Genomic DNA, 57,074 nt, shown 5'->3' on the forward strand with positions numbered 1-57,074 from the left:
CACCCCTTCGTCGGCGAGATCCGCATCGGTTTCGTCGATGTCGAGATCGAGATGCCCGAGGTCGGCTTTCCCGTCACCATCGGCCGCGTGCGGCTGACCGAGTGCCAGATGGTCAACCAGTTCAAGGGCTCGGCCGAGGAGCCGCCACAATTCACCCGCGGCTACGGCCTGGTCTTCGGCCAGTCGGAACGCAAGGCGATGGCGATGAGCCTCGTCGACCGGGCGCTCAGGGCCGACGAGTTCGGCGAGGAGCGCAATGCGCCAGCGCAGGACGAAGAGTTCGTCATCGCCCATTCCGACAACGTCCAGGCGACCGGCTTCGTCGAGCATCTGAAGCTGCCGCATTACGTCGACTTCCAGGCCGAGCTCGACCTCGTCCGCCGCCTGCGGCGCGACCACGCGGCTGCGACGTCCGAAGCGGAGGACGAGCTGAAGGACGCGGCGGAATGACCGCCGTCGTCTCTTCAGCGGTCTCTCCGGCCAAGGAAATACCAGGCCGCGGCAAGGCCGCAGAGGATCAGCGCGAACTCCGCGAGCACCAGCCAGCCGCTTCCCATCCCGTCTCCCCTGTGCGGTCCGCCGCACTGTCCATCCCAGCAGAAGGCCCGGCACGATGACGGCGGCGCTTCCCACCTACAACTTCGCCTATCTCGACGAGCAGACCAAGCGGATGATCCGCCGCGCCCTCCTGAAGGCGTTCGCCATCCCCGGCTACCAGGTGCCGTTTGCCTCAAGGGAAATGCCGATGCCCTATGGCTGGGGCACCGGCGGCGTGCAGGTGACGGCAGCGATCATCGGGCCGCACGACGTCCTCAAGGTCATCGACCAGGGCGCCGACGACACCACCAATGCCGTCTCGATCCGCGCCTTCTTCGAGAAAACCGCCCAGGTGGCGACGACCACGAAAACCGTCGATGCCACGATCATCCAGACCCGGCATCGCATGCCGGAGACGCCGCTGACGGCGGGCCAGACGCTGGTCTTCCAGGTGCCGATCCCGGAACCCTTGCGGTTCCTCGAGCCGCGCGAGACCGAGACGCGCGTGATGCACGCGCTGGAGGAATACGGGCTGATGCACGTCAAGCTCTACGAGGACATCGCCCGGCACGGCCACATCGCCACGACCTACGCCTATCCGGTCAAGGTCGAGGGGCGCTACGTGATGGACCCCTCGCCGATCCCGAAATTCGACAACCCGAAGCTGCATCGCTCGCCGGCCCTGCAGCTTTTCGGTGCCGGCCGTGAGAAGCGCATCTACGCGCTGCCGCCCTTCACCGACGTCGTCAGCCTCGACTTCGAGGACCATCCCTTCACGGTACAGCGCTTCGACCGGCCCTGCGCCCTGTGCGGGGCCGAGAGCGTCTTTCTCGACGAGGTGGTCACCGACGACAAGGGCGGCCGGATGTTCGTCTGCTCCGACACCGACTGGTGCGAAACCCGGCGCGAGGCGGGACATGTCGGCGATGGCGCGCCGGACGGGCGGAAGGAGGCGGCGGAATGAGCGCCGTGCGTGAAAGGGTCAAGCGCGGCTACTCGGCCGGCGCGACGGCCCGAAGCGCTTCGTTGAGGCGCTCTTCCCAGCCTTCACCTGTTTTCCGGAACCGGGCGACGAGATCGTCGTCGACGGCGACCCGTGTCCTGCCCAGTCGACGCGCTTCGTATTCGACCCATGGTATCAGGACGGCATCCTCAGGAAGCGGCAGGCAATCTGGATCGGACAACGCGTCCGCCGTGATGGCGGCGTCCTCTTCCGGTGTCATTTCCGCAAGGGTCCGCTTCGCCGCAGCCCGCGCCGCTTCCCACTTCTCGGGGCTGGGCGAATGGTCAGCGATCCCCGATCTGCGTGTAACGATCATAGAGACTGACCTCCCTCTTGTTGGCCTTGCGGAGCGATATGATCCTGCGACGGTCGTTGCGTTCAGTATAGACAAGGAAATGGGCACGGCCATCGATCATGCCAATGGCCTGTATACGCCGTTCGCCATAGTCCCAGCGCCCATCGTCGGCAATCATCGCCGAGGTGAAATCGAAGCGGAGCAAGTCCTCGAAGGGCGGCCGGCCGCGAGCGACGTTCTCGGCCGCCTTGCGATCATCCCATTCGAAAAGCGGCCCCTCGACCATCCGTCGAATCTATCGGCGACGCCTGCAAAAGGCGAGCGCCAAGGCGCTTTCCCCAAGGCCATCTGCGAGCTTGTTCCATGAGCCAGGCACCCTCTGCTGAAGTCGCCCCCCTCCTGTCCGTCCGGGACATCACCAAGAGCTACGGCGCGCGCGTCGGCTGCGAGGACGTGTCGTTCGATGTCTGGCCCGGCGAAGTGGTTGCCATTGTCGGCGAGTCCGGCTCCGGCAAGACGACGCTTCTGAACTGCATCTCGACGCGCCTTGCGCCGACCTCCGGCACGATCTCCTACGCCATGCGCGACGGCACGATGCGCGATCTCGCCAGCCTCGGCGAGGCCGAGCGCCGGCTCTTGATGCGCACCGACTGGGGCTTCGTCCACCAGCATGCGAGCGACGGCCTGCGGATGCGCGTCTCCGCCGGGGCGAATGTGGGCGAGCGGCTGATGGCGGTCGGCGACCGCCACTACGGCGAGATCCGCGCGACGGCGACCGACTGGCTCGGCCGCGTCGAGATCGCCGCCGACCGCATCGACGACCAGCCGGTGGCCTTCTCCGGCGGCATGCGCCAGCGCCTGCAGATCGCCCGCAACCTGGTCACCCGGCCGCGCCTCGTCTTCATGGACGAGCCGACCGGCGGGCTCGACGTCTCGGTGCAGGCGCGGCTGCTCGACCTGATCCGCACGCTGGTGTCGGAAATGGGCCTGTCGGTGGTGATCGTGACCCACGACCTCGCCGTCGCGCGGCTGCTGTCGCAGCGCATGATCGTGATGAAGGCGGGGCGGATCATCGAGCACGGCCTGACCGACCGGGTCCTCGACGACCCGCACCACGCCTACACCCAGCTCCTCGTCGCCTCGATCCCGGAAAGCTGAGCCATGCCCGACCAATCACAGCCGATCCTTATCGTGCGCGACGTCGCCAAGACCTTCACCATGCATCTGCGCGGCGGGCTGCGCCTGCCGGTCGTCGCCGGTGCCTCCTTCACCGTCGGGGCCGGCGAATGCGTCGTCCTCGGCGGACCATCGGGCGTCGGCAAGTCGTCGATCCTGCGCATGGTCTATGGCAACTATGCCGTCGATGGCGGCCAGATCCTGATCCGCGACCCACAGAGCGGCGACGATGCCGATCTCGCCGCGGGCGACCCGCGCGAGATCATCGCGCTACGCCGCAATGCCATCGGCTATGTCAGCCAGTTCCTGCGGGCGATCCCGCGCGTGCCGGCGATCGACGTGGTGGCCGAGCCGCTGGTGTCGCGCGGCGTGGCCGTGGAGACGGCACGCGCGCGGGCCAGGGAACTGCTCGCCCGGCTCAACCTGCCCGAGGCGCTGTTCGAACTGCCGCCGGCGACATTTTCCGGCGGCGAGAAGCAGCGGGTCAACATCGCCCGGGGCTTCATCACCGACCATCCGCTGCTCCTGCTCGACGAGCCGACGGCCTCGCTGGACGCGGAAAACCGCGACGTGGTCTGCGCGATGATCGAAGCGAAGAAGGCCGCAGGCACCGCCATCCTCGGCATCTTCCACGATGGCGAGGTGCGCGACCGGATCGCCACGCGCATCGTCGACGTCTCGACGTTTTCCGCCCGGGCAGCGGCCTGATGCCGCGACTGTCCGTGACGCCGCTGATCCACCCGAACGCCGAGGTCGAGGATTGTGACATCGGCCGCTATACCGAGATCGCCGGGCGAAGCCGCCTCGCCGAGACGGTGCTCGGCGACTATTCCTACGTCATGGAAGATTGCAGTATCTGGTGCGCGGCGATCGGCAAGTTCGCCAACATCGCCGCCGCGGTGCGGATCAACGCCACCAACCATCCCACATGGCGCGCCACCCAGCACCACTTCACCTACCGCGCCGGCGACTATTTCGAGGGCGAGGTGAACGAGACCGCCTTCTTCGAGTGGCGCCGGGCGCACCGCGTCGTGATCGGCCACGATGTCTGGATCGGCCATGGCGTCACGATCCTGCCGGGCGTGACCATCGGCAACGGTGCGGTCGTCGGCGCCGGCGCCGTCGTGTCGAAGGACGTGCCCGCCTACGCCATCGTGGGCGGCGTCCCGGCCAAGTTCATCCGTCCGCGTTTTGCCGAGGGGGTCGGCGCCAGGATGGACGCGCTGGCCTGGTGGGACTGGCCGCACGAAACCCTGAAGGCGGCGCTCGCCGACTTTCGCAGCCTCGATGCGCAGGGCTTCCTGGAACGCCACGGCGGCTGAGCCACTGGCCCCCGGGCGCCGGCCGGCAAGTGTCATTCAACGTTTACCATCCCGTCATCGGGCTCACATGCGGCGCTCCTATGAGTCGTCCGTCAACAGCCGGACGGAGGCCCCATGACCGCCATCGCGATCACAGATTTGTCCAAGCGCTTCGGCCTCACCCAGGCTCTCGACAAGGTCAGTCTGTCCATCGCGGAAGGCGAGATGGTTGCCCTGATCGGCGCATCCGGTTCCGGCAAGTCGACGCTGATCCGCCACATCGCCGGCCTCGAGCGCGCGGACCGGGGAACCGGATCGAGCATCGCGCTGTTCGGCGCGTCCATCCAGACCGATGGCCGGCTCGGTGCGGGCGCCCGCGCCATGCGCCGGGAGATCGGCGTCATCTTCCAGCAGTTCAATCTGGTCTCCCGTCTGCCGGTGATCACCAACGTCCTGCTTGGCAATCTCGGCCGCATTCCGCGCTGGCGCGGCACGCTCGGACTGTTCTCACGCGCCGAGAAGTTCGCGGCCCGCGCCGCGCTGACCCGCGTCGGCATTCCCGAGGTCGCCTGGCAGCGCGCCTCCACCCTTTCGGGCGGCCAGCAGCAGCGCGCCGCCATCGCCCGCAGCCTCGTGCAGAAGTCGCGGGTGATCCTGGCCGACGAGCCGATCGCATCCCTCGATCCCGCCTCGGCCCGCCGCGTGATGGACGTCATCGCCGACATCAACCGGACCGAGGGGATCACGGCGGTCGTATCGCTGCACCAGGTCGAATATGCGCGCCGCTATTGCGCCCGCACCATCGCCATGCGTGGCGGGCAGATCGTCTATGACGGCCCGTCCGAGGCGCTGACCAACGCATTCCTGACCGATCTCTACGGAGCGGATTCGGAAGAACTCGTCCTCCCGGACGCCCTGCCGGTCGACGACCGGCGGACGCAGTCCGTGAAGAAGCCATCGGTGAAGGCGCCGACGCTCGTGCCGGCCTGACGCCGCAACAACCGCCAACCGCAACAGGGAACAAGCCCATGAACATGGTCCTTCGGACTCTTGCCGCCGCCACGATGGCCGCCGGCATCTCGCATGCCGCCCTCGCCCAGGACGCGGCGCCGAGCGAAATCAATTTCGGCATCATCTCCACCGAGAGCCAGCAGAACCTGCGCCCCAAGTGGGAGCCCTTCCTGGCCGACATGGAGGAAAAGACCGGCCTCACCGTGAAGCCGTTCTTTGCCTCCGACTATGCCGGCGTCATCGAGGGCATGCGCTTCGACAAGGTGCAGCTGGCCTGGTACGGCAACAAGTCGGCCATGGAAGCCGTCGACAGGGCCAATGGCGAGATCTTCGCCCAGACCGTCGCCCTCGACGGCAGCCCCGGCTACTGGTCGCTGGTCCTCGCGCCCGCCGATTCCGCGCTCACCAGCGTCGAAGACCTGCTGACCTGCGACCAGTCGCTGGATTTCGGTCTCGGTGACCCGAACTCGACTTCCGGCTATCTCGTGCCGATGACCTTCGTCTTCGCCGCCAACGGCGTCGACCCGAAGGAATGCTTCAAGAACGTTACCAACGCCAACCACGAGACCAACGCCATGGCCGTCGCCAACGGCCAGGTCGACGCCGCTGCGAACAACACCGAGAGCCTCGCGCTGATCGAGCAGAACAATCCGGAAGCCTTCTCCAAGATCAAGGTGATCTGGAAGTCGCCGCTGATCCCGGCCGATCCGATGGTCTGGAACAGCAACCTGCCGCAGGAGACCAAGGACAGGATCAAGACCTTCTTCCTGACCTACGGCACCGACCAGTCGGATGGCGACATCGCTGCCGAGAAGGAAGTCCTGGCCGGCCTCGAATGGGCGCCGTTCCGCGAAAGCACCAACGATCAGTTGCTGCCGATCCGGGTGATGGAACTGTCGAAGTCGATCGCCCAGATCGAGGCCGATGAAAGCAAGAGCGCCGACGAGAAGACGGCCGAGATCGAGAAGCTCGAAGCCGAGAAGGCCGGTTACGAGGCGAAGATCAAGGCCGCCGAGCAGAGCTGACGCTTCCCGCGGCGACGGGCCTGGCCCGCCGTTCGCTCCACCATCCGTCCTTCCGGCCGGCGCCCTGCCATGGGGCCGGCCGGTTCTGCCGATCACAGGATACCCCATGACCGACGACGCGGTTTCCCTTTCCCGCCCGGCCGCGCCCGATCTCAATGCCGGCCGCGACTGGTCCCGCAGTGTCTGGAACGCGGTGATCTGGGGCGGCCTCGCCCTCGCCCTTATCTGGAGCTGGGCGCCCGCCGAGATGGGCCGCTGGACCTACCTCTTCACAGACGCCGACAACATGGCGCAATATGCCAGCGGCTTCGCCAATCCCGACTTCACCGACTGGCGCTATTACGCCACGGAAATGGTGGTGACGGTGCAGATCGCGCTGTGGGGCACCGTGCTGTCGGTGCTGCTGGCGATCCCCTTCGGCATCCTGTCGGCCCACAACATGGTGCCCTGGTACATCCTCCAGCCCGCCCGCCGGCTGATGGATTTCTTCCGCGCCATCCACGAGATCGTCTGGGCGGTGCTGTTCGTCGTCGCCGTCGGCCTCGGCCCGTTCGCCGGCGTGATGGCGCTGTTCATCCACACCACCGGCATCCTCGCCAAGCTGTTCTCCGAAGCCGTCGAGGCGATCGACCCGCGGCCGGTGGAAGGCATCCGGGCCACCGGCGCCTCGAAGCTGCAGGAGGTGGTGTTCGGCGTCATTCCGCAGGTGCTGCCGCTGTGGATCTCCTATGCGCTGTACCGGTTCGAATCCAACGTCCGGGCCGCGACGGTCCTGGGTGTGATCGGCGCCGGCGGCATCGGGCAGGTCCTGTTCGAATCCGTCCGCGGCTTCTATTATCCGCAATCGGCGGCCATCCTGATAATCATCGTGCTGTCGGTTGTCCTGACCGATCTCCTGTCCCAGCGGCTGCGGCGCTTCGTCACCTGACGGCGGAGGCCGCCCGCCTGCCGCAACGGGGAGCGGCCGCCGCTTGGCCGCCCCCTCGCCTCTCGCTCCCAGAAATCACCCGACATGCCTGACGAAACGATCCTGACCAACGCCCGCATCGTCACTGCCGACGCGGTGATCGAGGGGCATCTGGTGCTTCGCGGCGGCTTGATCGCCGAGATCGGCGAGGGCCCGTCTGCCACCGGCGACGACATGGCCGGCGACACGCTTATCCCCGGCCTGGTCGAGCTGCATACCGACCATATCGAAGGCCATTTCATGCCGCGGCCGCAGGTGCTGTGGAACAAGCTGGCGGCGATCCAGGCGCATGACACCCAGATCGCGGGCTCGGGCATCACCACGGTCTTCGACGCGCTGCGCGTCGGCACGGACGAGAACGCCACGCTCACCGCCGACGACATGGCCGAGATGGGCGAGATGATCGGCCGGGCGGTGACGGAGGACCGGGTGCGGGCCGACCACTACATCCATCTGCGCTGCGAGGTCTCCGCCGGGGACGTCCTGGCGGGCTTTGAGAAGCTGGCGGTCAATCCCCGCCTCAGGCTCGTCTCGCTGATGGACCATGCGCCGGGGCAGCGGCAGTTCGCCGACTTCGGGGCATACCAGACCTACTACCAGAAGAAGCTCGGCTTCTCGGACGCTGCGTTCGAGAGGTTCAGCACGAAACGGATGGCGGAATCGGCCGAATTCGCCGACAGCCACCGGCGCGATATCGCCAAAGCTTGCCGCGAGCGCGGCATCGCGCTGGCCTCCCATGACGACGCCACCATCGCCCATGTCGACGAAGCGCTGGCGCTTGGTACCAGGGTCGCCGAGTTCCCGACGACCGTGGAAGCGGCTTCCGCCTCGCGCGCAGCCGGCCTGCACGTGCTGATGGGCGCGCCCAACATCGTGCGCGGCGGCTCGCATTCGGGCAACGTCTCGGCCATCGAGCTGCTGCGCCTTGGCGTCCTCGACATCCTGTCCTCGGACTATGTGCCGTTCTCGATGCTGCAGGCCGTGTTCCATCTCGTCGATGCCGGCGCGGCGAGCCTGCCGGAAGCGATCCGGCTGGTGACGCTGAACCCGGCGGACGCCGTGGGCCTCACCGACCGCGGCGCCATCGCCGTCGGCCGGCGCGCCGATCTTGTGCGGGTGCGCACCCATGCCGGCGAGCCGCCCGTGGTCCGCTCGGTCTGGCGCGAAGGCAGCCGTGTCGCCTGACCTGGGTCCCGCAATATAGGGGCCGGTTGCGCTTCGCCGGTGATGCGGGCGGGCGGGTGGCTCAATCCGCATTCGCTGCCGCCCAGGATGTTCTCCGCCGCACCACCCGCAACATCTCGGATCGCAGCTCGAAGCGATGGTGGACATAGCGGAGACGTCTCGGCTGTGCCGGCGTCGGCGCCGTGTCGGTTCAGACCATCACCTGCGCATCGCCGTCGATGCTGATCGCCTGGCCGGAGATGCTGGAGCCCTCCTGCGATGCCAGGAACACCGCCATGGCCGCCAGATGCTGCGGCGGGATCAGGCGATGCAGCGACGTGGCCGAGAGCGCGGCTTCCTGGACCGCCTCGACGCTCTGTCCGAGCGCAGCGGCCTTGTTGGCGAAGACCGACTGGATGCGCGGCCCGTCGACCGATCCTGGCAGGATGGCGTTCACCCGGATTCCGAAGCCGCCCAGTTCGATGGCCAGCGACTTGGTGAAGCCGACGACGGCCCATTTCGCGGCCGCATAGGGTGTGCGCATGGAAAATCCGAGCCGCCCCGCGAGCGACGACAGATTGACGATGCTGGCATTCGGGCTCTGCTTGAGATGCGGTACGGCGAGCCGGGTGCAATTGTACTGGCCGGTGATGTTGACTGCCAGCGTGCGGTCCCACTCCGCCGGGTCGATCTCCTCGACGCGCCCCGTCGGCCCGGCGATGCCGGCATTGTTGACCAGCACGTCGAGGCCGCCCAGCGCGTCGATGGTTTCGGAAAACAGGCGCTCGACGTCGCCGCGGTCGGAGACGTCGGCGAGGCTGAAGCTCACGCCGTCGAAGTCGGCGGTCGCCCCGTCATCCTCGCGGATATCGCAATAGTGCACTCTGGCGCCGGCGGCGTGGAAGGCTCGCACCATTTCCAGTCCGATGCCCGAACCGCCCGCCGTCACCAGCACCCGCAAGCCGTCAATTCCCGCAGCCATCGTGGCCATCATCCTTCTCGTGCGGCCGACGGCACGTCGCCAGTCGCCAAAATGAAATTGGCCGCGGCCCTGATGTCGTCGGCCAGCGCCTGGCGCGCGGCGGCTCCGTCGCCGGCCTTCAGGGCGGCGATCAGCCTGGCATGGTGCTTGTGCGCCTCCACTTCCTTCAGGCGCCGTCCGCTGGCCCGCAGATCGAGATTGATGACAGGCCCGACCTGCAGCCAGAGGCCGTCGATGATCTGGAGGAGGTTCGGCATGTGCGCCGCCCGGTAGACGGCGAAATGCATGTCCTTGTTCAGCTTCAGCGCCGCGGCGCCGTCCGGGTCGGCCTCGGCGCTCACGGCGGCGAACTGCGTGTGGAAGCCGCATGCCGCTGCGATCTCGTGGGGCGCCGCGCGCTCGGCGGCGTATTGGGCCGCCAGCCCTTCGATCTCCGCCCGGATGATCGTCAGTTCGGCAAACCGCTCGCGCGTCATGATCGGCACGCGAATGGCCCGGTTGGGCAGGATTTCGAGCGCGCCTTCGGCCGACAGCCGGCCGACCGCCTCACGTACCGGCATCGGACTGGTCCCCACGGCTTCGGCGAGGCCTCGCAGCGTGAACTTCTCCCCCGGCGCAACCTGACCGGCCAGCAGCAATTCGCGAATGTCGCGATAGACGACCTCGCTCAGGGTGACACGGGAAACCCGCGCCACCTTCTCCGCCAACCCTGTCTCCAAACCGCGCATACCGGAACCTTCATCAGCCGCTTCGTTGCATCGGATATGGCAACGACGGAGTATTTGAACAGCTTTGACATATGTGATCACAGATGACAATAATCGCGGCGTGAGGCGACGTGCAGGCAGCTCGGGAGGAGCTCACCGGCACAGCAACAGCCGCGCTCACGGCGAATCCACCGGAGGAAACGGCATGGCTCATTCGATCATTCGGCCCGATCGCAGGCAGCTCATCAAAGGCATCGGCACGACGGCGCTGCTTGCAGGTCTCGGCGCCCCCTACGTCGCTCGTGCCCAGAGCGAGACCGTGAAGATCGGTCATCTGACCCCGCTTACCGGCTTTCTCGGACCGCTCGGCGAATATGCCCAGCTCGGCGTCCAGCTGGCGGTGGAACAGCTCAATGCCGACGGCGGCATCAACGGTCGGCAGGTCGAGCTCCTCATGGAGGACAGCGTCAACCCGGCGACCGCCTCGACCAAGGCCGAGCGCTACATCAAGCGGGACAACGTCGCCTGCATCATCGGCGAGATAAGCTCGGCCTCGGGCCTGGCGATCGCCCAGGTGGTCGAGCGCAACAGCAAGCTGTTCTTCAATACCGGGTGCAATTCCGACGCCCTGCGCGGCAGCGACTGCAGCCGCTTCATGTATCATGTGGAGGCGTGCAATTCGCAGTATGTGAAGGGCGTCGGATCGGCGTTCCTGCGCGACGGCCTCGTCGACGGCAAGAAGATCTACTTCCTGACGGCCGACTACGCCTACGGCCAGGACCTGTCGCGGGTCGGCAAGAAATACATCGAGGCCAATGGCGGCAACGTCGCCTGGGAAGACCTGGTCCCGACCGATTCCACCGACTTCAGCGCCTACATCCTGAAGATCCGCCAGGCGGAGCCGGACCTGATCATCTCCAATCTCGCCGGCAACCAGATCACCAATTTCGTCAAGCAGTACACCGAATACGGACTCGACTTCCCGTATGGCGGCTTCGGCTTCGACACGGCCGTCGCCTGGGGCGCCGGCAAGGGCAATTTCGGCGGCGAATGGCCGGTGGTCTGGCACCACAACCTGACCGCGCCGGGCGCGAAGGTATTCGTTGCGGCCTTCACCGAGAAATACGGCAAGCCACCCGAGAACCAGGCTTGGGGTGACTATTTGGCGACGAAGCTCGTGGCGCAGGCCATGACGGCCACCAAGGCAACCGATGCAGAAGCGCTGATCGAATATTTCGACGACGAGCCGAAGCTCGACATCCTCAAGGCGCGGCAGGGCTATTTCCGCAAGCGGGACCACCAGCTGATCCAGGAGATGTACACCATGACGGCCAAGCCGCTGGACGAGCTGGAAGACGAATGGGACCTGATGCTGCTCGGCAATGCCGTGCCCGGCGAAGGCGATGATCTGGAGGCGATCGCGCCGACCGAGGAAGAGAACGCCTGCACCCTCAGCGCAGCCTGAGGTCGGCCCGGATATCCCCGCGCCGCATCGCCTGATGCCGCGCGGGGCACCGTCCGCAAAGCTGTTCGCTTCCCGTTTCCGATCGTCCTGAAGGGGTCGCCCCCGTGCCGCTCGAGTTCATCTTCATCATCGAGCAGGTCGTCAACGGCCTGTTCGTCGGGGTCAATTATCTGCTGATCGCCCTTGGCCTGTCGCTGATCTTCTCGCTCGGCGGGATCGTCAATCTGGCCCATGGCGGCTTCTACGCGATCGGCGCCTATCTGGTCGTCCTGCTGTTCGACATGATCGGCTACCCGGCCTTCGCAGCGGCGCCACTCCTGGTGGCCGTCATCGGGGTCGGCGTCGAGCGGGTGTTCCTGCGACCGTTCTACAAAGCCGATCCGGCGCTCAGCCTGCTGCTGACCTTCGGCCTTGCCATGGTGATCGAGCAGTCACTGCGGATGATCTTCGGCGCAACGCCGAGACCCTTCTCGATCCCGGAATTCTTCCGCGGCCAGATCCTCATCGGCGACTTCATCTATTCGCGCTATCGCTTCGCCATCCTCCTGGTGGCGACGCTCGCCGTCGCCGGACTCTGGTGGCTCCTGCAGCGCACCCCCTTCGGCCGGATCGTGCGGGCCGGCATCCAGGCACCGGACATGGTCGGCGCGCTGGGCATCTCGCTCAAGCCCTATCTCACGATCGTCGCCGCCCTCGGTCTCGGCCTTGCGGGCCTGGCCGGCGCGATGATGGCACCGATCACCGGCGTCCATCCCGCCATGGGCGCGGAGGTCCTGATCCCGGCCTTCGTCGTGGTCGTCATCGGTGGGCTGGGCTCGTTCTGGGGCGTGATCTTCGCCGCCCTTCTCGTCGGCGTCGTGCGCGGGCTGACCGTCTATTTCTATCCGCCGGCTGCCGAAGCCTCGATGTATCTCCTCATGCTCCTCGTCCTGCTCTTCCGGCCACGCGGCCTGTTCGGCGAGCGGATCGCACGGTTCGAGTAGGCGGGTCTCATGCTGTCCAGATATCTCAACATCGCCATCGCTGCCGTCGCGCTCGTCGTGCTGCCGTTCTTCATGCAGGCGATCGGCCTGACGATCGACTCGGCCATCGACGTGATCGTCCTCGCGACGGCGGCGCTCGCCCTCAATCTGCTGTTCGGCTACACGGGCCTGATCTCCTTCGGCAACGGCCTGTGGTTCGGGCTCGGCATCTATGCCGCGGCCCTGGCGCATCTGCACTGGTTTCCCGGGCAGATGCTGCTGCCTGTGATTTTCGCGATCCTGGTCGTGGCGGCGCTGTCGCTGGTGCTGGGCTTTCTCATCCTGCGCCGCACCGGCGTCTATTTCTCCCTGCTGACTCTCGCCTTGACCGCACTGTTCTACGCCATCGCCTTCCGCTGGACGGAGGTCACCGGCGGCGAGAACGGCCTCGGCGGCATTGCGCGACCGTCGCCGTTCGGCATCGCGACGACGACCAGCGCCAGCTACTACGTGCTGGCCGCGATCGTGGTCTTCGTCCTGATCTTCGCCATCCAGCGCTTCGTGCGCTCGCCGATCGGCACGGTCCTCGTCGCGATCCGCGAAAACGAGGAGCGGGCGCGGTTCCTCGGCTATGCGACGCCCACATACAAGCTGATCTGCTTCGTGGTCTCGGCGACGGTCACCGGGCTCGCCGGAACCCTCTTCGTCTTCCATCACCGCTTCGCCTCTGCCGATCCCCTGTCACCGGCTTTTTCCGGCGAACTCCTCGCAATGGTGCTGATCGGCGGCTCGCGCAGCTTCCTCGGCCCGGCGCTGGGCGCTCTCTTCTACGTCCTGTTCCGCGAATTCCTGTCGCAATGGACCGGCGACTGGCTGTTCTATTTCGGTCTCCTGTTCGTCGGCTTCATCATGTTTTCGCCGACCGGCCTCGTCGGCGTCGCGGGGCGGTTGCTCTCCCCGTTCCTGCCGAAGCGCACGACGGCCGGCGCCATGGCCAACCGGTCCATCGCCGAAGCCGAACCCCTGCCCGACTTCCTGCGCCCGGCCGACGACAGCCGCGACACGCTGCTCGACGTGCACTCGCTCGCCAAGAACTACGGCTCTGTCCAGGCGGTGAAGGACGCCAGCTTCTCGGTGCGCAGGCGCACGCTGCACGCACTCATCGGTCCGAACGGCGCCGGCAAGACCAGCGCCTTCAACCTGATCTCCGGCATGGCGGCGCCGAACCGGGGCACTGTGATGCTGGGAGGCGAGAACATTGCGGGGCTGCCGCCCGAAGCCGTCTGCCAGCGGGGACTGGCGCGCTCGTTCCAGATCACCAATCTGTTTCCCACGCTCAGCGTCGGCGAAAACCTGCGCCTCGGTGTCCAGGCGACCCACAAGAGCCGCTTCAACCCCTGGATCGAGGCCGGCTCGATCGCGCGCATCAATGCCGAAACCGCCGACATCGCCCGCTTCCTGGGGGTGCGCGGCATGGAAAATGCAGAGGCCGGGGCCCTCTCCTATGGCGGCCAGCGGGTCCTGGACATGGGTCTTGCCATCTCCTCCAAGCCCCGGATCCTGCTCCTCGACGAACCGCTGGCGGGTCTGGCAGCAGCCGAGCGCGAACGCATCGGCAATCTGATCCGCAAGATCGCCGACGAAATCCCGGTGCTTCTGGTGGAACACGACATCGACCGGGTCTTCGACATGGCCGACGCGGTGACCGTCATGAACGGCGGCGAAGTGCTGGTCGACGGGACGGTCGAGGAGACGCGCAACGACAAGCGCGTCCAGGACATCTACATCGGGTCCGGCGTCGCGGCGCTGGCTGCCCGCGATCTTGCCTCGGCCGCCCGGCCGGAGGTGCTGCTGTCGATGCAGAACATCGACACCTTCTATGGCAAGAGCCAGATCCTCAGCGACGTCTCGCTGGAGGTCCATCAGGGCGAGATCGTCGCGCTGCTCGGCCGCAACGGCGCCGGCAAGACGACGCTCCTGAAGACGCTGATCGGCATCGCGCCGCCCGCGTCGGGATCGGCCGCGCTCGCCGGCGAACCGATCTCAGGCCTGCCCTCCGCCGAGATCGCACGGCGGGGCGTCGGCTACGTGCCGCAGGGCCGCGGCCTGTTCTCCGGCATGACGGTGCGCCAGAACCTCGAGCTCGGCCGCCTGAAACGTCTCACCGGTGCCGGCCAGCACTGGAGCGAGGAGCGCGTGCTGGAATTCTTCCCGCGCCTGGCGGAGCGACTGGACATCGACGCCGACCGTCTGTCCGGCGGCGAGCAGCAGATGGTGGCGGTCGCCCGGGCGCTCGTGGGCGATACCCGGCTTCTGCTGCTGGACGAGCCCTTCGAGGGCCTGTCCCCGGCCATCACCGAGGAATTGTTCAACGCCTTCGACCGGTTGCGCACCGAGGTGTCGATCCTCATCGTCGACCATCATCTGGATCTGGTGCTGAATCTCGCCGACCGTGTCACGGTCCTCGAACGCGGCAGCGTCGTCCACGAGGGCGCTGCCCGGCCGCTGGCGCGGGATCTGGACCTGCGCCGCGAAGTGCTCTGGCTTTGATCTGAAGAGGAAGATCGCTTGACCAAGATTGCAGTCATCGGGTCCGGACTGATCGGACGTGCCTGGGCGATCACCTTCGCCCGCGGCGGATACGAGGTCGCGCTCTACGACCGCGAGGACGGTGCGCCGGCCGCCGCCAGGCAGTACATCGCCAGCGTGCTGCCCTCGCTGGCCGAATTCGACCTTCTCGGCGGCGACCAGCCCGACGACGTCCTCGGCCGCATCGCGATCGCCGCATCGCTGGCCGAGGCGCTCGACGGTGCCACCCACGTCCAGGAGAACACGCCGGAGAACCTGGAGATCAAGCGCGGGGTGTTTTCCGAACTCGAACGCCTCGCCGGCCCGGACACGATCCTGGCCTCCTCGACCTCGGCGATCCTGCCATCGGCTTTCAGCGAGCATCTGAAGACCCGCGAGCGCTGCCTGGTCGCCCATCCGATCAATCCGCCGTACCTCGTGCCGGCCGTCGAGATCGTCCCGTCACCCTGGACAAGTGCCGAGGCGAGCCAGCGGACCGCGACGCTGATGCGCGACGCCGGGCAGTCGCCCATCGTGATGAAGAACGAGATCGACGGCTTCGTCATGAACCGCATGCAGGGCGCGCTCCTCGACGAGGCATTCCGGCTGGTCAGTGACGGCTACGCCTCGCCCGAGGACGTGGACATCGGCATCCGCGAGGGACTGGCCCTTCGCTGGAGCTTCATGGGGCCGTTCGAGACGATCGATCTCAATGCGCCGCAGGGCGTGCGCGACTACGTCCAGCGCTACAAGGGCATCTACCAGACGATCGGGCCGTCCCAGCAGCGCCGGGTCGACTGGACCGGACCGGTGCTCGACACCATCGAGGCCGACCGCCGCGCCCGATTGCCCGCCGACCAGCTTGGCGACCGCCAGGCATGGCGCGACCGACGCCTGATGGCGCTCGCGGCGCACAAGCGCCAGAGCGACCACGACACGAATTCCTGAAGGAGACCGACATGGCCCCACGCAAAGTCGTCATCACCTGCGCCGTGACGGGCGCGATCCACACGCCGACAATGTCGCCGCATCTGCCGATCACGCCGGACCAGATCGTCGCCGACGCCGTCGCGGCCGCGGAGGCCGGCGCCGCGATCCTGCACCTGCACGCGCGCAATCCCGAGACCGGGCAGCCCGACCAGACGATCGAGGCCTTCGAGCGCTTCCTGCCGCGCATCAAGCAGCAGACCAACGCCGTCATCAACATCACCTCCGGCGGCAGCCCCTACATGAAGGTCGAGGAGCGCGTGCGCCCGGCCGCCCGATTCAAGCCGGAAGTTGCCTCGCTCAATATGGGATCGATGAATTTCGGCCTCTTCCACCTCCTCGACAAGTACAAGGAGTTTAAGCACCCCTGGGAAAAGGAGCATCTGGCCAATACGAAGGACCTCGTGTTCCGCAACACCTTCAAGGACATCGAGTACATTCTCGACACCTGCTACGACAACGGCACGCGCTTCGAGTTCGAGTGCTACGATATCGGCCATCTCTACAATCTGAAGCACTTCCTGGAACGGGGGCTCGTCAAGCCACCTTTGTTCGTCCAGTCGGTCTTCGGCCTGCTCGGCGGCATCGGGCCGCATCCGGAAGACGTCATGCACATGAAGCGCACCGCCGACCGGCTGTTCGGCGACCAGTATCGCTGGTCGGTTCTCGGCGCGGGACGCCATCAGCTGGCGATCGCGGCCCAGGCCGCATCCATGGGCGGCAACATCCGCGTCGGTCTCGAGGATTCCCTGTGGGCCGGAGCCGGAAAGCTCGCGACCTCGAATGCCGACCAGGTGCGCCTCGCACGCTCGATCATCGAAGGGCTCGGCCTCGAAGTCGCAACCCCCGACGAAGCCCGCGGCATCCTGGAGCTGAAGGGCGGCGACAAGGTCGACATCTGACGCGCCGGCTGGCGGCGATACGCGGGCAAGACAGCGGCAAGCCTCAGGACGGCTTCGCCCTGCGGCTTGCCGCTGCCGCGCGCTATGCGCAGGCTACCGGACAATGATCCGGTATGCCGAGACCTCAAGCTGGCAATGAGCCAGGCCCACTTCGTCAGGGCGATGACGGAGGCTATCGGCAACTTTTGTCGCGGCGCTGCGCGTGCCGCGACGCTCCCGGTTGCTTCAGGGGCCTGCGAGCTTTCGCACGCCGACGGAGTGCTCCTTAAACGTCCGCCACACGATCGCAGTACGGTTACTGGGTCGAACTGCTACTGGTGGCTCGATGGAACGCCTCCCGCGCGGCCTGATGGGCCCGATCGAAGGTGGCGCGCGTCTCCGCCAAGGCGGCGTTGAGGGCTGACCAGGACTCGTTTCCCGCCCGGGCGACGTCCTGCAGTTTCTTCTCCGCGGCGGCCGCATCGTCCTTCATGCGGGCGACGGTCGCATCGATTTCCCGCCGGCGCTCGATGGCGAATTCTTTCCCGGCTGCATTCAGCTTGTCTGCGGTGTCACGCCACGCATTCAATTGCGCTGTGACCTGGCTTTGGAACACAGCCTGCTGGTGCTCGATCCCCTTGCCGAATGTCTCGAGGTATTTCTCGGTCTCGGCCTGAAAGTCCTTCCACTCGGCTTCCAACCGTGCCTTGGCCCCGTCCGCGACGGCCCCGCCCAACGCGGCGTTCGCCCGCAATCATAGCTGGGTTAGGGCCTTCCGGCAGCGCAGGTCGTGCAGTGGCCGGCTTCGCCAACCGGACCGGCTTCACCGACGACGCCGGCCTTGGCGCCCCTGAAGCGCGATCAGCCGCGCGGAGAAGGCCGCCAGCCCGTCCTGCACGTTCGCCGCGCGGCGCAGCGGCTGCTTGGCCAGCGCGTTGACCATGGCCAGTGTGTTCTTGACCCGGGCCTTCCTGCAGGGTGCTTCGACTATCTACGCGTCTGAATCAACAGACGCTTCGGGAGACGGTCGACCGAGCGGCGACAGTGCTGACCTTGCCCGGGTCAGGTCCGCTTGCGCTTGGTGAATACCCGCTCGACATGGTGGGCTTCCACGAACTGCGCCAGCCGCTCGGCGATCTCCGGCGGCATCGGCGCGACCTCCACCATCAGGTCGCCGATCTCGGTCAGCGACTCGCCTTCGGCCGGGTCGGCGGTCACCGAGACGAGCCGGATGCCCGGTTCCTCGTCGCTCAGCGCCAGCGTCACCCAGAGGCCGGGGCGCCCCGAGGTCAGGTTGTCGCGATAATTGCCGGTCTCGCCCCGGTGGAACTCGACGGCCCGCGCACCGGCATAAAGGATCACGGCGTCGCCCTCGCCGCCCAGGACATGGCCGGGGTCCGTGCCCACCGCTTCGGGGATGATCGCCGCGACCCGCCAGGCATGGTCGATCCAGGGGCTCTTCGACGGCCGGCGCTCGACGAGGACGCCGACGCGAAAGGTCGGCCGGTCCGTGCTCACGCGACCTCCGCCGGCGAGCGCAGCGGCAGGCCGGCAATCAGGTTCTGCGGCTTCATCCGCACCACGCCATCCGGCGGGAGGGCGAGGAACAGCCAGACCGGACGGGCGCCGATTGCGGGGAGCGCCTCGGCGGAATCGGTGAAGGTCAGGGAGAAGATGCCGATGATCCGCTCCAGGTCTGCCGTGGCCACCTCGTCGCCGCGCCAGACGCTGTTGCCGATCCGGCTGGCTTCGGCGTCGAGGCCGACGAACCAGGCCCAGTCGTCGTCATCGACCCGCGCCACCGGCGTCACCTGCACCCGCACGGCGAGGAGATGGTCTATCCAACGCTCGATCGCCTCGGCGAGGCCGGCGCGGGAGGCAGGGCCCGAAGCGAAGCTCAGTACCAGCTCGAAGGCTTCGTCGCGGTGGAAATAGGAGGCGGCGTTCTCGGCATCGAGCACGTCGAGTTCGGCGACCGCGGGCTCTGCGAACATCGCCAGCAGCGGCGACTTGTGGCGATCCTGCTCCTGCATTTCGACGATTTCGGCATCGGCCAGAAGCAGGGCGCCGTCATGTACGCTGGCCCGCTGCGGCCGGAAGAACAGCTCTGCCGAACGCAGCACGAACGGGTCCTCGCAGCCATCGAGGGCATTGCGCAGGACCACCTGCGCCAGCTGGTTGAGAAAGAGATGCGGCGTGCCGGACATGTCCCCGCGCACCAGCTGCAGATAGGCCGCTTCCAGGGTGGGCGCCGCCCGCAGCCGGTCGCGGAAGGCCAGCATCACCTGCCAGTTCTCGCGGGCATCCGCGTCGTCCAGCGCGGCGATCTCGGCTTGTGTGACGGGTCGCCGCGGATCGGCCAGCAGACTGGCATGCAGCGCCCGCTCCACCGCACAGGCCTCCGGCGGCGGCACCAGTTCCGGCCGGGCGAAATAGGCCTTCAGGAATTCGTCGGTCACGATCAGATGGCCGGATTCGTTGCGGTCGAGAAGCTGGTGCCCCGACGATACCCAGAACTCGCTCATGTCATGTCTCCAGAGCCGGGCGTCATGGCTGCGACCTGCCGAGGGAACGGATGTCCAGATGCTCGGCATAGGCGTCGTCATCGTCGTCGATCTCGACGAAGCCGAAGGCCCGGGAATGATCGATGGCACCCTCGCGCCGATGCAGGGTGCGGAAGCGCTCGCGGATGTCGCCATTCTCGACGCTGCGCTGCACCGCCAGCATGGTGTTCACCGGGTGGTCGCAGAGTGACGCGGCAAACGCCACTTCCTCTTCCGCGGCCGGCCGCGCGGTGGCGACATCCGGCGCGCCGAGATGTTTCACCAGCTGCGCCGCCAGGGTCTCCACCACGAATTCGCGTTCTGCCTCGCTCGCCTCGCTCACCACGACAAGTGTCGACCAGCCGAAGCTCGTAACGCCCAGAAGTCCGCCCCTGAACGCCTGGCGCTCCTTGCCCGCCAACGACGCGACGTCGCGGTTCCAGAAACGGAAGGTGCCACTGACTGCCCATTCGCCGGGTTCGGCCGCCTCTGCGAAGACGAACTCGTCGGACGGATCCATGCGGATCGTGCGTGGCAGTTTCAAAGCCAGGGTTCCCCCGTTGCCGGATCGCGCCAGGATGGCGCCGTCAGGGCCGTGGCAAGCGACCGGCGCTCCCCATCGCGCAGGGTGTCGCCATTGTCCAGCAGCGCGGTGTCCGCCGTATCCGGCGCGTGGGCGAGCCAGCGCGCGCGCACCCCGGCAAAGCCCTGCTCCTGCCATGTGTCCATCTCGCGCAGGAAGTAGCGTGCGAAGCCCTCGACGACAGTGGCCGGATCGAGTTCGTCGAAGCCCTGCTCGTCCAGCCCGCCGAGAAGCCGCCGCAATCCTGGTTCGCCGGCGCGCATGACGACGGTGCGGATGGTGCAGCCGAGCACCAGCCAGTGCGGCACATCGTCCTCCGCCGTATCGCTGGGCCAGGACAATTCGAGGCCGCCGACCAGCGCCCCGTCGACGCGGACCGTGTCGGGCCAGTCGATGGTGACGCCGTGCTGCGCCGGGGCATGGACCGCAAGCGCGAGGACGATGGCGTTGCCGGCGGCATGGATGACCCGGCGGGCCGCCTGCAGCGGCTCCTCGGGCTCCAGTACCAGCGCGAATTCGGCCACGTGGAAGCGCCGCGCCCAGACCAGCGTGCCGGCGCCGGAACGGGCTGCCAGCGATTGCGCGTGGGCCATGGCATTGCCGGCTTCGCGCAGGCTGACGAGACTGTAGGGCGGCGGCAGGTCCAGCCGGGCGATGGATGGCGACGACATGAAAAAACCACGTGATCCTATTGACTTGCGCCAGTTTAAAATCGTTCTACGCGATGGGTGGACGGTGACACAACCGGCTGCTTCGACCGCTTGAGCACGCCCGAAGGATTGCATCCATCGTGACCGATACAGCAGCCCGGGCCGCCCCCCGGGACATCGCCGAGGCGGCGCTCGCCGCCCTGCCTCCGGCGCGACCGCCGCTGCTGTCCCTGGTGAGCGATGGCACCATCCTCGTCTATGGCGACGGACCGGCGGCGGTCGAGGCCGGCGTCCGGCTGGCGGACGCGCTGAACGTGACCGTGCTGCTGGACGATGGTGAACTGACGCCGGTCCCCGCCGACCTGCCCTTCCCGGTGGCACGCGGCCGGATCGCTTCGGCGTCCGGGCATTTCGGCGCCTATCAGGCGGTGGTGGACGGCTATTTGGCCCCGGACGGCATGGCGCTGCCCCGCGACGGCGCCGTGTCGCGTTGCGACGTGCTGCTGGACCTGTGCTCTGCCAGCCCACCGATGTTTCCAGCGCATGAAGCGCGCGACGGCTATCTGAAGGCCGATCCGAGCGACCTGGCAGCACTCGACGCGGCGATCGCCGAGGCGGCGGATCTGGTGGGCGAGTTCGAGAAGCCGCAATACATCGCCTTTCGCAAGGAACTCTGCGTCCATTCGCGATCATCCATCACCGGCTGCACCCGGTGTCTCGACGCCTGCGCCATGCAGGCGATCGCCCCGGCGGGGGACCACGTGACGATCGATCCCTATGTCTGTGCCGGCTGCGGCAATTGCGCGGCGGTCTGCCCAACCGGCGCCGCCGCCTACACGCTGCCCGGCGTCGACATGCAGCTCGACCGGCTGCGCACGCTCCTGACGCGCTATCGCGCCGAGGGTGGCCGCGACGCCGTCATCCTGTTCCATGACGGCTATGTCGGCCAGCCGCTGCTCGACGCGATCGGTCCCGCATTGCCAGCCCATGTCCTGCCCATAGCGGTCAACGAGATCAAGCAGATCGGGCTGGAGAGCCTGGCGGCGGCATTCGCCTATGGCGCGTCGAGCGTCGGGATCCTTGCCCGCGTCGCGCCGAAGAACGGCATTGCCACCCTGTCCGGGACCGTGGAGCTGGCGGGTGCCTTCACCGCGGCACTGGGCTATGGCGAGGATTGCTGCCAGATCCTGCATGCCGACACGCCGCACGAGGTGCTGGCGGGCCTGGCCGCGTTGCCGCTGGGCCGCCCGGCACCCCAGCCGGCCAGCTTCGCACCGGTGGGCAGCAAGCGGGATCTGCTGGAGACGAGCCTGCGCATGTTGCATCAGGTCGCCCCGGCACAGGTGGAGCGCATCGCGCTGCCTTCCGGCGCACCTTTCGGCAGCGTCCATGTCGAGGCCGACGGCTGCACGCTCTGCCATGCCTGCGTGACCGCCTGCCCCACCGGGGCGCTGTCGGCCAGCGAGGAGCGTCCGCTGCTCAGCTTCTCCCACGGCGCCTGCGTCCAGTGCGGCCTGTGTGAGGCGACCTGCCCGGAACGGGTGGTCACGCTCCAGCCCGAACTCGACTTCGCCGCCTGGAACGGGCCGCGCCGGATCCTGAAGGAAGAAGAGCCCTTCTGCTGCATCCGCTGCGCCAAGCCGTTCGGTGCCAGGAGCACCATCGAGCGGATCGTCGCCAAGCTGGAAGGCAAGCACTGGATGTTTGCCGGCGACAATGCCCGTCGCCTCGACGCGATCCGCATGTGCGAGGACTGCCGGGTGGAAGCGGTGCTGAACGAGGGGATCGACCCTTATGCCGGAACGGCCCGTCCGAAGCCGCGCGTGGCCGAAGACTACGACGCCCCGGCGGACCCCGGTACGCGTCGAAACTGACGATTCAGCAACCCTCGACGGGCCGGCTCCCGCAGCTAGTTCAAAACCCGGCAAACCGGGACGATAGATGACAAGGCAAGGGCGGCAGGCTTGAGCAACGAATTCTTCTCGCGTTGGTCGCGCCGCAAGCGCGAACTGGACGAAGCGGCGGACGCCGACCGCAGGGCCGACAGCGAGCGCCAGACCCGCGACATGGGGCAGAAAGCCGATCCGGAGGCGCCGGCATCGGATGTCCCCGGCGCCCCCGCGCCTTCAGGCGACGCCCCGGTTGCGACCGCCGACACGCCCATCACCCCAGAAGAGCTGGCTGCCCTGCCCGATCCCGATGCCCTGACCGCGACCTCCGACGTCACCGCCTTCCTGCGCAAGGGCGTTCCGGCCTCGCTGCGCAACCGGGCGATGCGCCGGCTGTGGTCACTGGACCCGGCGATCCGCGATTATGTGGGCGATGCTCGCGACTATGCGTGGGACTGGAACGTGCCGGGCGGCGTGCCGGTCTCCGGACCGCTCTCGGCCACCACCGACGTCAAGCAGATGGTGCGGGACATCTTCCGTCGGGAGAAGGCGCCGGCCGCAGGTTCGGGTGAGCCGGCCGCCGAGGCCGATCCATTGCCGACCGCTCACGGGTCACACGGCGAACCGGAGAGGCGTGACACCGCAGCGGACGAGGTTGCGACGGCGCGCGCTGCCCATCCGCCTACACAATCGCTTGAACCCGCCGCGCCCGCACACGCCAGCCCTGCGGAACGAACGATCGAAACGGCATCGGACGCGATGGCGGAACCCCCGCAAAGACGGCCGAGACGCCATGGCGGAGCCCTGCCGGATTAGGATAGGCGTCAACAGATTGGAATGGTTCAAAAAAGACTTGAACCGGTGCTGCAACCATCTAGGTTCGCGTTGAAAATCAGCAGGTAATGCGACGCGCATGAAAGCGGCACGATGACGGACAGGCCTGCCGAAACCACCCTTCGCGACGTTGCGCCGAAGCCGCGCGCGCCGGCCGATCCTCTCGATACGCACCGCGCCGAGCATTATGGTCTGCTGGCCGTCCTCACCACCAGGGTACCCACTGCCGAGACACTGGCGCTGGTAGCCGGCCTGACCGGTGACGCAAGTCCCCTCGGCCGCAGCCATGCCGAGCTGGCGCAAGCGGCGCAGCGCGCCGATCCGGTGCGGCTGGAGCGCGAGTATTTCCGCCTGTTCATCGGCGTCGGCCGGGGCGAACTGATGCCGTACGGCTCCTACTATCTAACCGGCTTTCTGCGGGAAAAGCCCTTGGCGCGCCTGCGGCAGGATCTGGCAGAGCTGGGCATCGAACGGGCCGAGGACCTCGTCGAGCTCGAGGACCATGTCGGCGTCCTGTGCGAAATCATGGCCGGCCTGATCGACGGGCGCTTCGAAGCGTCCGAGGCGGACGTGCGGCGGTTCTTCACCCGGCACGTCGAGCCGTGGATGCCCCGCTTCTTTGCGGATCTCGAAACCGCCGGATCGGCCGATTTCTACCGCCGTGTCGGCAGTGTGGGCCGCAATTTCATGAGCATCGAGACAGAATCGCAGGCGCTGGTCGCATGAGACCACCCGGCGACGATTTGCACGGCATGCGAGCCGTCAGGAACAAGGAGACGACCATGGCGACGGACAAGCCTGATCTCAATCGACGTGCTTTCCTTCGCAAGGCGACGGGCGCCGCCGGCGCGATGACAGCGGTTGCCGTGACGGCGCCCGCCTTCGTCGATGACGCCGCGGCCTACGATCCCGGCGACGACGAGACCCGAACCAAATACCAGCCCGACAGCCCGGACGTTCAGGCGTTCTACCGGACCAACGGATACGAAACGCTGCAGGACAATTGAGGGCGACCATGCTCACCAAACGCAAGGCCGGTCAGCCCGGTCAATTCTGCTCTTCCGTATCGACCGCCCGTCCGTCGGGGCTCGATCGCCGCGCCTTCCTGAAGCATTCGGGTCTTGCCGTCGGCGGGCTTGCCGCTTTCGGCACGCTGATGCCCGGTTCGGTGCGCAAGGCCGAAGCCGTCGCTGCCCCCATGCCTGGCGTGCCGATCGTGATCAAGAAGAACATCTGCACCCACTGCTCGGTCGGCTGCACGGTCACCGCCGAGGTGCAGAACGGCGTCTGGACCGGCCAGGAGCCCAGCTGGGCCAGCCCGATCAACCGCGGCACCCATTGCGCCAAGGGCGCCGCGATCCGCGAGGTCGTGCATGGCGACCGGCGGCTGAAATATCCGCTCAAGCTGGTCGACGGCGAATGGCAGCGTCTGTCCTGGGAGCAGGCGATCAACGAGATCGGCGACAAGATGCTGGAGATCCGCGAGAGCTCCGGCGCCGACGCCATGTATCTTCTCGGCTCGGCGAAGTTCACCAACGAGGGTGCCTATCTGTTCCGCAAGTTCGGCGCCATGTGGGGCACCAATTCGGTGGATCACCAGGCCCGCATCTGCCATTCCACGACGGTGGCGGGTGTCGCCAACACCTGGGGCTACGGCGCCCAGACCAATTCCTACAACGACATCCGCAACGCCAAGACCATGATCATCATGGGTGGCAATCCGGCGGAGGCGCATCCGGTCGCCATGCAGCACGTCCTGGCCGGCAAGGAACTTAACCGCGCCAACCTGATCGTCATCGATCCGCGCTTCACCCGCACCGCGGCCCACGGCACGGAATATCTGCGGCTGCGCGCCGGCACCGACATCCCGGTCATCTGGGGCATCCTGTGGCACGTCTTCGAGAATGGCTGGGAGGACAAGGAGTTCATCCGCACCCGCGTCTACGGGATGGATGAGGTCCGCAAGGAGGTCGCCAAATGGACGCCGGACGAGGTCGAGCGGGTCTCCGGCGTCTCCGGTGAACAACTGAAGCGCGTCGCCTACCTGTTCTCGCAGGAGCGTCCGTCGACGCTGATCTGGTGCATGGGCGCGACCCAGCACACGGTCGGCACGGCCAATGTGCGGGCCTACTGCACCTTGTGTCTGGCCACCGGCAATGTCGGCAAGCCGGGCACCGGCGCCAACATCTTCCGCGGCCACACCAACGTGCAGGGCGCGACCGATCTCGGCCTCGATGTGACCTCGCTGCCGCTCTATTACGGGTTGACGGAAGGCGGCTGGAAACACTGGTCGCGCGTCTGGGAAGTCGAATATGAGTGGCTGCAGAGCCGCTTCGACGAGGTGCCCGCCAAGGGCGGCCGCGAGCCCCGTTCGCGCAAGGACAACATGGAGACGCCGGGGATCACCTCGACCCGGTGGTTCGATGCGGTCAACATGCCCGAGGAGGAGATCGACCAGCGTTCGGCCTTGCGCGGCATGTTCATCATGGGCCATGGCGGCAACACCGTCACCCGCATGCCCGAGATGCTGCAGGCGCTGGAGAAGCTGGAACTCCTGGTCGTCGCCGATCCGCACGCCACCACCTTCGGCGCCATCAAGGGCCGGCGCAACGGCACCTACTTGCTGCCGATCGCCACCTCGCTCGAGACCGACGGCTCGCGCACCGCATCGAACCGTTCGCTGCAATGGGGCGAGAAGATCGTCGAACCGGTCTTCGAGTCCCGTGACGATTACGCCGTGATCCACGATTTCGCGGTCAAGCTCGGCTTCGCCGACCGGATGTTCAAGAACATCTCCACGGCGAACGGCAACGTCTCGGCCGAGGACATCCTGCGCGAGATCAATCGCGGTGGCTTTTCCACCGGCTATTGCGGCCAGTCGCCGGAGCGGCTCCAGGCGCATATGCGCCATCAGGACAAATTCGATCTGGTGACGCTGCGGGCGCCCGACGACACCCCGGAGGTGGGCGGCGAATATTACGGCCTGCCGTGGCCGTGCTGGGGTACCCCCGAGATGAAGCATCCGGGTTCGCCGATCCTCTACCGCACCGACGTGTCGGTGTGGGAAGGCGGCGGCACCTTCCGGGCGCGCTTCGGCGTCGAGCGGAACGGCGAGACGTTGCTGGCCGAGGATTCCTACTCCGAGGGCTCCTGGCTGACCGACGGCTATCCGGAGTTCAATTACGGCATCCTGCGCAAGCTCGGCTGGGACGGCGATCTGCGGCCGCAGGAGCTGGCGACGATCCAGAGGGTCGGCGGCGACAAGGTCGATGCGGTCAGCTGGGCGACGGACCTGTCCGGTGGTATCCAGCGCGTCTGCATGGATCACGGCGTCATGCATTACGGCAACGGCAAGGCCCGGGTGCTCGCCTGGAACCTGCCCGATCCGGTGCCGGTGCATCGCGAGCCGATCTATTCGTCACGCCCGGATCTGGTGGCGCAGTACCCCACCCGTCCGGACGAGCGGCAGTTCCGCATCCCGAACATCGGCTTCTCGGTGCAGCAGGCAGCGATCGAGCAGAATGTCGCCGCGCGCTTTCCGATCATCCTCACCTCGGGTCGCCTGGTGGAATACGAGGGCGGCGGCGAGGAGACACGGTCCAACCGCTGGCTGGCGGAGCTGCAGCAGGAGATGTTCGTGGAGATCAATCCGGCCGACGCCACGGCGCGGGGCGTGCAGGACGGACAGTTCGTCTGGGTGTCCGGCGCGGAGAACGATGCGCGGACGCGGGTGAAGGCACTGGTGACCGAGCGCGTCGCGCCGGGCGTGGCCTTCATGCCCTTCCACTTCTCGGGCCACTACCAGGGCGAGGACCTGCGGTCGAGCTATCCGCCAGGCACCGATCCGATCGTTCTGGGCGAGTCCGTCAACACGATCACGACATACGGTTTTGACCCGGTGACCGGCATGCAGGAGACCAAGGTCGTTCTGTGCCAGATCGCAGCGGCATAAGAGGAGCGACAGACAATGGCGCGGCTGAAATTTCTCTGCGATTCCGATCGCTGCATCGAGTGCAACGCGTGCGTGACGGCATGCAAGAACGAGCATGACGTGCCGTGGGGCATCAACCGACGGCGCGTGGTGACGCTCAACGACGGCAAGCCGGGCGAGCGCTCGGTCTCGATGGCCTGCATGCACTGCACCGACGCGCCCTGCGCGGCGGTGTGCCCGGTCGACTGCTTCTTCACCACCGATGACGGCGTCGTCCTGCATTCCAAGGATCTGTGCATCGGTTGCGGCTACTGCTTCTACGCCTGTCCGTTCGGCGCCCCGCAATATCCGCGGGTCGGCAATTTCGGCTCGCGCGGCAAGATGGACAAATGCACCTACTGCGCCGGCGGTCCGGAGGCCGACAATTCGGAAGCGGAGTATGCCAAATACGGCAACAACCGCATCGCCGAGGGCAAGCTGCCGATGTGTGCCGAGATGTGCTCCACCAAGTCGCTGCTCGCGGGCGACGGCGACATCATCGCCACGATCTACAAGGAGCGGGTCGCCAAGCGCGGCTACGGCACCGGTGCGTGGGGCTGGCAGACGGCCTATCGTGAATCGATCGAGGCCTGAGGAGGCGACGATGAAGACGCTGCGAACCTTCTTCGCCGCCGGCGGTCTGGCACTCGCCATGCTGGCGACGCCGGTTCACGCCCAGCAGGGCGAGGACAATCTGGCGCCGCAGACGGAGGTGGCACCCACAGATGGCGTCCAGACCGATCCGAGTGGCCAGAACCCCACCGCCGAGGTGCCCACCGAGCAGGAGCTGATGCAGGCGCTGCAGGGTGGCCAGATCAACGGCCGGGTCAGCATCCCCGACAGCAAGGCCGCCGTGCTCGAGCAGCCGCAGGGCCGGGAATACCGGAGCTTCCACGAGGCTTGGCTGCCCTGGATCGGCGCCATCGCCATCATTGGCGTGGTTCTGGCTCTGGCCGCGTTCTATTTCTCGCGTGGCCGCATCATGATCGAGGACAGCCCGGAGGTCGGCCGCAAGCTGCTGCGCTTCGGCTTCTTCGAACGGCTGAACCACTGGATGACCGCGACCGCCTTCATCCTTCTGGCAGTCACCGGCCTCAACTATATCTTCGGCAAGCGGCTGCTGTTCCCGCTGATCGGGGCGGACGCCTTCGCCACCTGGAGCTACTGGGCGAAATACGTCCACAACTTCATTGCCTGGGCGTTCATGCTCGGCCTCGTCTTCATGATCGTCGTCTGGATCAAGGACAACATCCCGAGCCGCACCGACATCCGCTGGATCCGCGAGCTCGGCGGCTTCGTCGGCGATCGCCATCCGCCCGCCCATCGGTTCAATGCCGGTCAGAAGATGATCTTCTGGTCGGTCACCTTGGGCGGCCTTGCGCTGTCGATCAGCGGCCTGGTGATGCTCTTTCCGTTCTCGGTGGTGGACATCAACGGCATGCAGATCGCCCAGTATGTCCACGCGACCGTCGGCGTCGTGCTGATCGCCATCATCATCGCCCATATCTACATCGGCTCGCTGGGCATGGAAGGCGCCTACGATGCCATGGGCAGCGGCGAGGTGGATCTGGCCTGGGCTCGGGCGCATCACAGCCTCTGGGTGGAAGAAGAAGAGGCCAAGACGGCCAAGGGTCCGCAGCCGGCCCCGCAAACGGCCCCGGCGGAGTGAAGACAATGCGCATCGCACATTTCGTTCTCTTCGCCGCCACCATCCTGTCGACCGCCTCCCTGGCGCAGACATCCGTCACGCCGGATGCCGGTGGCGCACAGCCGCCGGCCGCCGCCGCCGCCCCTGCTGGCGTTGTTCGCCCGGACGTACCGGAACAGACCGCGTCGAGTGGCGGCCCGGCCAACATCTGTGGCGAACTGGTTGCGTTTCTCACCCCTTCGCCGGAACCCGCCGAGGGCACGGCAGGATCCAACGGCCAGCCAGCCGCGGCTCAGGCCGGCTCCGACAGCCAGCCGTCAGGTCAGCCCGAGACAACGCAGGCTGCCGCCGGACAGCAGGCGAATGATGGCGAGCAGCCTGTGCAGGCCGCCGACGAGTCGGGCGGCGATGAGGGCTCGGCCCAGGATGCGTCGAACCAAGCTGGGGCCGCCGTAGAGGCGCCCGTCGACAGCAACGCGCCGGCAGACACGTCCGGCAACGCCGACAACGCTCCGCAGACATCGGGGCTTAGCGCGCCGATCCCCTCCCCGACCGAAACGACCGAGAAGCGGCCGGACGTGACGCTCGCCGAAGGGCGGGCGATGGCGGAGGCGAATGACCTCGCAAAATGCCACAGCGAAATACGGCGAATGCGGCGGGCCGGCATCGAAATGCCGCCTGAACTCATAGCCCTGGCCGCGCTCGACCTGCGGTATCACCAGCAATCGGGACGCCAGGCTCCCGAACCCGCAGTAGGAGAAGCGCGTTGAAGGCGATCCTCTTCGGTCTGGTCATAGCAGTCGTGATCGGCGTGGTTGCCGCGCTCGTGATCCCGCTGGCACAGGTTCCTGCATTCGAAGCCTACGCGACGGACAGTGTCCGTGTCGGCAATCCCGGCCACAATCTGGTGGGACCCGAATGGGACGAAGCCGTGAGGGAACAGGAGCAACTCTAGCCTGTCAGCTTGCGGCGCGGGCGCAGTACAAGTGCTGAGCCGCCACGTCGGCCGACCCCAAACGGGCGATACTGGGTGTAGCCCATCAGGTCGCCATTGAGCTGCACTGCAGGCGCCTCGGCCAGTTGCGCATCGACCCTTGCAGTGGGGAAGCAACAGCCCGAAACAGTGTCGGGCCTCCAATGCTTCCAACGCTCAGCCGCACGCCATCGAAATAACGCCGACAACGCCGGCGGGATTGATTCAAGAAGCCGCAGCCGCGTCCATCCAGTCCTTGTGACGGGACTCATCGGCATACGCCTTCTGGAAGAAGCCTTGGGCTTCCGGTGTCGCGGCGACATTCTTTGACGCCTGATCGTAGGCCATCTTGGTTTCGATCTCGTTCGTCGACATCGCCTTCAGGATGGTCTTGTCTCCAACGATCGATGCCAGGGCGATCTTGCCAGTGGTGAGATACTGCTTCGCGTCGCCCTCCTGCGGTGCGGCCACTCCAATGACGCCCGCCATCCGGGTCAGTTCCGCCACATGACTTTCGTGGTCTGTCTTGAACTCGGCGATCTTCGCCTTGGACGCGGGATCGTCGAGCTTCTCGATCGTCGCCTCGTAGGCGGCAATCGCATCGTGTTCTAGGATGAGAAGATTTTGAATCAGCTTCTCGAATGTCTTTTCAGTTCCGACTGTGGTGACCATCGGGTTCTCCTTGCCTCTAGGTCAACAGGAAGGGTCGAGCCGTCCCATCTGTTCCGAGGAGCAACCGGTCGGCGATACCCGCAATAGGGTCACCGGTTTTCGACCGCGACCGACCGCGCTTCACCTACTCATGTCAGCCGGCGGTCGCACCGGGAATTCCTATGCACATCAGGCGATTGGACATTTTGCATTTCTGGCCCTGATAGCCGGTAGCCAGCAGCCATCCCGCTCCGGCATCGTGCCCCTTATGGGCCGGCCTGCTCACTTCCAGATTTCCCGCTCTTTCCAGGGCTCACCAAAGGGAACGTCGGCGAACCCCGGCCGTTGCTTCAGACTGGATGGAGCAATCGATAGGAGGAACGCATGGCCGATCCCACAGAGCCGAGGACCACAAACACCAGACCCGCAAGCACCACGCCCAACGCATCAGCCCCCCGTTCGTCATCCGGACATGGTCCCGGGAGCGGTAGCTCCGGTTCGGGGGGCGGGGATTCCGGCAAGAAATGGATATGGATCGCCGTAGCAGCGATCGTAATCCTTGCCCTCCTGTGGTGGCTCTTCGGAAGTGCCTCGACGCCGGACGATGCCGCTATACCGCCCACCACGAGCGAAACAACGATCACGGACCCGGCAGACGGAAACCCCGACGCATCCGGTGATGCCGCCACGATCAATGGAAACGGAGCCGCACCGGCGGACACTTCGCCGCCGCCTGCCGAGCCGTCCACTCCGGCTGCCTCGGATCCAGCCACGACACCTGGGTCGGATGTGGATGGCAGCGGAACGCCGAACCTGCCCGACGACACTGCGCCGGCCCCCGCGCCAGCGGATTGAACGGGAGCCTGCGAGAGCATACGGGCCGGGTGAATGCATCCGGCCCGTTTTGATTTCCACCGCACGGAAGCTTGTTGATCCGTCCGCTACATCGGAACGCGCCATCCGGGTGAAGCGCCCCGCTCACGAGCGCGCCGGATAGCCCATCGAAATGGCCGTCAGTGCTGTCTCTCGCCCGCGAAGATGCCACCTTCGTGACGGGGCAATCCTGCAATCAATGGCGACTGCGTCCTGGCGTCTGATATTGGCGGCGCCGCAGCGGCTGACCGGCAAACCGTCTTACCCGTCCTTCAGCCAGGATCGATCATGCCCCGTTGCCCCGCCTGCGGCGCCCGGGACTTCCGGGCGAGCGAACGATCGGCCCGCCATTCGGGCGAATGGTGCGAATGCGGCCATTGCGGCCTGCTGGCCACCACTGCCGTCCTGGCGTCAGGGGAACTGCCCGCCTTGATCGACGCCAGGCTGGCAGGCGGCCGGTTCGTGCTGGAGGCGGGCGATCCCTTCTTCGTCGAAAGCTACAGCCTGCGCACCCTCGCCCTGTCGCGCGGCCTTGTCGCCCGGCCGGTGGGCGAGGTCCAATGCGCGGCACTGGCCGCCCCCTACCAGGAGCGCCCGGCGGTCGCGGACCTGCTCCCGCTCGCTGCTTGTCCCTCGGTCCCCGTGTCCCTCGTCATGCTGTGCAGGTCATCCGATCTCGCCTCCTTCCCCAAAGCGCTCGCGCCGGCCAGCAAGGCGTTCGACGATCTCTGTCTCGTCGTCGATGCGGTGGAGGCAGACGTGACAGCGTGGCCAAGGGCGGCAGACTGGCCGCATCCAGTGAGGTTGTTGCGGCGGCCGCTGGCTGGCGATTTTGGTGGCCAGCGCAATGCCGGCCAGGCGATGGCGCGGCACGACTGGGTCCTGCAGCTCGACGCCGACGAAACCCTGGACGCGGCCAGCTTCGCCGCGCTCGGGCGTGTCGCGGCCCTCGCCGAGCCCTGCGGCTCGGTCTCCATAGGGCTGCCCCGGCGCAATCGCGTCGATGGCATCCTCTCGGACCTCTTCCCAGACATCCAGTACCGGCTGAACCGGCGATCGGTCCACTTCGACGGCAAGGTGCATGAACGCCCGGCCCTGCCGCGTGGCTGGCGCGACGGCTTCATCGCGCCAAACCTGTGCATCGACCACCATCTGTCCCGCGCCCATGTCGAACGCCGATCCACCCGCTACGAGGCGATGGACCCCGGCAAGGGCCGTCTGTTCGAGCGCGAGGCCTTGCTGACCTCCTATAGGGACTGACGCCGATACGCCCGCGCCGCCTCGTAGAGCGCCAGCGTTTCGGCGCCGAGGGTCTGGCGGGTGAACCGGCCTGCGGCAGCCAATGCCCGGCCATGCAGGCGCATGCGCAGATCGGCGTCGGCGAGCGCCGGCCGCAATACATCGGCCAGGGCGGCCCCCGTGGCGTCGGCCGCCAGCAGCCCGGCGCCGCTGTCACCGATCACCTGCCGCGCCGACGGGTCCACCCTCAGGCCGATCACCGGGCGCCCGAAGGCCAGCGCCTCCTGGTAGACGAGGCCGAAGGATTCGTAGCGTGACGGCGCGACGACGAGATGCGCCGTCCGGTAGGCGGCATCGAGCGCCGCGTCGTCGAGCCGGCCGCGCAACACAAGGTGTTTCCGGACGCGCGGGCCGAGTGGCGGCAAATCGGCTTCGCCGATCCCGACGAGATCGAGCCGGAAGCGCGGCAGCGTCCCGGCATCGGCCTCATCGGCCAGGATCGCCATCGCATCCATCAGGCAGTCGAAGCCCTTGCGTGCTTCCGCACGGCCGACGAACAGCAGCCGCATTCGCTCCCCGGCCGGCGGATACGGCGCATCGTCTGCCCGCTCCAGGCGTTCGGGCGGCAGCGACAGGCCGATCACCGCCCGCGGCGCGTGCGTGTCGAGACCGTACAGGTCCTGCACCTTGTCGCCGTGGCTCGACGTGTTGAAGATGTGGCCGGCCGAGCGCCGGGCGGTCGCCGCCTCCAGCCGGCAGGCGTACCGACCGTCGATCCGGTCACGCAGATGGCCCGAGACGGCGCCGGTCGAGATGGCCGGGGTGGAATGACGCGTGACGAAGGGCAGTCCCGGTATCTTGCTGGCGAAAGCACCCGGCGCATACCAGTTGGTCGCCTCCAGGCAGTCGAAGGGCTGCGCCCGATGATCGGCCGCGATCCGCTGCGCGAACCAGCGCGGGGCCACCAGATGGCCGATCACCGCCCGCCGTCGCAGCCAGCTGCCGGGCCCGCCATCCGGCGGCAGGCATCCGATGATCCGGACGCCGTCGATGTCGGTGCTGCCCCGACGATCCAGCGTGTAGACATGGGCCTCGGCGCCGGCCGCCGCGAGGCTTTCGGCGACCTCGCGCGCGGCGACAGCCAGGCCGCTGGCGCTTGGCGGATAGTCCCAAGCGATCAGTGCCGTACGAAGGCCGCTCATGCGTCGAGCAGAGTGCGATAGAGCCGCAGATAGTCCTCGGCCATGCGCCTCGCGGTGAAGCGCGCCTCGAAGCGGGTGCGGATCGCCGCGCGGTCGAGATCGGCCGCCCGCTTCAGGGCCGCGGCCGCCTCCGCCTCGTCGCGCACGACGAAGCCGGTCACCCCGTTCTCTACGATTTCCGGCACCGAGCCCCGGTCGAAGGCGATCACCGGCGTGCCGCAGGCCATCGCCTCGATCATCACCAGGCCGAAGGGCTCCGGCCAGTCGATGGGAAAGAGCAGCGCCGCGGCCGACCCGAGCAGCGCCTGCTTGCCGCGATCGTCCACCGGACCGACGAACACCGCGGCGTCGCCGAGCAGCGGCGCGACCTTCTCGTCGAAATAGGTCGGGTTGCCGACATCGACGGCACCGGCCAGCCTGATCGGCAGGCCGGCGGCACGAGCGATGCGGATCGCGGCATCGGGCTGCTTCTGGTCGGTCATCCGCCCGACGAAGGCGGCATATCCGCCCTCTCCCGCCCCCAACCGATAGCGCGTCTCGTCCAGCCCGTGATGCACCACGCCTGCGCGGTTCGATACCGGAATCCGGCCGAGCTGGCTTTGCGAGATCCCGGCCACCGGCAGGTCCGGGAAGGCCGCGAAGAACAGCGCCCGGTCGAGTTCGTCGACCCGCCAGTGGATGGTGGTCAGGGAATGCCGCCGCCGCTCGCCCAACAACGCCGCATGGAAGAACTCGCCATGGCAGTGGATGATGTCGAAATCGCTGAGCCGGCTGCGCAACTCCTCCATCTGGACGGCCTCCAGGACCTGCGGGATCGACGACGGCACCCGGCCATGGCGTTCCTCCAGCGCCTGCAGGCTGGGCAGCCCGCCGATGCGCGCAATGTCGCACCTGCTGTCCGACGGCGCGAAGAGGGTCACGCAGACCCCCAGGGATTCCAGCGCCTTGGACAGATCATGGACGATCCGTTCCGTCCCGCCGGACAGATCCGGCGGCGTGGGAAAGATGTTAGGGGCGACCTGAGCGACTCGAACCGGTTTCATCCCCGGCCATATGGACAGTCAGACCATTCCGTCAGTATGTCATAGGAAGAGGTAGGCGCCTTGTTCTTCGTCCACGTCGCCCTTCAGGGCTGCCTTCGGGCAGCCGACGTCAGATACGGCCTGACCCCTGATACGGGCGGGCATATCAAGTATCTTCTGGAACTCGTCGCGGCCCAGGCGCAGACGCAGGACATCGAGCGGGTGGTCATCGCCACGCGCGGTTTCGAGAGCGAATACGGCAACGAGTACCGGCCCGGCTGGGAGCGGATCGCCGACAAGGTGGAGATCCTGCGACTGCCGACCGACCGGCCGGATTACCTGGCAAAGGAAGATCTGTGGACCGAGGCCGCGTCCTTCGCCGAGCGGCTGGTTGAATGGCTCGATGAGCAGTCCGAAGCGCCGACCTGCCTGCACGCCCATTACGCCGATGCCGGCACCGTGGCGCAGATGGTGCGCGAGAAGACCGGCATCCCCGTCCTTTTCACCGCCCACTCCCTCGGTCGGTTGAAGCGCGCCGCCCTGTTCGCAAAGACCCTGCCGATCGACACCGCAGACAGCCTCGAGCGCCGCATCGCCATCGAGGAGCGGAGCTTTGCAGCCGCCGACCTCGTCATCGCATCCTCGCGCGACGAGGCCGAGGTCCAGTACGCGGACTATGACGGCTACGAGCCTGGCAAGATCCGCATCATCGAGCCGGGCAGCGACCTTGCCGCCTATCGCTGTGCCACCCCCACCGACGCGGTGGACGACATGATCGCCCCCTTCCTGCGTCACCCGGACAAGCCGGTGCTGCTGGCGATCGCCCGACCGGTGGCGAAGAAGAACCTGCCGATGCTCGTCGAGGCCTTCGGCAGCGACCCATGGCTGCGGGAAAACGCCAATCTGGTCATCATCGCCGGCACCCGCGGCGATCTCTGTGACCTCGACAAAGAGGCCGCGGGCGAGATGCGGGCCATTCTCGAGGCCATCGATCGCCACGATCTCTATGGCCACGTCGCCGTTCCCAAGACCCACCGGCCCTCCGACATTCCCGCCATCTACGCCCATGCCCGGCGGCGCGGCGGCGTCTTCGTGAACCCGGCGCTGAACGAGCCCTTCGGCCTGACCCTGCTGGAAGCGGCGGCCAGCGGGCTGCCGATCGTGGCCACCGACAGCGGCGGACCGAACGACATCATCGAGCGCTGCGGCAACGGGCGGCTCGTCAATGCCCACGAACCGGACGCCATCGCCGGCGCCTGCCGCGCGATCCTGGCCGATTCGGACCTCTACGCGAGCTATGCCGCCAGTGGCGCGGCTGGCGTCGGCGCCTATGACTGGACGCAGCATGCCGAGCGGTGCCGGCAACTCGTCGCGCGGCTGGTCACGAGACCGAAACCGGCCGCGATCATACGCCATCCGCAATTGCTGGTCTGCGACATCGACAACACGCTGACCGGCTCGGACGCCAGTATCCGGACCTTCACACGCTGGCACGCGCGGGAAACCGCGCTGGACTTCGCGGTGGCAACCGGACGCTCCCTGCACAGCGCCCTGTCGATCCTCGAACAGCAGGCCGCGCCCAATCCGAAGATCATCATCTCTTCGGTGGGCACCGAGATCTATTTCCTCGAGCCGAACGGCGTCACCTACCGCGGCGACGGCGACTGGAGCCGGCGCATCGCCCGCGGCTGGCAGCGCCGCAAGATCGCCGAGGCGCTGGCCGACTATCCCGGCATCGTTCCCCAGGCTCCCCTGGAACAGCGCGCCTTCAAGCTGAGCTATCTGGCCGAAGGTGACCGCACCATCGTCGCCGGCATCCGGTCCCTTCTGCAACGGCGGGGGATCGCCGCCTCGGTCGTCCACAGCCACGGCCGCTATCTGGACATCCTGCCGGTCGCGGCCTCCAAGGGCGCGGCGATCACCTATCTGCGCCAGCGCCTGAACCTGCCCGACGAGGCGGTCTTCGCGGCCGGCGACAGCGGCAACGACATCGAGATGCTGCGCTCCGTCCCCCAGTCGATCATCGTCGCGAACTATTGCGACAGCCTGGCCAGCCGCTCCGACCTCGCCCATTCCTATGTGGCGCGGCAGAGCCATGCGAGCGGGATCATCGAGGGCGTGGCGCATTTCCGGGCGCGGGCCGGCCGGATGCCGATCCAGTGACGGTCAGCGTCCTCACACTCACGCGCAACCGAAGGGCGCATCTCCTCAACCTGATGGAAAGCCTCGGCCGCCAGAGTCGCCGACCGGACGAACTCGTCATCGCCTGCATGCAACCCGAGACCGAGGCGGACCTGCCCGAAATCGGCATTCCGGTGCGCCAGATCCTGGTGCCAGGCGACGCCCTGCCGCTGGCGGCCGCCCGCAATCGTGCCGCCGAAGCGGCGATCGGCGAGACGCTGGTCTTTCTCGACGTCGACTGCATCGCGTCATCGGGGCTCGTCGCCCGCTTCACGGAAGCCTGCAGTCAGCAGGATGGCCTCTTCCTCGGCGAGGTCCTTTATCTGCCTGGCGGTGCCCTCGGCTCCGGGCTCGATTATGCGCAGCTCGACGCGGTTGGCATTCCGCACCCCTCCAAGCCTGCGATGCCGCGGACCGGCCTGCGGCGCGAACCGGATACCGGCGAGTTCTGGGGCCTGTCCTTCGCCGTCCGCAAGACGACCTGGCATCGGCTCGGCGGCATGGACGAACGCTTCGTGGGCTATGGCGGCGAAGAGACCGATCTCGCCGCGCGTCTCGACCCGGCCGGCGTGCCCCTGTTCTGGACGGCGGGCGCCCGCGCCTATCACCAGCATCACCGCGTCCACGTGCCGCCGCTGCCGCATTTCGACGCGATCCTCGCCAATGCTCGTCGCTTCCGCGCCAAGCACGGCCGCTGGTGCATGGACTACTGGCTCGGCCAGTTCGCCGAGCGCGGCCTGATCGACTGGGACCCGGCGGCCGACCGTCTTGCCGCGCGGCGCCGGCCGACGCCGGAGGAAACGGCCGCCGCCCGTCAGCCGGACAGCATCCGCTTCAGCTAGCCGCTGCGCCCTGTCCTATCCGGTCGCGGCCAGCTGCTGCGGCAGTTCATCCCACAAATCGTCGGTGAGCCCTTCCAGCCAGTTCGCGGCCCTGAGGGGCGCATCCTTGCGGTACAGCGGCGCGATCCGGGCCGGATCGAGCATGCGGGCCTCGTCCATCAGGGTCTGCCAGCCGGCGAGATCGCCCGGCCAGCGGGCGGCGTGAACGGCTGCGCCCACCGCGGCCATCGCCTCGGCCTTGCGGGTCTGCTCGTTGAAATACCGCCATTCCGGCGCGATCACGAGCGGCCGTCCGACCCGCGCGATCTCGGTGACGGTATTGTCGCCGGCGGACGCGACGACGATGTCGGCGGCCGCCAGGTAATCGGTGACGTTCGTGACCCAGCCGAGTTCGCGCAGATTGGAAAAATCCGTCTCGTGCCCTTCCTTGAGCGTCGGGCCCAGCACCAGCCAGTCGGCATTCGGCAGGGCGCGCGCGCCGACCGTGAGCGGTGCATAGGGCGTGCCGGCGCCCCCGCCCCCGGTGAGCACGACGATGGTTTCATGTTTGGGGTCGAGCCCCAGCTTGCGGCGCGCCGCCTCGCGCGTCGGCACCGGGTCGCGGGTCGTGCAGAGCCCGCCCGAATAGAAGGTCTTGGCGCGCAGATGCGCCGGGTAGTCCGACTGTTCGAGGCTCTCGTCGAACGGCGCCAGCATGCCGACGCTGGATTCGTAGCTGGCGATATGGCCGGTATCGGAGCGGTCGCCATGCATGCGGATCTGCACCGCCGGGACCGAGGCGATGCGGGACAGGAGCGCGATCTCCGACGACACGTCCACGACGAATAGCCCGACATTGCGCGCGTCGAGATGGTCGAGGATGGCGCGCATCGTGCCCCGCATTTCCGTCAGCCCGAGGGGCACGCAATGCAGCGACGGCGGCGTCGGCTCGGCAAAGAGCCGTTCGGTCGGCACGGCCGCACCGATCATGTTCGGCAGGGCAATGATCTCGATGTCGCGCGAAAACCCGTCGAACAGATGCGGCCCCGCGGTCAGGACCGAGACCGGACGCGTCTGCGAGAAAGCCTCGACCAGCGCCATGGTCCTGTTCGCATGGCCCCGGCCCTGATGATGGACGAAAAACGCGATCGGCTTGCTCATCCCCGGAGTTCCCGCAGACGGAAACACCGCGGGCCGATGCCGACGACGATTTGCATGTCAGGCGCTGCCATGTCTTGCTTCCGACCGGTGACGAACAGGAGATGGCAGGTAGCGCGGGCGCGCGATCTGGCCGCCTATTCACGGTCGCGGCAAACGATAATCCTGGCCGCGGTTGATCCGGCTGTCCGCGCTGCGGGACAGCGTCCGGTCAGTTCATGAGCGCGCAGGTATCAGCGCTGCCAAATCCGCGGCTTTGCCAGCGTCGTCACGCATTCTGGCCGTTGCGCCTCTGCGATGCCGGTCGTCGTCCTGTTCCGCGTTCGCTGTGTCGCTCGATATCGACACATCATATGTCAACAGTTACTGCCTGGATGGATATCGTGGTGTCAGGCCGCACAAAGGTGCCCGTCGCCGCGATCTTCCAGCATCAGCCGTGAGGGCGCGTCGCCGACGCGGCGCACCGGGCTCGGAATGTCGCGGTCGAGCCGTGGGAAGGCCCGGCGCCGCAGGGACGGATCGGGCACCGGCACGGCCTCGATCAGCCGCCGCGTATAGGCGTGCTGCGGGTTGCCGAAGACCTGGTCGCGCGTGCCGATCTCGACGATCTGGCCGAGATACATCACCGCCACCCGGTCCGAGATATTCTCCACCACGGCCATGTCGTGGGAGATGAACAGATAGGCGATGCCGAACTCGTCCTGCAGCTCGCGCAGCAGCTCCAGCACCCGTGCCTGCACCGAGACGTCGAGCGCCGACACGCTCTCGTCGGCGACGATCAGCTTGGGCCGCAGCGCCAAGGCCCTCGCGATGCAGACGCGCTGGCGCTGCCCGCCGGAGAATTCGTGCGGATAGCGCCGCATGTCCGACGGCGACAGGCCCACCCGCTCGAACAGGCCGGCCGTGCGGTCGTGCCGCTCGGGGCCTTCGGCAATATTGTGGATGAGCATCGGCTCGGCGACGAGTTCGCCCACCGTCATGCGCGGATCGAGCGAGGCGAACGGATCCTGGAAGATCATCTGGACGTCGCGGCGCAGGGCCTTGGTCTCACGGCGCGTCAGGCCGGCCATGTTGCGGCCGCCGACGACGATGTCGCCCGTGTAGGGCACCAGCCCCGCCAGCGCCTTGGCCGTCGTCGACTTGCCGCAGCCGGATTCGCCGACCAGCGACAGCGTCTCGCGGTCCCCGACCGAAAAGCTGATCCCCTCAACCGCATGGACGCGCCGGTCGACCCGACCGAAGAACCCGCCATGAATGTCGAAGCGCACGGCGAGATCGCTGACATCGACGACCGGGACCGGGATCGCGGCGGGCTGAGGTGGAGGCGGCGCGACACGGGCGGCGCGACCCCGTCCGCCGCCCATGCGCGGCACGGCGGCGAGCAGTTCGCGCGTATAGGCCGCCTGGGGATCGGCGAAGATTGCCGCAGCGGTCCCCGTTTCGACCATGCGGCCATGGCGCATCACGACGACGCGGTCGGCCATCTCGGCGACGACGCCCATGTCGTGGGTGATCAGGATGATCGCGGTGCCCAGATCGCGCTGCAGGTCGCGCAGCAGCTCCAGCACCTCGCCCTGCACGGTCACGTCGAGCGCCGTCGTCGGCTCGTCGGCGATCAGCACGTCGGGGCGCAATGCCAGCGCCATTGCGATCATCACGCGCTGGCGCATGCCGCCGGACAATTCGTGCGGATACTGCGCCAGCCGGCTGGCGGCCTCAGGAATGCGCACGGCGTCGAGTGCCGCGATCGCGCGGCGGCGCGCCTCGCTGCGGCCGTCACTTTCATGCGCCTCGATCGCCTCGGTCAACTGCCGGCCGATGGTCAGCACCGGGTTGAGCGAGGTCATCGGCTCCTGGAAGATCATTGCGACGCGCTTGCCACGCACCCGGCGCATCTCGCCTTCGCTGAGTTGCGCCAGGTCGGTATCGCCCAGCCGGATCCGGCCAGCGGCGATCCGCGCGCCCGGCTTCGGCAGCAGCCCCATGATCGCCAGCGACGTCATCGACTTGCCGGACCCGGACTCGCCCGCGATGCAGAGCGTCTCGCCCCGGGCGAGCGCGAAGGAAAAGTCCGAGACCACCGGTTTCGGCCCCGTCTCGCCGCCGACCTCGACGGTGAGGCCCTCGACGCGGAGGACCGGCTCGTCCCGCGGCGGCGTCTCGGCGCCGCGGGAGCTCTCGACAGGCTGCGTCATTCGAAGACGCAGCGCGGGAAGTAGAAGGAGACGACCCAGTTCGGCATGTCGACGATCTCCGAGATCCGCAGATCGCCGCAGGTCGAGACCAGCATGTAGGCGTCGACCGGGTCCATCTGGTAGCGCGCCGACAGGAGATCGACCATCTGGGCGACGGCCATCTTCGCCCCCGCCATCAGGTCGGGCCCGATCCCGGTCGTCACCTCGTAGCCCTTGGCGTCGAGATGCCGCGTCACCGGCCCGGCGGTGGTGAAGCGCGGCATCTGCAGCCGCGCATCCTTGACCAGGTCGAGCGTCAGCACCGTGTTCATCGGGCTTTCGATCGCCGTGCCGCAGACTTCGCCGTCGCCCTGCGCGGCATGGGTGTCACCGACGGAGAACAGCGCCCCCGCCACCTCGACCGGCAGGTAGAGAACCGTGCCGGCGGACAGATCCCGGATGTCGAGATTGCCCCCCATGCGCCGTGGCGGCACCACCGAATGATGGCCCGCCTCGGCCGGCGCGCAGCCCATCGTTCCGGCGAAGGGCTTCAACGGCACACGCCCCTCCTTGCCGAACAGAGCTGGCTCGACGGACGCCGGATCGTACTTCCAGATCGTCAGCGCCGGATCCTTGAAGTCGTCCGCCAGGAGGCCGAAGCCCGGAATGTTGGCGGTCCAGCCGAAGCCGGACGGCTTGAACGCTTCGATGGTGATCTTCAGCGCATCGCCCGGCTCGGCACCCTCGACGAAGATCGGACCCGTCACCGGGTTGATCTTGCCGAAATCCAGCGCCTCGACGTCGGCCACGGTCGATCCGGCGGTCAATTGACCGCCGGAGGAATCGAGGCATTCGAATTCGATCGTCGAGCCCGGCGCCACCGTCTGGGCCGGCTGGAACGTGTTGTCCCAGCCGAAATGATGGTGGCGGCTGTGGATCGTGTAGTCGCAGTTACTGCACATCGTTCACATACACGTAGTCGTAGTTGATCGGGATATGGACCGGGTCGACATAAAGGTTGTCGGCACCGCCCATGCGCGGCGACTTCATGGTGAAGCGCTGCTCGTTGAAGACCGGCACCCAGGGCGCATCGGCCATGATGTCGGTGTAGATCTTCGACCACATCTCGGCCCGCTCTTCCTGTCGCGCCGGATCGACGATCGAGTCGGCCTCGGCCGCCCGCTTGTCGAGGTCCTCGTTGCAGTACCACGACCAGTTCCAGCCGCCCGGCACGGCACCGGCGCAGCCCAGGATCGGGCCGTAGAAATTGGACGGATCCGGGAAGTCGGCGATCCAGGCCATGCCGCCCGACCAGATCATCGGCGCGGCGTCCTTCTCGCCGCCGGCGGCGATGACGTTCGCCTGGGCAAGCGACTGGATCTCGGCACGGATGCCGATCTGCGACAGGTCCTGCTGGATCGCCTGGGCGATGCGCGGGTTCGGGTCGGTGTTCATCACGAAGAGCTCGGTGTCGAACCCGTCCGGAAAGCCGGCCTCGGCGAGCTTGGCCTTCGCCGCGTCCACGTCGTAGGCGTAGCCGTCGTAGCCCTCGTCATAGCCGGGCATCGACGGGGGCAGCGGCTGGTTGGCCGGCAGCGCCCGGTTGTTGATCATCTGGACGACGCGGTCCTTGTTGATCGCCATGTTGACCGCCTCGCGGACTTCCTTCTGGTCGAAGGGCGGCATCGTGACGTTCATGGTGATGTAGCCGGTCTGCAGCTGGCCGCCCTCGACGACGCGGGCCTTCTGCTCGGGATCGGCCATGACTTCCTGGAACTTCGCCGGCGGGATGCCGTCGCCCGGGATGTCGACCTCGCCGCTCTGCAGGCGCAGGAGCGCCACGATCGGCTCCTGGCCGATCTCGAAGGTGATCTGGTCGAGATACGGCAGGCCGTCGCGCCAGTAATCCTCGTTCTTGGTGAACACCACGCGCTGGCCGAGCGCCCATTCGCCGAGCTTGAAGGCGCCGGTGCCGACGGGATTCTTGCCGAAATCGGCGCCGTGCTCGGCCACCGCTTCCTGCGGAACGACCGAGGCGAAGTTCAGCGCCATCACGTGGAGGAAGGTGGCGTCGGGCCGCGACAGCTTGATCTCCACCGTCGTCGGATCGACCACCGTCACGCCCGACAGGCTGTCCGCCTCGCCGGCGGCCACCGCGTCATAGCCTTCGATCATGCCGAAGAAGCCGGCGCCGGGGCTCTGGGTAGCCGGATTGGTGACGCGGTCGAGCGAGAACTTGACGTCCTCGGCGGTCATCTCGCGGCCATTGTGGAACTGGACGCCCGGGCGCAGCTTGAAGGTGAAGGTCTGCCCGTCCTCGGAAATCTCGTGGCTCTCGGCAAGGCCCGGCCGCAGCTCGGTGGTGCCCGGCACGTAGTCCATGAGCCCGTCGAACAGGCTCTTGATCATCGACCAGTTCTGCCAGTCATAGCCGATCGCCGGATCGAGCGTGGCGACGTCGTCCTTGTAGGTGATGACGATGGCGCCGCCTTCCTTGGCGTCCGGGTCCGGCGTGTAGGCGTCGGCGGCAGGCGCCGACGCGGCGTCCTGCGCCATGGCCGGCGCTGCCGCCAGCATGAGTCCGAGCGCCGATGCGGCGACGGTGGTGGTGAGCCAGGCTTTCATGCGGTCTTCCTTTCCTTGGGGGTCACTGGAGCTTGATCCGGGGATCGATGAACGGAGAGACGAGATCGGCGAGCAGGTTGCCGAGCACGATGGCGCAGGCCGAAACCAGCGTGACGCCCATGATGATCGGGATGTCGACGCGCTGGATTGCCTGCCAGGCGAGCTGGCCGATGCCGGGCCAGCCGAAGACGCTTTCCACGACGACGATGCCGCTCATGAACAGGCCGATATCGATGCCGATCATCGCGATCACCGGCAGGATCGCATTGGGCAAAGCGTGGCGAAACAGCACCGTGTAGCGGGCCAGGCCCTTGGCCCGCGCCGTACGGATGTAATCCTGGCGCAGGACGTCGATCATCGAGGATCGCATCATCCGCGAGTACCAGCCGGCACCGAGGATGCCGAGCGTGACCGAGGGCAGGACGAGGTGCGAGAAGGTGCCGTAGCCACCGATCGGAAACCAGTCGAGGCGCACTGCGAAGACGTAGAGAAGCAGGAGACCGACGACGAATTGCGGCGCCGAGACGCCGATGAAGGAGCCGACCATCAGTGCCTGGTCGGTCCCCGTGCCGCGCTTGAGCGCCGCCACCAGACCCATGGTCAGGCCAAGCACCAGTTCGCAGACGATGGCGCCGAGCATCAGGAGCAGCGTCGCCGGCAGCCGTGCCGCGATCAGCTCGGAGACTTCCGAGCGCTGCAGATAGGAGCGGCCGAAATCCAGCTGCACGAGGCCGAGCAGGTAGCGGCCGTACTGGACGAGGAAGGGCTGGTCGAGGCCGAGTTCGCGGCGGATGTTCTCGACGGTCTGCGCCGTCGCGCTGCGGCCGGCGATCTGTCGCACCGGGTCGGCCGGCAGCAGATAGAGCAGCGCGAAGGTGATCAGCGACACGCCCAGCAGGATCAGTGCCGACTGGATCAGCCGGCGGGCGAGATAGGCGATCATGACAGCCGCCCCCGCTGGGTGGGATCGAGGATGTCGCGCATTGCATCGCCGACGAGGTTGAAGGCCAGCGCCAGCGCCAGGATGGCCGCACCGGGGAAGAACACCAGCCAGGGCGCCGCCTGGAAGTAGGTCTGGTTCTCGAAGATGATGTTGCCCCAGGAGGGGGTCGGCGGCTGCACGCCGACGCCGAGATAGGACAGGGTCGCCTCCAGCAGCACCGTCGTCGAAATGCCGAGCGTGCCCCAGACGATGATCGTCGGCAGCAGATGCGGCAGGATGTGACGGAACAGGATCCGCGGCGTCGAGGCACCGATGGAGCGCTCGGCGTCGATGAATTCGCGCTCGGCGAGAGAGCTCGTCTCGGCGAAGACGATGCGCGCGGTCTGCACCCAGTTGACCAGCGCGATCACCATCGCGACGATCCACAGGCTCGGCGACAGAACCGCGGCGAGGCAGATCGCCAGGAGCAGCGCCGGAAACGCCATCATCAGGTCGGTGAACCGCATCAGGATCGCGCCGATCCAGCCGCGGAAGAAGCCGGCGGTGACGCCGACCAGCGTGCCGATGATCAGCGCGACGCCGTTGGCGACGATGCCGATGATCAGCGACGTGCGGGCGCCGTAGAGCATGCGGGTCAGGAGATCGCGGCCGAGCAGGTCGGTGCCGAGGACGAACGCGCCGCCCGGCGCCATCGGCGCGCCCTGCAGCGTCAGCCCGTCGAAGAGCTGGTCGTTGGGATCGTAGGACGTCAGCCACGGCGCGGCGATCGCGCCGACGACCGTGAAGACGATCAGCGCGAGGCCGATCACCGCCAGCGGGCGGCGCAGCAGCTGCGCCAAGACGCCTGCCGGCTTCGCGACGGCGACGGTCGTCAACGGCTCAGAGACGAGTTCTCCGCTCATCGCGACCTCCCTCCTCGAGTGCCAGGACGCGGCGTGCCGCCTCTTCGATCGTCGTCTGCCAACTCATGGCGAGCGCCCGCAGCTGGGCATAGGCCCGCTCCTCGCCGACACCGCCGGCGCTGAGCGCCACGACGGCGCGCACGATGGTCTGTCGCTCGGCGACGCGCGCCTTCAGGCCGCGCACCTCGTCGGCAAGACTTCGGCGCGCCTCGAAGCCCTGCCGGGCGATCAGCAGCGCCGAATAGATGCCGGAATTGGCCACCGGCTTGACGAGGTGGGAGTGCGCCCCGTGCGACAGCGCCCATTCGATCCGGCCGGGCGCCTCGGAGCCGATCAGCGCAATCATCGGCATCGGGGCCTCGCCAGGCGCCCAGGGAAACTGGGCGTCGTAGCCGAGATCGGCGTCGAAGAAGACGAAGTCGGCGACCAGCGCCTCGGCCGGCAGGTCCGGCCAGCATTCGACGGGATCGAGCCCGATCGCGGCAAGCTGGCGCACCAGTGCGGCGGTGGTCGCATGCGGCGGATGCAGCACGAAGGCCTTGGCCCCGCCGAGATTGGGGATGCGGCTGCGGCGGGTCACGAGACGGCTCGAAGGTAGGGGCGCGGGAAGATCCGGGCCGGATCGTAGCGCGACAGATAGGGGTCGGGGTCGACCCGCCGGGCGCTTTCTTCCACCACGTCGAACCCGCCCTCCCTCACCCGCCCGATTCGAACCGGCAGGCTGGCATGCTGGGTCTGCGGATCGATGGCGATCTCGCCGAAGGGTGTCGCGAAATGCTGGCCGGCAAAGTCCGGGATGCGGCTCGCCGCTCCGGCATCGGAAGCAAGGCGGTCGGCAAGGACGAGGACGGCGCTGTAGGCCGCGGCGAAGAAGGACGAGGGTCGCGAGGCAAATTCCGGTTCCGCCGCCTGGCCCGGCCAGGGCTTCGTGCGGTCGTGGAAATACGGCCCGACGGCGATGTGGCCCTCGGCCGCGGCACCGATCGCCGGCAGCTCGATCTCCGTCAGGTTGCAGGAGAGGATCGGGCAGGAGGTGGCGGCGAAATGCGGATCCTGGCGCGCCAGTGCGTCATAGGCGGCGAAGAAGGCATAGGAGGACGGCCCGATCAGGTGGTTGAGGACGAAATTCGGCTTTGTCGCGCGAATCTCGTCGATCAGCCGGGAGACATCGGTGTCGCCGAGCGGCAGATAGCGCTCGCCCAGTACGCGCCCCCCGGCATCGCCGACCAGATCGCGGGCGACGCGATTGGTCTCCCAGCCCCAGATGTAGTTGGAGCCGACCAGGAAGGCGTCGGCGCCGAAGCGCGGCACGACATGGCCGAGCAGCGGCACCAGATGCTGGTTCGGGCAGGCATGCATGTAGACGACGTGGTCGTTCGATTCGAACCCTTCGTAAGGGCAGGCGTACCAGAGCGTCCCGCCGGTCTTCTCCAGCACCGGGATGACCTCCTTGCGGCTCCAGGAGGTGATGCAGCCGATCACGTGGCGCGCCTCGCTGTCGCGCAGGATTTCCTCGCAGAGCGGCGCATAGCGCTCGACCCGCCCTCCCGGATCGCGCTCGACGGGCACGAATTCGACGCCGAGCGCCGGCTCGCGATTGACCGCCGCGATGGCGCTCATGGCGCCGGCGCGGCAGGCGTCGGACAACAGCTGATAGTTGCCGGAGCGCGAGTAAAGGATGCCGATTTCGGTGCGTCGCGTCACGTCGATCCCACAAAAAAAGCCCCGCCGCTCGTCGACAGAGAATCGACGGGCGGGCGAGGCTCGAATGCCGTCCGGCGATCAGGGCCGGTATGTCAGGTCAGCGTAACAGCGGCGGAGGATGAGTCAAGCGCTTCTGCCTTGCGACAGGGCATGCCTATTTCTTGGGCGGAGAGAGATGGCGGCTGGCCAGACCGTTTGATCTTGTTGCCGCCGGTTACCCGATCGCGATCTGCGATATCCGGCAGCGACCGCCGCTTCCGCCGCGTTGACGACATGCTCCTTGAACTGACGCAATGGAACCTTATCAAAACCAGGTGTATGATCGCGTTCCGGGCCGACGGATCGTCCGCCCCGCGTGGCAGTCTGCGTGTCATCGGCGGACGAGCGTCGGGCAGAGCCTGGCGGCCTGCGCCCCTCGCCCCCCGAATGCAGTCCTTTTTCGAGTTCCTGAGACCGGCGCGAGCTGGATGCTCGCGTCCTGGAATGACCCAACTCAAGGAGGTCGTCATGACGACACTGAATGCAGGGCGCCGTCCCGTCCGTGCACACACCATGATGTTCGCTACCGTCGCCGTCGCCGCGCTTCTGCCCGGCGCCGTGGCAACGGCTTGCCCGCTCGGCGCGCATCATGGCCCGCGAGCCCAGCAACTCCAGGCGCTCTGGCAACAGGCACAGCGAACGGCAGGCGAAGCGGAGCTGGTGGCCGAGGCCCAGGCGCCGTCGAAGGGAACGCCCGCGCCAACCGAGATCGGAACCTATGCCCGCGATCTGCCTTCGGGCGCCGCCGCGCCGCAAAGCAATGCGCGCCCGGATCTCCTCGACAATCTCGGGCAGCTGACCTGGTCGGCCGCAGGGCAGATGACGCCGCAGGCCCGGCCCTATTTCGACCAGGGATACCGACTGGGCTGGGGCTTCAACCATGCCGAGGCCGCGCGGGCGTTCCGGGCCGCCCAGGAACTGGATCCCGATTGCGCCCTGTGCTTCTGGGGCGAGGCCTGGGTGCTGGGGCCGCACATCAACTACCCGATGCAGGAGGACGCCAATGCCCGCGCGCTGGCGGCGCTGGACGAGGCGCGCCGCAGGCTGCCGAATGCCGACGAGAAGCAGACGGCGCTGATCGAGGCCCTTGCCATGCGGCACTCGGCCGACCCGGCCGCCGACCGCAAGGCGCTCGACGAAGCCTATGCCGACGCCATGGAAGCGGTGCAGAAGCGGTTTCCCGAAGACGCCCACATCGCGGTGCTGACCGCCGACGCGATCATGAATCTCACGCCCTGGGATTACTGGGCGGAAGACGGCAGCACGCCGAAGGGCCGGACGGCGCATATGCTGGCTCTGCTCGAAGCCACGCTCGGCGAAGGCGAACTCGGACCCCTGGTGCCGGAACCGGACCACCCCGGAGCCATCCATCTCTACATCCACGCCGTCGAGGCGTCGGACCGCATGGAACGGGCCATCCCCCATGCGGAGCGGCTGGAGGCGTTGATGCCGGGCGCCGGCCACCTGGTGCACATGCCGAGCCACATCTGGTTCCGGACGGGCCGATGGCGCGACAGCCTGGAGGCTAATATCCGCGCAGCGGCGGCCGACAAGACGCTGCTGCAGCGGGGCGGTGCGAGCCTCCTCTATGCCGAGGGCTATCACGCCCACAATGTCCACTTCATCCTGACCTCGGCCCTGATGGGCGGCGACGGGGACACGGCCATCGAGGCGGCCGGAGCGCTGGCCGACATCGTCTCCGACCGCGCCAAGCGCGACGTTCCCTGGACACAGCCCATCGCCGCGGCGCCCTACAACGTCCACGCCCATTTCTCGGCGCCCGACACGGTGCTCGCCCTGCCAGAGCCTGCGGCAGACTTCCCCTACGTCCTGGCGTCCTGGCACTATGCGCGCGGCGTCGTGCTGGCGCGAACCGGGCAGCGGCAGGCGGCCCTGGACGAGGCGGCGGCGATCGATGCGCTGGCGCAGAGCCCGGATGTCCTCGCGATGCCGGCGCAGGGCGTGCCCGGACCCACCATCCTCGCGATCGCCACCAAGGTGATCGCGGCGCGGGTCGCACAGTCCGAAGGCGACCACGGGCGGGCGGCCGGCCTGTTCGCGGAGGTGGCCGCGATGCAGGACCAGATTCCCTACATGGAGCCGCCCTTCTGGTACTATCCCCTGCACCAGTCGCTCGGCGCTGCGCTGCTCGAGCAGGGCAAGGCGGCGGAGGCGGAAGCGGCGTTCCGGGCAGCGCTCGAGCGCTCGCCCAACAACGGTTGGGTGGCGACCGGATTGCTGCGCGCGGCCGAGATGCGCAAGGACGCCAGGGCGGCCGAGGAAGCACGTCGCCTGATGCAGGAGAACTGGTTCGGCGCCGCGCCACCCGACCTGGGTCAGTTGTGACCGGCGGCTTGTAGCCCCGATTGGCTCGCGCAACCCCGTAAGGGGGAGCGCGAGCCCCCCTTTTTCGATGGTCGGCTGGAACGACTTGCCGGACGACGGAGACGGACCGGCACTGTTTCGATCCCGGCCGAAAGAATGGTCCGGGGCGATTGCCGACGGTTGGAAACATTACTCGTTCCATTCAGCGACTGAACTGGAACCAACCGGAGCTGTCGTCAGTTTAATCAGTGACTCGGACTGCATTTTCCTTTAAAGACGCAGGTATTGACGCTCTCCGTCCTCAGAAGAGGAGACGGAGTTTGCAGATCTCCCAGCCCTTCATCAGTCGGATGCGGTTGAACTGCAACTGAGCTGCGCGTCACAAGCCCTCTCTCCGGCTCAGCAATTCCTCTCGTGCATTCGACGCGATCAACCGATCGCGCCTCCTTCCGAGTCTTTGTCATGCGCCCTGCCCCCATCGCCTTCAACGAGCCCGAACGCCTGCGTGCGGTCGCCGAATACGACGTGGCGGCCGATACGCTCGCCAAGGACCTGGACCGGATCGCGCTGCTCGCGGCGAGCGTGTTCCAGGTGCCGATCGCGATGGTGTCGTTCGTCGAGCGCGACCGGCAGATCTTTCTCGCAAAAGTCGGCCTCGACGTTTGCGAGACAGGCCGGGACGTCTCCTTCTGTTCCCACGCGATCCGCGGTTCCGAGATGTTCGTGGTCCCCGACGCCACGCTGGACCCACGATTTGCGGACAACCCGCTGGTCACCGGTCCGCCACACATCCGGTTCTACGCCGGAGCCCCGCTGACCGGCGCTCGGGGGCAGACGATGGGGACGGTTTGCATCGTCGACGACAAGCCGCGCGCCGGCTTTTCGGACGGTGACCGCATCCTGCTGGCCGAACTTGCCGCAGCCGTCCTCGACAAGCTCGAGCTCCACCGGCTGGACGTCGCCCGAAGCGCCAGCCAGGCCCGGCTCACAGCGGCCGCTGCGGTTTCCCCCGACGGTGTCGTCTGCACCGACGAACGTGGGATCATCACCTTCTGGAACGCTGCCTGCGAGACGATGCTCGGTCACGCCGCCGAGGAGGTCATGGGGCGCCACATCGCGGTCATCGCCGCGCCCGGCACGCTCGACGGGGCGAAGACGAGTATCATCGGTGGCGGCTCGGACCTTCTGGTCGGCAAGACCATCGAGCTCACGGCGGCGCACCGCGACGGATCGGAGTTCCCGGTCGAACTGTCGCTGACCGAGTGGCGCGACGAGGGTGTCACGAGCTTCGGATGCGTCATACGCGATGTCACCGAACGGCGTGCCAGCGAGGACCATCTGTTCGAACTGGCCTATTTCGACGCACTCACCGGACTGCCGAACCGGGTCGTGCTCCAGGCGCGCCTCGACGCCCTCGGCAACGGAACGGACCCGGTCTGCGTCCTTGCCATCGACCTCGACGGGTTCAAGGAGGTGAACGACACGCTCGGACACCTGGTGGGCGATGAGTTGCTGCGCTCGGTGGCAGGCCGGCTGTCGGCCTGCACCCGACCGATCGACACCGTGGCACGGATGGGCGGCGACGAATTCGTCATGCTGCTTCCCGGTATCGGGGACCCGGTCCAGGCTGCGACAATTGCGGATCGGGTCATCGCGGCGGTGGCCGAGGCCTTCGTGTTCGAGGGACAGTCGGTCAATGTCAGCGCCAGCGTCGGCTTTGCGATTCATCCGACCTTCGGTCAGGAGACCGGCGACCTCATCTCCAACGCAGATCTCGCGCTTTACCAGGCCAAGGCCGACGGCCGGCACTGCCGCAGGATGTTCGTGCCGGCGCTGCGCGAGCGCGCGACGCAGAGGCGCACCCAGGACTTCGAGCTTCGCCGTGCCCACGAAAGGGGCGAATTCGAACTCGTCTACCAACCGCAGGTGCGCCTGGCAGACGGGGTTCTCCTGGGTGCCGAAGCCCTCCTGCGGTGGCGCCATCCCACGAAGGGACTGCTGACGCCCGCCTCGTTCCTGGCGAACCTGGCCGCAGGACCGCTGGCCCCAGAGGTCGGACACTGGGTTCTCGAGCGAGCGTGCGAGCAGGCGGCGCATTGGCGCGACGGGGGCGCACCGGACTTTCGCATCGGCGTGAACCTCTTCGGCGCGCAGTTCCGGACGGACAATCTGTGCGAACGCGTGCGGCTCGCGCTCGCAGCCACCAGCCTGCCCCCCGAAGCGCTGGAGCTGGAGATCACCGAAGACATCATCCTGCGCCACGACGACGACATGACCGGGCCGCTGCGCGACCTGAAGGATCTGGGGATCGGGATCGCCTTCGACGACTTCGGGACCGGCTACGCGTCCTTGAGCATGCTGAAGCTCTTGCCATTGACCCGGCTGAAGCTGGATCAGAGCTTCGTGCGCGGGATGTGCTCGTCGAACGAGGACATCGCAATCGTGCGCGCGGTCCTCTATCTCGGCGGAAGTTTCCAGCTCGCCGTGACAGCCGAAGGCGTCGAGACCGAGGCCCAGCGGGACATGCTCCTCGCGGAGGGCTGCGTGGAGGCGCAGGGCTACCTCTTCGGTCGTCCGATGTCGGCCGAAGATCTCTCCCGGCAGTTCGGCCTGCCAGAGGTCGGCGCTGCCCCGCACGAGATGCGGGACGGATGGACCTCCGCGGCCCTCGTTCGCCGTGTCTGACCCGCTTTGATCAGTGCAACTGGCCGCGCCACCGCTTGGTCCGGAGGCCCTGGCGCTCGGACTATCGGTTCCGCGTCTGAACTTTTTCGTAGGTCGAGCCCGCCCGGATGAGAAAACCGTCGGTCGGAGACGGTTCGCGCAGATAATCGAGCATCGGCCGCGAGATCTCCGGCGCGTCCTCCTCATAGAGCCCGCAGCCCCTGATGGCCTGGCGGTGATCGACACGGCGTCCGAGATACTCCATCACCACTCGGGCCGCCACCGGCTGGTGCGCCTCGGTCGCGGTGATGCCCAGCATCAATCCGATCAGTGTCGAAACCCGGTTGCGATAGGGCGGATAGAGAACTGTCTGCGACATCTCGTTGCCGACAACGGATTCATGATCGATCATGTGGATCCGGTCGCCAACCGGCAGAACCACGCCGCTATATTTGAACAGATCCCCCGGCGCATGACGATTGCCCGCCGGTGTCAGTCGCTCGATGGTCTTGTAGTAGGTCATCTCGCCGACCTGCCCGACGCAGACCAGGGACCGCAGAACGAAGCTCGGCGTCGAGAACGAATAGAAATACTTGTAGTAATAGCCGCAGTATTTCGCCAGTTGGGCATGCTGGCGCGCCGCTTGCTCGGCGATCCGCTTCACGGCCGGCGGCACGAGATCGTTGGATTCGTGCTGGGCGGGCCGCAGCCGGACAATGTCGCGGAACTGGTCGTGCGGCATCAGGATTTCGTACTCATCGACGCCGAAATAGTCGCAGATGCGCCGCAGGCTTCGACTCGAGGGAAAGGCCCTGCCGCCGAGATATTTCATGAACTGCTGGCGGTTCATCGACAGCTTGCGGCAGACATCCGCCGTGGAGCGCTGGTAGCTGCACAGCAGTCTCAGATTCGGGATAAAATCGGCATTCATCGGGGCGGCTCCTGTCGCTGAGTGGCGCTAATGCAACGTCCAGCCGCTTCAGATCAAGCGGTTTCTCCCGATTGCGCCCATGCGGGTTCTCGGCCCACACTTCGGACAAGGTCTCGTTCTGAGCACGCCTAAATCGTGGGCAGAACGGTGCCGCGAGTGCCGCGTTTTCGCGCTCTCGATAGTCAACAGGAGAGGCCATGATCAAACTCGCAAAACTGTCAGCCACAGCCCTGGTGGCCCTTGCCGTCGGTACGTCCGCGGCCTGGTCCCAGGAGACCATCAAGATCGGCGGTATTGCGCCGCTCTCGCCACCCGGCGGTGTCCAGACCGGGGAATCCCTGCGCGACGGCATGACCATCGCGATCGAGGAGATCAACGAGAGCGGCGGCCTTCTCGGCAAGCAGGTCGAGCTCGTCGTCGAGGATACGTCGGGCGTTCCGGAAAAGGGCGTCGCCGCCTTCGAACGGCTGGCGTCGAGCGAAGGCGTCGTCGCGGTCACCGGGAGCGCCCACAGCGCTGTCTGCACCGCAGTCGGTCCGGTTGCGGAGAAATACGACATTCCGTTCGTCGCCGGCGAATGCTGGTCCGATGCGGTCACGGCCGCCGGCATCCCGGAAGTCTTCCGCATCACTGTGGCCAATTCGCTGGTCTATTCGGTTGCGGCCGACTGGGTGAAGGAAGCCGGCTTCAAGAACATCGCGATCATCTCCGAAAACTCCGACTGGGGTTTCGGCATCATCGACGTGTTCACCAAGAACCTTCAGGACACGGGCGCGAACGTCACCTCGTTCACCGCCGAGCGCACGGTCAGCGACTTCACGCCGCAGCTCCTGCAGCTCAAGCGCGCCGATCCCCAGCCGGACCTGATCGTCGCCGGATTCACCGGCTCGAACCTGTTGCTCATGCTGCGACAGGCCTATGATCTGGGCTTGGCCCCCTCCAAGGATACGGCGATCTTCGCCGCCGGCGCCGACGTCCTCGAGCCGGAATTCTGGAACGTCATGGGTGATGCCGGCCAGTACGTAATCGGTAATCCCGCGGGCCTTCCCGGCAAGCCGGATACCGAACTGTCGCGCTCGTTCTCGAAAGCCTACCAGGCCCAGTTCGACCGTCCCGCAAACGCGGTCGCCATGGAAGGCTATGACGGCGTCATGGTCATCGCCGAGGCGATCAAGGCGGCCGGCGGCACGGACGGCCCGGCGCTGCAGGAGGCGTTGCGCCAGCTTCGCTGGAACGGCACCCGCGGCGAGATCTACTTCCCGCAGGACAAGGATCCGGCCTGGAAGTTCCAGCAGTGGCCGGACGTACCGATCTTCGTGATCCAGTACACCGAGGCGAACCAGACGCCGTCGGATGCCGCCATCCTGTGGCCGCGGGCCGAGGCAACCACGGACGAGATCGTTCTGAAGCCGTAACCGCCGGCTCGGACATCCTCACGTGAAAAACCCCCGCCGGTTCGCGCCGGCGGGGGTTTTTCGTGTCTGCAATGATCTTGCCTTACGCCTGCTGCAACCGGGACGCGGCGGTCAGAACAGCCAGTCGGCGATCGTGTCGCGATACGTTTCGTCGAAATGCGCCTTGCTGCCCTCGATCTTGTTTGCACCGAGTTCCAGGACATAGATGTAGTCGGCGACGTCGGTGCCCGCGATGACGTTCTGATCGACCATGAGGACGGTCCGCCCCTCCTCGCCGACCAGCCGGCGCAGATGGTCGTAGATCACCCCGGCGCGCTTGGGGTCGAGGCCGACCGTCGGCTCGTCGATCAGCATCAGGTCGGGATCGCTCATCAGCGCCAGTTCCAGCTGCATGAGCCGCTGCTGGCCGCCCGACATCAGGCCGGCCCGACGCTGCCGGAATTCCTTCAGATGGGGCGCCCGCTCGAACACCCGTTCGGTCGCCGTGCGACAGCGCTGACGATCGGAACGGAACGACCAGGTGGCCATCTCGATGTTTTCCGCCACCGTCATGTCCTTGAAGAGAGCATGGCCCTGAGGGACGTAGGCGATGCCCATGCGCACGAGATCGCGCGTGGCGACCCCGACGAGGTCCGTCTCGCCGTAGCGGATCGACCCGGCATGCGGCCGCAGCTGACCGATGATGGTCTTCAGGAGCGTCGACTTGCCGACGCCGTTGGCGCCGATGATGGTGGTCAACTGCCGCGGCCGGGCAATGACGCTGACGCCGCTGAGAATGTCGATGTCGCGGCTGTAGCCGGCGCGCAGGTTCGAGACCTCAAGCTGCGTCATGGCGATCTCCCAGATAGGCTTCCAGGACCGCAGGATTGGCGCGCGTTTCGTCCGGCGTTCCGTCGCAGATGATGTCTCCATAACTCAGGGTGACGACCCGGCGGCAGAGGCCGAAGATGGACCCCATGTCGTGACTGATCAGGATGATCGTCACGCCATTCGCATTCCATTCGCGGATCCGCTCGTACATGAAGCGTTTCAGCTCCGGGTGAACACCGCCGAAGGGCTCGTCCAGGAGAACGAGCTTGGGCTGCAGCATCATGATGCGCGCAAATTCCAGGAGCTTGGCCTGTCCCCCGGACAGATTGCCGGCTCTCTCGTGCGCCAGCCGGGTCAGATTGAGATCGTCCAGCACCGTCATGGCGCGGTTCGTGGCGGCAGGCCGGCTCTCACTCCAGTCGGACAGGCCCGCAACGAGCATGTTCTCCAGGACCGTCAGCCGGCGGAAGACCTTGGTGACCTGGAAGGACCGGCCGATGCCGATCCGGGCGAGGCGATGCGGCGACAGCCCGGCGACGGGCTTTCCGTCATACGCGATCGTGCCGCCGTCGGCGTCGTAGTAGCCGCTGACGATGTTCAGGAGCGTGGTCTTGCCGGAGCCGTTCGGCCCGATGAGCCCGACCATCTCGCCCGCCTCCACCGACAGGTCGATGTTGTTCAGCGCGACGACGCCGCCGAACCGCTTCCTCAGTCCCTGGACGACGAGTTGTTCAGGCATCCCGCTTCCTCCGGCTGGTGACGGCGTCGACGAGCGTGCCGAAGATTCCGTTCGGGGCAAAGCGCAGCATCAGGATGGCGACGAGGCCGAAGACGACCAAGCGCCACTGCTCCACTTCGCGCAGCATCTCCAGGAGAACCTGCAGCAGCATCCCGCCGAGTGCGGCGTAGAGAATGTTGTGAAATCCGCCGATGACGGCCATCGCCAGGACTATGCCCATCTCCTGCAGCGACATCATCGACGGCGTGATGAGCTGGACGAAATGCGCGTAGAGCCCGCCGGCAAGGCCTGCGAAGGCGCTGGACACGGCAAAGGCGACGCATTTCCACAGGGTCACGTCGACGCCGAGACTGGCCGATCCGTCCTCGTCCTCGCGGATCGACTGGAAGAAGAGGCCGATCCGCGAACGCAGCAGCAGCCCCATGGCAATCAGGCACATGACGGTCACGGCAAGGAACAGATAATAGTAATCCAGCCGGCTGCCGCCCGGGATCAGCGCGGGCACCCGCAGCCCCAGGCTGCCCTCGGTGAGGCC

54 protein-coding genes (2 of these 54 running past the window's edge) are annotated in these 57,074 nt (G+C 67.0%); 29 read left to right on the forward strand and 25 right to left on the reverse strand.

Features of this window, described 5'->3' with window-relative positions:
* Nucleotides 1-450: the 3' end of a carbon-phosphorus lyase complex subunit PhnI gene (locus tag VQ042_RS00525; protein ID WP_331814414.1), read on the forward strand. The gene continues 657 nt to the left of window position 1, outside the view; the window shows 450 of its 1,107 coding nt (coding positions 658-1,107); the start codon falls outside the window, past its left edge; the stop codon is at nt 448-450.
* Between the two features lie 163 nt (nt 451-613).
* Nucleotides 614-1,501 (forward strand): alpha-D-ribose 1-methylphosphonate 5-phosphate C-P-lyase PhnJ, encoded by an 888-nt coding sequence (locus VQ042_RS00530; RefSeq protein ID WP_331814416.1) that lies wholly within the window; start codon nt 614-616, stop codon nt 1,499-1,501.
* Between the two features lie 28 nt (nt 1,502-1,529).
* Here VQ042_RS00530 and VQ042_RS00535 read toward each other — a convergent pair whose 3' ends face one another.
* The gene (locus VQ042_RS00535; protein ID WP_331814418.1) at nt 1,530-1,856 is read right to left on the reverse strand and encodes a BrnA antitoxin family protein; all 327 of its coding nucleotides are present in this window, start codon (nt 1,854-1,856) and stop codon (nt 1,530-1,532) included.
* Nucleotides 1,825-2,121 (reverse strand): BrnT family toxin, encoded by a 297-nt coding sequence (locus VQ042_RS00540; RefSeq protein ID WP_331814420.1) that lies wholly within the window; start codon nt 2,119-2,121, stop codon nt 1,825-1,827. Before VQ042_RS00540 ends, VQ042_RS00535 begins: the two co-directional genes overlap by 32 nt.
* Before the next feature lie 77 nt (nt 2,122-2,198).
* Between VQ042_RS00540 and phnK the strand changes: the two genes are divergently transcribed.
* The 7 genes from phnK (at nt 2,199) to VQ042_RS00575 (ending at nt 8,500) form a co-directional block, all read left to right on the forward strand.
* Complete coding sequence (gene phnK, locus VQ042_RS00545) at nt 2,199-2,993, forward strand: phosphonate C-P lyase system protein PhnK (RefSeq protein WP_331814422.1); 795 nt, start codon at nt 2,199-2,201, stop codon at nt 2,991-2,993.
* A gap of 3 nt (nt 2,994-2,996) precedes the next feature.
* The gene (gene phnL / locus VQ042_RS00550) at nt 2,997-3,719 is read left to right on the forward strand and encodes a phosphonate C-P lyase system protein PhnL (protein ID WP_331814424.1); all 723 of its coding nucleotides are present in this window, start codon (nt 2,997-2,999) and stop codon (nt 3,717-3,719) included.
* Nucleotides 3,716-4,333 carry a DapH/DapD/GlmU-related protein gene (locus tag VQ042_RS00555; RefSeq protein ID WP_442879999.1) on the forward strand — a complete coding sequence of 206 codons (618 nt, stop codon included), beginning with the start codon at nt 3,716-3,718 and terminating at the stop codon, nt 4,331-4,333. The genes phnL and VQ042_RS00555 overlap by 4 nt, the downstream gene beginning before the upstream one ends.
* Before the next feature lie 114 nt (nt 4,334-4,447).
* Nucleotides 4,448-5,302 (forward strand): phosphonate ABC transporter ATP-binding protein, encoded by an 855-nt coding sequence (gene phnC, locus VQ042_RS00560; protein ID WP_331814428.1) that lies wholly within the window; start codon nt 4,448-4,450, stop codon nt 5,300-5,302.
* A 38-nt stretch (nt 5,303-5,340) separates the two neighbouring features.
* A complete protein-coding gene (gene phnD / locus VQ042_RS00565; RefSeq protein WP_331814430.1) occupies nt 5,341-6,348 on the forward strand; it encodes a phosphonate ABC transporter substrate-binding protein in 1,008 nt (335 codons plus the stop codon).
* Nucleotides 6,349-6,454: 106 nt separating this feature from the next.
* Complete coding sequence (phnE, locus tag VQ042_RS00570) at nt 6,455-7,276, forward strand: phosphonate ABC transporter, permease protein PhnE (RefSeq protein WP_331814431.1); 822 nt, start codon at nt 6,455-6,457, stop codon at nt 7,274-7,276.
* Nucleotides 7,277-7,360: 84 nt separating this feature from the next.
* Nucleotides 7,361-8,500, forward strand: coding sequence for an alpha-D-ribose 1-methylphosphonate 5-triphosphate diphosphatase (locus tag VQ042_RS00575; RefSeq protein ID WP_331814432.1), 1,140 nt, complete (start codon nt 7,361-7,363; stop codon nt 8,498-8,500).
* Nucleotides 8,501-8,690: 190 nt separating this feature from the next.
* Here VQ042_RS00575 and VQ042_RS00580 read toward each other — a convergent pair whose 3' ends face one another.
* Nucleotides 8,691-9,461 (reverse strand): SDR family oxidoreductase, encoded by a 771-nt coding sequence (locus VQ042_RS00580; protein ID WP_331814433.1) that lies wholly within the window; start codon nt 9,459-9,461, stop codon nt 8,691-8,693.
* Between the two features lie 8 nt (nt 9,462-9,469).
* Nucleotides 9,470-10,168, reverse strand: coding sequence for a GntR family transcriptional regulator (locus VQ042_RS00585; RefSeq protein ID WP_331814434.1), 699 nt, complete (start codon nt 10,166-10,168; stop codon nt 9,470-9,472).
* Nucleotides 10,169-10,373: 205 nt separating this feature from the next.
* Here VQ042_RS00585 and VQ042_RS00590 point away from each other — a divergent pair, with 205 nt between their 5' ends.
* The 5 genes from VQ042_RS00590 to VQ042_RS00610 all read left to right on the forward strand — a co-directional run bounded on the left by VQ042_RS00590 (nt 10,374) and on the right by VQ042_RS00610 (nt 17,052).
* A complete protein-coding gene (locus VQ042_RS00590; RefSeq protein WP_331814435.1) occupies nt 10,374-11,633 on the forward strand; it encodes an ABC transporter substrate-binding protein in 1,260 nt (419 codons plus the stop codon).
* Nucleotides 11,634-11,737: 104 nt separating this feature from the next.
* On the forward strand, nt 11,738-12,616 hold the full coding sequence (locus VQ042_RS00595; RefSeq protein ID WP_331814437.1) for a branched-chain amino acid ABC transporter permease: 879 nt from the start codon (nt 11,738-11,740) through the stop codon (nt 12,614-12,616).
* A 9-nt stretch (nt 12,617-12,625) separates the two neighbouring features.
* On the forward strand, nt 12,626-15,145 hold the full coding sequence (locus tag VQ042_RS00600; protein ID WP_331814439.1) for a branched-chain amino acid ABC transporter ATP-binding protein/permease: 2,520 nt from the start codon (nt 12,626-12,628) through the stop codon (nt 15,143-15,145).
* A gap of 18 nt (nt 15,146-15,163) precedes the next feature.
* Complete coding sequence (locus tag VQ042_RS00605) at nt 15,164-16,111, forward strand: 3-hydroxyacyl-CoA dehydrogenase (protein ID WP_331814441.1); 948 nt, start codon at nt 15,164-15,166, stop codon at nt 16,109-16,111.
* An 11-nt stretch (nt 16,112-16,122) separates the two neighbouring features.
* On the forward strand, nt 16,123-17,052 hold the full coding sequence (locus VQ042_RS00610; protein WP_331814443.1) for a 3-keto-5-aminohexanoate cleavage protein: 930 nt from the start codon (nt 16,123-16,125) through the stop codon (nt 17,050-17,052).
* A gap of 295 nt (nt 17,053-17,347) precedes the next feature.
* On the opposite strand, the gene VQ042_RS00615 is transcribed toward VQ042_RS00610, so the two are convergent.
* From VQ042_RS00615 to VQ042_RS00640, 6 genes are all read right to left on the reverse strand, one after another.
* Entirely contained in the window at nt 17,348-17,767 is a 420-nt protein-coding gene (locus tag VQ042_RS00615) for a hypothetical protein (protein ID WP_331814547.1), read from the reverse strand.
* Nucleotides 17,768-17,854: 87 nt separating this feature from the next.
* Nucleotides 17,855-18,022 carry an HWE histidine kinase domain-containing protein gene (locus VQ042_RS00620; protein WP_331814543.1) on the reverse strand — a complete coding sequence of 56 codons (168 nt, stop codon included), beginning with the start codon at nt 18,020-18,022 and terminating at the stop codon, nt 17,855-17,857.
* Between the two features lie 71 nt (nt 18,023-18,093).
* Nucleotides 18,094-18,549 carry a DUF3305 domain-containing protein gene (locus tag VQ042_RS00625; RefSeq protein ID WP_331814445.1) on the reverse strand — a complete coding sequence of 152 codons (456 nt, stop codon included), beginning with the start codon at nt 18,547-18,549 and terminating at the stop codon, nt 18,094-18,096.
* Entirely contained in the window at nt 18,546-19,556 is a 1,011-nt protein-coding gene (locus tag VQ042_RS00630) for a DUF6352 family protein (RefSeq protein ID WP_331814447.1), read from the reverse strand. Before VQ042_RS00630 ends, VQ042_RS00625 begins: the two co-directional genes overlap by 4 nt.
* 22 nt (nt 19,557-19,578) lie before the next feature.
* Nucleotides 19,579-20,124 (reverse strand): DUF6505 family protein, encoded by a 546-nt coding sequence (locus tag VQ042_RS00635; protein WP_331814544.1) that lies wholly within the window; start codon nt 20,122-20,124, stop codon nt 19,579-19,581.
* Nucleotides 20,115-20,828, reverse strand: coding sequence for a biotin/lipoate--protein ligase family protein (locus VQ042_RS00640; RefSeq protein WP_331814449.1), 714 nt, complete (start codon nt 20,826-20,828; stop codon nt 20,115-20,117). The genes VQ042_RS00635 and VQ042_RS00640 overlap by 10 nt, the downstream gene beginning before the upstream one ends.
* 119 nt (nt 20,829-20,947) lie before the next feature.
* Between VQ042_RS00640 and VQ042_RS00645 the strand changes: the two genes are divergently transcribed.
* From VQ042_RS00645 to VQ042_RS00685, 9 genes are all read left to right on the forward strand, one after another.
* Complete coding sequence (locus VQ042_RS00645) at nt 20,948-22,681, forward strand: 4Fe-4S dicluster domain-containing protein (protein ID WP_331814451.1); 1,734 nt, start codon at nt 20,948-20,950, stop codon at nt 22,679-22,681.
* 90 nt (nt 22,682-22,771) lie between these two features.
* Entirely contained in the window at nt 22,772-23,512 is a 741-nt protein-coding gene (locus tag VQ042_RS00650) for a DUF3306 domain-containing protein (protein WP_331814453.1), read from the forward strand.
* Nucleotides 23,513-23,623: 111 nt separating this feature from the next.
* Nucleotides 23,624-24,256, forward strand: a complete 633-nt coding sequence (locus VQ042_RS00655) for a TorD/DmsD family molecular chaperone (RefSeq protein WP_331814454.1) — start codon at nt 23,624-23,626, stop codon at nt 24,254-24,256.
* 56 nt (nt 24,257-24,312) lie between these two features.
* Entirely contained in the window at nt 24,313-24,537 is a 225-nt protein-coding gene (locus VQ042_RS00660) for a formate dehydrogenase (protein WP_331814455.1), read from the forward strand.
* Between the two features lie 8 nt (nt 24,538-24,545).
* Nucleotides 24,546-27,482 carry a formate dehydrogenase subunit alpha gene (locus tag VQ042_RS00665; protein ID WP_331814457.1) on the forward strand — a complete coding sequence of 979 codons (2,937 nt, stop codon included), beginning with the start codon at nt 24,546-24,548 and terminating at the stop codon, nt 27,480-27,482.
* A gap of 15 nt (nt 27,483-27,497) precedes the next feature.
* Nucleotides 27,498-28,094, forward strand: a complete 597-nt coding sequence (gene fdh3B / locus VQ042_RS00670) for a formate dehydrogenase FDH3 subunit beta (RefSeq protein WP_331814458.1) — start codon at nt 27,498-27,500, stop codon at nt 28,092-28,094.
* A 10-nt stretch (nt 28,095-28,104) separates the two neighbouring features.
* Nucleotides 28,105-29,169, forward strand: coding sequence for a formate dehydrogenase subunit gamma (locus tag VQ042_RS00675; protein WP_331814459.1), 1,065 nt, complete (start codon nt 28,105-28,107; stop codon nt 29,167-29,169).
* Nucleotides 29,170-29,174: 5 nt separating this feature from the next.
* Complete coding sequence (locus VQ042_RS00680; protein WP_331814460.1) at nt 29,175-29,918, forward strand: hypothetical protein; 744 nt, start codon at nt 29,175-29,177, stop codon at nt 29,916-29,918.
* Nucleotides 29,915-30,103, forward strand: a complete 189-nt coding sequence (locus tag VQ042_RS00685; RefSeq protein WP_331814461.1) for a hypothetical protein — start codon at nt 29,915-29,917, stop codon at nt 30,101-30,103. Before VQ042_RS00680 ends, VQ042_RS00685 begins: the two co-directional genes overlap by 4 nt.
* 243 nt (nt 30,104-30,346) lie before the next feature.
* On the opposite strand, the gene VQ042_RS00690 is transcribed toward VQ042_RS00685, so the two are convergent.
* On the reverse strand, nt 30,347-30,793 hold the full coding sequence (locus VQ042_RS00690) for a DUF2383 domain-containing protein (RefSeq protein ID WP_331814463.1): 447 nt from the start codon (nt 30,791-30,793) through the stop codon (nt 30,347-30,349).
* A 1,140-nt stretch (nt 30,794-31,933) separates the two neighbouring features.
* Here VQ042_RS00690 and VQ042_RS00695 point away from each other — a divergent pair.
* Nucleotides 31,934-32,905 carry a hypothetical protein gene (locus VQ042_RS00695; protein WP_331814465.1) on the forward strand — a complete coding sequence of 324 codons (972 nt, stop codon included), beginning with the start codon at nt 31,934-31,936 and terminating at the stop codon, nt 32,903-32,905.
* On the opposite strand, the gene VQ042_RS00700 is transcribed toward VQ042_RS00695, so the two are convergent.
* The gene (locus VQ042_RS00700; RefSeq protein ID WP_331814467.1) at nt 32,893-34,086 is read right to left on the reverse strand and encodes a glycosyltransferase family 4 protein; all 1,194 of its coding nucleotides are present in this window, start codon (nt 34,084-34,086) and stop codon (nt 32,893-32,895) included. The two genes, VQ042_RS00695 and VQ042_RS00700, sit on opposite strands and share 13 nt — an antisense overlap.
* Nucleotides 34,083-35,129 (reverse strand): glycosyltransferase, encoded by a 1,047-nt coding sequence (locus tag VQ042_RS00705; protein ID WP_331814468.1) that lies wholly within the window; start codon nt 35,127-35,129, stop codon nt 34,083-34,085. Before VQ042_RS00705 ends, VQ042_RS00700 begins: the two co-directional genes overlap by 4 nt.
* Before the next feature lie 60 nt (nt 35,130-35,189).
* On the opposite strand from VQ042_RS00705, the gene VQ042_RS00710 reads away from it, so the two are divergent.
* Both VQ042_RS00710 and VQ042_RS00715 read left to right on the forward strand, forming a co-directional pair.
* Entirely contained in the window at nt 35,190-37,271 is a 2,082-nt protein-coding gene (locus tag VQ042_RS00710) for an HAD-IIB family hydrolase (protein WP_331814469.1), read from the forward strand.
* Nucleotides 37,268-38,131: a glycosyltransferase family 2 protein gene (locus VQ042_RS00715; RefSeq protein ID WP_331814471.1), complete on the forward strand. Its 864-nt coding sequence runs from the start codon at nt 37,268-37,270 to the stop codon at nt 38,129-38,131. The genes VQ042_RS00710 and VQ042_RS00715 overlap by 4 nt, the downstream gene beginning before the upstream one ends.
* Before the next feature lie 15 nt (nt 38,132-38,146).
* Here the strand turns inward: VQ042_RS00715 and VQ042_RS00720 are convergent, their stop codons facing one another.
* The 8 genes from VQ042_RS00720 to VQ042_RS00755 form a co-directional block, all read right to left on the reverse strand.
* A complete protein-coding gene (locus tag VQ042_RS00720) occupies nt 38,147-39,271 on the reverse strand; it encodes a glycosyltransferase (protein ID WP_331814472.1) in 1,125 nt (374 codons plus the stop codon).
* Between the two features lie 386 nt (nt 39,272-39,657).
* Nucleotides 39,658-41,463 (reverse strand): ABC transporter ATP-binding protein, encoded by a 1,806-nt coding sequence (locus tag VQ042_RS00725; RefSeq protein WP_331814473.1) that lies wholly within the window; start codon nt 41,461-41,463, stop codon nt 39,658-39,660.
* Nucleotides 41,460-42,404, reverse strand: coding sequence for an acetamidase/formamidase family protein (locus VQ042_RS00730; protein WP_331814475.1), 945 nt, complete (start codon nt 42,402-42,404; stop codon nt 41,460-41,462). Before VQ042_RS00730 ends, VQ042_RS00725 begins: the two co-directional genes overlap by 4 nt.
* A complete protein-coding gene (locus VQ042_RS00735) occupies nt 42,394-44,067 on the reverse strand; it encodes an ABC transporter substrate-binding protein (protein WP_442879998.1) in 1,674 nt (557 codons plus the stop codon). The genes VQ042_RS00730 and VQ042_RS00735 overlap by 11 nt, the downstream gene beginning before the upstream one ends.
* 22 nt (nt 44,068-44,089) lie before the next feature.
* The gene (locus VQ042_RS00740; RefSeq protein ID WP_331814477.1) at nt 44,090-45,010 is read right to left on the reverse strand and encodes an ABC transporter permease; all 921 of its coding nucleotides are present in this window, start codon (nt 45,008-45,010) and stop codon (nt 44,090-44,092) included.
* On the reverse strand, nt 45,007-45,912 hold the full coding sequence (locus VQ042_RS00745) for an ABC transporter permease (protein WP_331814478.1): 906 nt from the start codon (nt 45,910-45,912) through the stop codon (nt 45,007-45,009). Before VQ042_RS00745 ends, VQ042_RS00740 begins: the two co-directional genes overlap by 4 nt.
* Nucleotides 45,890-46,492 carry an ANTAR domain-containing response regulator gene (locus VQ042_RS00750; protein WP_331814479.1) on the reverse strand — a complete coding sequence of 201 codons (603 nt, stop codon included), beginning with the start codon at nt 46,490-46,492 and terminating at the stop codon, nt 45,890-45,892. Before VQ042_RS00750 ends, VQ042_RS00745 begins: the two co-directional genes overlap by 23 nt.
* The gene (locus tag VQ042_RS00755; protein ID WP_331814481.1) at nt 46,489-47,616 is read right to left on the reverse strand and encodes a transporter substrate-binding protein; all 1,128 of its coding nucleotides are present in this window, start codon (nt 47,614-47,616) and stop codon (nt 46,489-46,491) included. Before VQ042_RS00755 ends, VQ042_RS00750 begins: the two co-directional genes overlap by 4 nt.
* Before the next feature lie 507 nt (nt 47,617-48,123).
* Between VQ042_RS00755 and VQ042_RS00760 the strand changes: the two genes are divergently transcribed.
* Nucleotides 48,124-50,001, forward strand: coding sequence for a hypothetical protein (locus tag VQ042_RS00760; protein ID WP_331814483.1), 1,878 nt, complete (start codon nt 48,124-48,126; stop codon nt 49,999-50,001).
* A gap of 441 nt (nt 50,002-50,442) precedes the next feature.
* Nucleotides 50,443-52,665, forward strand: a complete 2,223-nt coding sequence (locus tag VQ042_RS00765) for a putative bifunctional diguanylate cyclase/phosphodiesterase (RefSeq protein WP_331814484.1) — start codon at nt 50,443-50,445, stop codon at nt 52,663-52,665.
* A 61-nt stretch (nt 52,666-52,726) separates the two neighbouring features.
* Here the strand turns inward: VQ042_RS00765 and VQ042_RS00770 are convergent, their stop codons facing one another.
* Entirely contained in the window at nt 52,727-53,575 is an 849-nt protein-coding gene (locus tag VQ042_RS00770; RefSeq protein WP_331814486.1) for a transcriptional regulator, read from the reverse strand.
* 197 nt (nt 53,576-53,772) lie between these two features.
* On the opposite strand from VQ042_RS00770, the gene VQ042_RS00775 reads away from it, so the two are divergent.
* Entirely contained in the window at nt 53,773-54,990 is a 1,218-nt protein-coding gene (locus VQ042_RS00775) for an ABC transporter substrate-binding protein (protein WP_331814488.1), read from the forward strand.
* Between the two features lie 111 nt (nt 54,991-55,101).
* On the opposite strand, the gene VQ042_RS00780 is transcribed toward VQ042_RS00775, so the two are convergent.
* The 3 genes in view from VQ042_RS00780 to VQ042_RS00790 are tightly spaced (each overlapping or abutting the next) and all read right to left on the reverse strand, a layout consistent with a single transcriptional unit that may run on beyond the window.
* Complete coding sequence (locus VQ042_RS00780; protein ID WP_331814489.1) at nt 55,102-55,821, reverse strand: ABC transporter ATP-binding protein; 720 nt, start codon at nt 55,819-55,821, stop codon at nt 55,102-55,104.
* Entirely contained in the window at nt 55,808-56,539 is a 732-nt protein-coding gene (locus tag VQ042_RS00785; RefSeq protein ID WP_331814490.1) for an ABC transporter ATP-binding protein, read from the reverse strand. Before VQ042_RS00785 ends, VQ042_RS00780 begins: the two co-directional genes overlap by 14 nt.
* Nucleotides 56,532-57,074, reverse strand: the 3' portion of a protein-coding gene (locus tag VQ042_RS00790) for a branched-chain amino acid ABC transporter permease (protein WP_331814491.1). It continues 399 nt past the right edge of the window; the window shows 543 of its 942 coding nt (coding positions 400-942); the start codon falls outside the window, past its right edge; its stop codon occupies nt 56,532-56,534. The genes VQ042_RS00785 and VQ042_RS00790 overlap by 8 nt, the downstream gene beginning before the upstream one ends.

Origin of the sequence: Aurantimonas sp. A2-1-M11 (genome assembly GCF_036549475.1) — a bacterium.
Taxonomy (GTDB): domain Bacteria; phylum Pseudomonadota; class Alphaproteobacteria; order Rhizobiales; family Rhizobiaceae; genus Aurantimonas.

What these genes read in the sequence shown, in the direction of transcription:
- VQ042_RS00530 (WP_331814416.1), top strand. Translation starts at nt 614, where the DNA reads ATGACGGCGGCGCTTCCCACCTACAACTTCGCCTATCTCGACGAGCAG.
- VQ042_RS00535 (WP_331814418.1), bottom strand. Translation starts at nt 1,856, where the DNA reads ATGATCGTTACACGCAGATCGGGGATCGCTGACCATTCGCCCAGCCCC.
- VQ042_RS00540 (WP_331814420.1), bottom strand. Translation starts at nt 2,121, where the DNA reads ATGGTCGAGGGGCCGCTTTTCGAATGGGATGATCGCAAGGCGGCCGAG.
- phnK (WP_331814422.1), top strand. Translation starts at nt 2,199, where the DNA reads ATGAGCCAGGCACCCTCTGCTGAAGTCGCCCCCCTCCTGTCCGTCCGG.
- phnL (WP_331814424.1), top strand. Translation starts at nt 2,997, where the DNA reads ATGCCCGACCAATCACAGCCGATCCTTATCGTGCGCGACGTCGCCAAG.
- phnC (WP_331814428.1), top strand. Translation starts at nt 4,448, where the DNA reads ATGACCGCCATCGCGATCACAGATTTGTCCAAGCGCTTCGGCCTCACC.
- phnD (WP_331814430.1), top strand. Translation starts at nt 5,341, where the DNA reads ATGAACATGGTCCTTCGGACTCTTGCCGCCGCCACGATGGCCGCCGGC.
- phnE (WP_331814431.1), top strand. Translation starts at nt 6,455, where the DNA reads ATGACCGACGACGCGGTTTCCCTTTCCCGCCCGGCCGCGCCCGATCTC.
- VQ042_RS00575 (WP_331814432.1), top strand. Translation starts at nt 7,361, where the DNA reads ATGCCTGACGAAACGATCCTGACCAACGCCCGCATCGTCACTGCCGAC.
- VQ042_RS00580 (WP_331814433.1), bottom strand. Translation starts at nt 9,461, where the DNA reads ATGGCTGCGGGAATTGACGGCTTGCGGGTGCTGGTGACGGCGGGCGGT.
- VQ042_RS00590 (WP_331814435.1), top strand. Translation starts at nt 10,374, where the DNA reads ATGGCTCATTCGATCATTCGGCCCGATCGCAGGCAGCTCATCAAAGGC.
- VQ042_RS00600 (WP_331814439.1), top strand. Translation starts at nt 12,626, where the DNA reads ATGCTGTCCAGATATCTCAACATCGCCATCGCTGCCGTCGCGCTCGTC.
- VQ042_RS00610 (WP_331814443.1), top strand. Translation starts at nt 16,123, where the DNA reads ATGGCCCCACGCAAAGTCGTCATCACCTGCGCCGTGACGGGCGCGATC.
- VQ042_RS00630 (WP_331814447.1), bottom strand. Translation starts at nt 19,556, where the DNA reads ATGAGCGAGTTCTGGGTATCGTCGGGGCACCAGCTTCTCGACCGCAAC.
- VQ042_RS00640 (WP_331814449.1), bottom strand. Translation starts at nt 20,828, where the DNA reads ATGTCGTCGCCATCCATCGCCCGGCTGGACCTGCCGCCGCCCTACAGT.
- VQ042_RS00655 (WP_331814454.1), top strand. Translation starts at nt 23,624, where the DNA reads ATGACGGACAGGCCTGCCGAAACCACCCTTCGCGACGTTGCGCCGAAG.
- VQ042_RS00660 (WP_331814455.1), top strand. Translation starts at nt 24,313, where the DNA reads ATGGCGACGGACAAGCCTGATCTCAATCGACGTGCTTTCCTTCGCAAG.
- VQ042_RS00665 (WP_331814457.1), top strand. Translation starts at nt 24,546, where the DNA reads ATGCTCACCAAACGCAAGGCCGGTCAGCCCGGTCAATTCTGCTCTTCC.
- fdh3B (WP_331814458.1), top strand. Translation starts at nt 27,498, where the DNA reads ATGGCGCGGCTGAAATTTCTCTGCGATTCCGATCGCTGCATCGAGTGC.
- VQ042_RS00675 (WP_331814459.1), top strand. Translation starts at nt 28,105, where the DNA reads ATGAAGACGCTGCGAACCTTCTTCGCCGCCGGCGGTCTGGCACTCGCC.
- VQ042_RS00680 (WP_331814460.1), top strand. Translation starts at nt 29,175, where the DNA reads ATGCGCATCGCACATTTCGTTCTCTTCGCCGCCACCATCCTGTCGACC.
- VQ042_RS00690 (WP_331814463.1), bottom strand. Translation starts at nt 30,793, where the DNA reads ATGGTCACCACAGTCGGAACTGAAAAGACATTCGAGAAGCTGATTCAA.
- VQ042_RS00695 (WP_331814465.1), top strand. Translation starts at nt 31,934, where the DNA reads ATGCCCCGTTGCCCCGCCTGCGGCGCCCGGGACTTCCGGGCGAGCGAA.
- VQ042_RS00700 (WP_331814467.1), bottom strand. Translation starts at nt 34,086, where the DNA reads ATGAGCGGCCTTCGTACGGCACTGATCGCTTGGGACTATCCGCCAAGC.
- VQ042_RS00705 (WP_331814468.1), bottom strand. Translation starts at nt 35,129, where the DNA reads ATGAAACCGGTTCGAGTCGCTCAGGTCGCCCCTAACATCTTTCCCACG.
- VQ042_RS00720 (WP_331814472.1), bottom strand. Translation starts at nt 39,271, where the DNA reads ATGAGCAAGCCGATCGCGTTTTTCGTCCATCATCAGGGCCGGGGCCAT.
- VQ042_RS00725 (WP_331814473.1), bottom strand. Translation starts at nt 41,463, where the DNA reads ATGACGCAGCCTGTCGAGAGCTCCCGCGGCGCCGAGACGCCGCCGCGG.
- VQ042_RS00730 (WP_331814475.1), bottom strand. Translation starts at nt 42,404, where the DNA reads ATGTGCAGTAACTGCGACTACACGATCCACAGCCGCCACCATCATTTC.
- VQ042_RS00735 (WP_442879998.1), bottom strand. Translation starts at nt 44,067, where the DNA reads ATGAAAGCCTGGCTCACCACCACCGTCGCCGCATCGGCGCTCGGACTC.
- VQ042_RS00740 (WP_331814477.1), bottom strand. Translation starts at nt 45,010, where the DNA reads ATGATCGCCTATCTCGCCCGCCGGCTGATCCAGTCGGCACTGATCCTG.
- VQ042_RS00745 (WP_331814478.1), bottom strand. Translation starts at nt 45,912, where the DNA reads ATGAGCGGAGAACTCGTCTCTGAGCCGTTGACGACCGTCGCCGTCGCG.
- VQ042_RS00760 (WP_331814483.1), top strand. Translation starts at nt 48,124, where the DNA reads ATGACGACACTGAATGCAGGGCGCCGTCCCGTCCGTGCACACACCATG.
- VQ042_RS00765 (WP_331814484.1), top strand. Translation starts at nt 50,443, where the DNA reads ATGCGCCCTGCCCCCATCGCCTTCAACGAGCCCGAACGCCTGCGTGCG.
- VQ042_RS00770 (WP_331814486.1), bottom strand. Translation starts at nt 53,575, where the DNA reads ATGAATGCCGATTTTATCCCGAATCTGAGACTGCTGTGCAGCTACCAG.
- VQ042_RS00775 (WP_331814488.1), top strand. Translation starts at nt 53,773, where the DNA reads ATGATCAAACTCGCAAAACTGTCAGCCACAGCCCTGGTGGCCCTTGCC.
- VQ042_RS00780 (WP_331814489.1), bottom strand. Translation starts at nt 55,821, where the DNA reads ATGACGCAGCTTGAGGTCTCGAACCTGCGCGCCGGCTACAGCCGCGAC.
- VQ042_RS00785 (WP_331814490.1), bottom strand. Translation starts at nt 56,539, where the DNA reads ATGCCTGAACAACTCGTCGTCCAGGGACTGAGGAAGCGGTTCGGCGGC.